This is a genomic window from Kocuria rhizophila DC2201, assembly GCF_000010285.1.
Classification (GTDB): domain Bacteria; phylum Actinomycetota; class Actinomycetes; order Actinomycetales; family Micrococcaceae; genus Kocuria; species Kocuria rhizophila_A.
This window is the reverse complement of sequence record NC_010617.1, coordinates 2648532-2697540: the sequence shown is the minus strand read 5'-3', so window position 1 is coordinate 2697540 and position 49009 is coordinate 2648532. Positions and strand designations below refer to the sequence as shown.

Genomic DNA, 49009 nt, shown 5'->3' with positions numbered 1-49009 from the left:
GAGCGACTCCTGACGTGATGGACTGGGACGGCCCAGTTTTCCACAGAGTTGTTCACAGCGGTGGATAAATCGTGAGGGGGCGGCCGTGGGGATCAGCCTAGAACATGGATCGGGGCAGTTCATAGCCCGGATTCGCGGGCCCGGAGAACTACAAAGATGTAGTTCCGGGCTGGGGATAACCGTCCTCCCGGTGGGGTGCAGAACCCGTTTTCCACACCGCTGTGGAGGTCCGTCTGCACAGATGTGGAGAGACCGCGAACCCCTGGTGGGCCGTTGCGGGGAGGGCTCGCGGACGGGCACGGGATTTGACCCCCGGGGGCGGATCGACTACTGTGAATTAGTCTTGTGCGTGTTGGGCCGTGATTTTTGCGTGCCTGCACGCCCCCTGAAACCTACCGCGTGCGCCCCCTGCGACATCCTGCAGTTGGCTCACCGTTGTCCAACCTCGTGGAGTGACTAATGCCCAAGCGGACTTTCCAGCCCAACAACCGCCGTCGCGCCCGCAAGCACGGCTTCCGTGCTCGCATGCGCACCCGTGCCGGCCGCGCCATCATCGGCGCCCGCCGCAGCAAGGGCCGCGCCAGCCTCTCGGCCTGAGCCCTCCCCACCCCGCGAGGTTCGCATCGTGCTGCCCACCAGGCACCGGATGCGGACCTCTGCGCACTTCTCGACCACTGTACGTTCCGGCGCCCGTGGGGGCCGCCGGAACGTCGTCGTATCCGTGCGCCTGAGCACGGGCGCACCCAGCCGCGTGGGGTTCGTGGTCTCCAAGGCCGTGGGCAACGCGGTGACCCGCAACAAGGTCAAGCGCAGGCTCCGAGAGCTGAGCGCCGAGACGGTTCGCGAACGGCCGGAGGGCATGGACCTGGTGGTCCGCGCGCTGCCTCCCGCCGCCACCGCGCCGTGGGACGAACTGGCGCGGGACTACCGGTCCGCCGTCGCCACCGCCGTGCGCCGCTGCGCGTGAGTTTCCCAGCAAGCCCCGGGCACCATGCCGTAACCTGCCGGGTAGTCGATCGAGAAGGAGGTGCGCGTGGCGTCACGGGTGACTCCTGAACAGCTCCTTGCGCGCGCACCGCACGAGTACGACACCTCCGGGGGGCTGCTGAGCGCCGTCAAGAAGGCGCCGCAGAACCTGTGCATCGCGCTCCTCAAGCTCTACCGCACCATCGTGTCCCCGCTGTACGGGGACGTGTGCCGCTACTTCCCCTCCTGCTCCGCCTACGCGCTGGAAGCCTTCACGGTCCACGGGGCGGTGCGCGGTCTGGGGCTGAGCGTCCGGCGGCTGCTGCGGTGCCATCCGTGGGCGGCCGGGGGGATCGACAGGGTCCCTGCGGGGGGCCGGGAGTTCTCCTCCGCGGTCGAGACCCCCAAGATCGTTCTGCTCAACCACCCGAACCTCGTGCGCGAGTACACGCACGACTGCCAGGACCGCCAGCACGCGGCTCAAGGAGCTGAGGCTCGATGAACTTCTTCGACATGATTCTGCTGCCCTTCAAATGGATCGTCTCCGCGGTCCTGTGGGCGTTCCACGAACTGTTCACCCTGATCGGGCTGGACCCCACCTCCGGTTTCACCTGGGTGCTGTGCATCGTGGGCCTGACCCTGGTGATGCGCACGCTGACCATCCCGCTGTTCCTCAAGCAGATCAAGTCCATGCGGGGGATGCAGGAGCTGCAGCCGGAGCTCGCCAAGCTGCAGGCCAAGTACAAGGGCAAGAAGGACCAGCTCTCCCGCCAGGCCATGGCCGAGGAGCAGATGGCGCTGTACAAGGAGCACGGGTCCAACCCGTTCGCGGCGTGCCTGCCCATCATCGTGCAGATGCCCATCTTCTTCGCGCTGTTCCAGGTGCTGCGCTCGGTGCCGCAGGCGGCGGCCAACAACGAGGCCATCCACCTGCTCACGCCGCAGATGGTTCACGAGTTCAACGAGTCCACCATCTTCGGTGCTCCCCTGTTCTCCACGCTGATGCAGCCGGGCACGGGCAACCATGCGGCCACCGTGGTCCTCGCGCTCGTGATGATCGTGGCCATGAGCGCCACGCAGTTCATCACCCAGAAGCAGCTGACCTCCCGCAACATGAGCGACTCCGCCAAGGAGTCGCCCATGTACCGCCAGCAGCAGATGATGCTCTACCTGTTCCCGCTGATCTTCGCGATCGGCGGCATCAACTTCCCGCTGGGCGTGCTCGTGTACTGGACCGTGTCCAACCTCTGGTCCATGGGCCAGCAGTGGTGGGTCATCCGCAACAACCCCACCAAGGGCTCGCAGGCCGAGCGGGAGCTCAACGAGCGTCGTGCGGCCAAGGGTCTGCCTCCCGTGGGCATGTCCAAGAAGGAGCACGAGGACAAGCTCGAGGAGCAGCGGGTGCGGGCGGCCGCGGGACAGCGCAACCAGCCCGTGTCCAAGAAGCGCCAGAAGCAGCAGACCAAGAAGAACAACGGCTGAGAGGTCGCCTGCCATGAACGAGACGGACCACACCCGGGAGACCACCCCGCAGGACGCCCAGGCGCAGGCGGGCGAGGTCGACGCCCAGGAGTCCTCGCTCTCCCCCCTCGAGGAGGAGGGTGAGATCGCCGCGGACTACATCGAGGAGCTCCTCGACACCGCGGACATCGACGGTGACATCGACATCGAGGTGCGGGACGGCCGCACCTACGTGTCCGTGGTCGCCGAGGACGACGACGCCGAGCTGCAGGCTCTCGTGGGCCGCGACGGCGAGACGGTCGACGCCCTGCAGGAGCTCGCCCGGCTGGCGGTGCTCAGCGCCACCCAGCGGCGCAGCCGGCTGATCCTGGACGTCGCCGGACACCGTGACGAGCGTGCCTCCCAGCTCCACACCATGGCCGACGACGCCGTGGCCCGGGTCCGCGCGGACGGCCAGCCCGTCCACCTGCCCCCGCTGTCCGCCTACGAGCGCAAGATCGTGCACGACGCCGTGGCCGAGGCCGGTCTGACCTCCGAGTCCGAGGGTGACGGAGCGGACCGCCACATCGTCATCTCGGCGGGCGCGTGAGCTCGGCGGATCGCGCCCACGGTCGTCGGGCGTCCAGCGGCAGCGGGCAGACTGATCGCTCGGTACCCTCCGCGGAGGAACGGACCGACGGGACCTCCGAGCACCGCGCGGCCCCGGAGCCCCAGCCCGCGCCCGCCCTGGGTGAGCTGGAGGGTGCCGCGCGCACCATCTTCGGCGAGCGGCTGGAGCTCGCGCAGCGCTACACGGAGCACCTGGCCTCCTCGGGCATCGTGCGCGGCCTGATCGGGCCCCGCGAGGCGCCCCGGCTGTGGGAACGCCACGTGCTCAACTGCGCCGTGGTGCAGGAGCTCATCGCTCCGGACGCCCGGGTGGTGGACGTGGGTTCGGGTGCGGGTCTGCCCGGGCTCTGCCTGGCGATCGCCCGGCCGGATCTGCACCTCACCCTCGTGGAACCTCTCGAGCGCCGTGTCGTGTGGCTCGACGAGGTGGTTGCGGACCTCGGACTGGACAACGTCACGGTTCTGCGGGCTCGCGCGGAACAGGCGAAGAAGGACGTCGGACCGGTGGACGTGGTGACCGCGCGTGCCGTCTCCGCACTTGTCGGTCTCGTGGACATCACCCTCCCCCTGCTCAAGGGCTCGGGGGAGCTCCTCGCGCTCAAGGGGAGGTCCGCCCAGGAGGAGCTGGACAGGGCGTCCAAGAAGTTCGGTCGCTTCGGGGTGCGTTCCTCCGAGGTGGTCACCGCTGGGGCGTCCTTGCTGGCCGAGCCCACCACGGTGGTCCGCCTGGTCCTCTGAGGCGCACCGGGCGATGGGTGTGGATGCCGATAAGCTACGGGGAGCACCGCCTCAGCCAGGGAAGGAACCGTCGATGACCACTCCGGAGCACGCCGACAAGGCCGTGACGCGCGGGCACGACTTCGGGCTCCCTCCCGACCCCGCGAATCAGCCGGAAAAAGTTGTCCCGGATCGCGGGAAGCATGTTTCACGTGAAACAGAGGGCCACGCTGGTCTCGCAGCACAAGACGCGGTGGCTGATACCGCCCTGGGGAGGAAACTCGTGGAAGAGAACAAGCGCCGGGCCAAGCTGAAGAACGTGCAGCTGGATCCGCCGACCGCCACCCGCTACATCACCATCAGCAACCAGAAGGGCGGGGTGGGCAAGACCAGCACTTCGGTGAACCTCGCGGTTGCCCTGGCCAAGCAGGGGCAGAACGTCCTGGTGGTGGACAATGATCCGCAGGGCAACGCCTCCACGGCCCTGGGCATCCCCCACGGATCGGACGCCGACTCCGTCTACGACGTGCTCATCGACGAGGTGCCCGTGGCCGATGTGGTCAAGGAGTCCCCGGAGATGCAGAACCTCTGGGTCCTGCCGGCCACCATCGACCTGGCCGGTGCCGAGATCGAGCTCGTTTCCGTGGTGGCCCGTGAGCAGAGGTTGCAGCGCGCGCTGGCCGACTACGCCACGGCGCGTGAAGATCAGGGGCTCCCCCGACTGGACTACGTGTTCATCGACTGCCCGCCTAGCCTGGGGCTGCTGACCATCAACGCATTCGTGGCCGCTACCGAGGTGCTGATCCCCATTCAGTGCGAGTACTACGCCCTGGAGGGTTTGAGCCAGCTGCTCAACAACATCTCCATGATCCAGAAGCACCTGAACCCCAAGCTCACGGTGTCCTCCATCCTGCTGACCATGTACGACGGGCGCACCAACCTGGCCTCCCAAGTGGCCGACGAGGTGCGTCAGCACTTCCCCGACGAGGTCATGGAAACCATGATTCCGCGCTCCGTGCGCATCTCCGAGGCGCCCAGCTACCAGCAGAGCGTGATCACGTACGATCCCAGCTCTACGGGCGCACTGTCCTACCTTGAGGCCGCGGCCGAACTCGCCACGCGGGAACCGCGCTCGTAGTGCTTTGAGGCGCGGCGTGGGACATCATCATCGCTGTAGGGCTGTAGGGCTGTAGGGCTGTAGGGCTGTAGGGCTGTAGGGCTGTAGGGCTGTAGGGCTGTAGGGCTGTAGGGCTGTAGGGCTGTAGGGCGCGAAATGACGTACAGACGGCGCGGCGCCTGGTCCACCAGTTGGCAAACAAGGCGGTTCGCTGCGGCTGACGGGCGGTCTGTCGTCTTGCGAGTGAGTTCCCGCCCCGAAGTAACCCTTACTCGGCAACGGCCGCTGTGTGGACCTACGGGCCTGACCCCGCTCTCTTTTCGGCCATGTTTCACGTGAAACATTCCTGGTCCTCACTGTAAGCAAAGCCTGCCCGGGAGCCCCCGCTCCCTAGCCCGTGCGTGGCATATGTTCGGAGACCATTCCTATGTCACCACAGGTTCCTCCGGAACTCCATCCTGCGGGGGATGACCAGCGACCCCATCGGCGAGCCCCGATGGAGCGGGCACCGCGTCTGTCTTCTCGCGGCCGACTACGATGGGGTGGAACATCCGTAGGGAAAGGACATGACAGTGGCTGAACGTCGACGGGGCCTGGGACGAGGACTTGGCGCCCTCATCCCCAGTGGGGACACTTCCGAGGAGCAGTCGGACAGGGCATCGTCGCCGCGCGCGGGCGATGCGGCCTCCGCGCCGTCGAACGCACCGCAAGATCGTGCTGAGGCGGCGACGTCAACGTCCAGCTCATCACGGAGCAACGGCATCAAGACGAAAACCCCGGCAAAGAAGTCCGCGACATCTGCTAAGACCGCGTCGTCCGCGTCTCGGACCGCACCCAATGCTGGCAGCAAGGCAGCGCAGCCGTCTTCAACCAGGTCGCAAAACGCCGATAACGCCGCAGCCACCTCTGCGGGACAGCGAACCAGCGCCTCCATGGGCTCCCGGGTTGACGATGTTTCACGTGAAACATCGCGAGCCGCATCGAACGCGGGTCGCCCAGCTGACGTGAAGACAAAGAAGCGCCGCGACATGGTGCAGGCTCTTCGGAGCACGACGTCGGTGAGCCGGCCCGTCGACATGTTCTTCCTGCCGTCCGAGCAGGAAGCGCAGCCACACGATCGCAATGATCGGTCCAATGGCCGTACTCAGAGGCCGGCGCCTGGGGTCGCGCAGAACGGAGACGCTCAGCCCCGGGAGCAGCTGGCAGACGAGTCTCAGGGTGTCGGGCGCAAGCAGGCTCGTGCAACGAGAACGTCGGATATGGCACATTCCGCTGAACATGGTGCACCATCCGGCGCCGAACGCGAAGCGTCACGTCCCAGCACTGAACCAGCTCCTACAAAGAGTCAGGCTCGTGACGATGTTCCACGTGAAACATCATCTCCCACGGTGTCCTCACACCAAACTCAGCCGGCCTCGTCCGAGCGCAAGGCACCGGCGGCGACCTCCGCTCAGTTAGATGCGGCCGGTACGGCGGTGGAGGATCATCGAACGAGTTCCTCCGACGTCGACGGTACGAGCGGGGAGGGGAAAGTTTCGGCTGAAAACCCGGATGCACAGAAGGCCGGGGTTCGATCGGCCTCGGGCAGCCAGAAGAAGACCGCCGCGAACCGCGGCGGGGATGACGACCATGCAGCTGAGGAGCTCCGCGAGGTTCCCGGCGCCGTGTTTGCGGAGCTGTCGGTCGCGAACATCCACCCCAACCGAAAGCAGCCACGTCAGGTGTTCGACGAGGACGAACTGGCGGAACTGGCCTTCTCCGTCAAGGAGCTCGGTGTTCTGCAGCCCGTCGTCGTGCGCCCCAGCCGTGACGAGGGCCCGGAGCGGTACGAACTCGTCATGGGTGAGCGGCGCTGGCGTGCCGTCCAGGCTGCCGGGCTGGACACTATCCCCGCCATCGTCCGGGAGACGGCGGACAACGACCTTCTGCGCGACGCCCTGCTGGAGAACCTGCACCGGGCACAGCTCAACCCTCTGGAAGAGGCGGCGGCCTACCAGCAGCTCATGCAGGAGTTCGGGGCCACCCAGGAGCAGCTGTCGGAGCGAATCGGACGCTCACGGCCGCAGATCTCGAACACCCTTCGTCTGCTGCGACTGCCGGCTCTCGTGCAGCGACGGGTGGCGGCCGGGGTGCTCAGTTCGGGCCACGCGCGGGCGCTGCTGGCTCTGACTGACCCCGCAGACATGGAGCGGCTCGCGCAGCGCATCGTGGCGGAGGGGCTGTCCGTGCGCGCCACGGAGGAGGCCGTGGCGCTCTCCGACGGCCTCAAGCGGTCGAAGGGGCGTCGCAAGGCGCCGTCCACCCGCCACGATGACCGGCTGGGCTACATCGCCGATGCTTTCTCGGACAAGCTGGACACCAGTGTGAAGATCCAGTTGGGCGCCCGCAAGGGCAAGATGACCATTGAGTTCGCCTCCGTGGAGGATCTGAACCGCATCATCGACGTCCTGGACCCCAAGATGGACACCGAGAGCTGATCGGGCCGATGACCTCGTCGATGGGTTTGGGGATTCCCTGCACCCCAGGGTAGCCCCTCGCCGGGGACGGGGTCGCAGGTCAGCGCTCCACCGCCCGATACAGAAGAACGCCCCGATGTTTCACGTGAAACATCGGGGCGTTCTCATATCATCACGGTGCCAGGGAGGGCTTCATGAGACCCGGTTCTCACCCAGGGGCCGTCAGGAGTGGTTCTCCCTGTAGTAGGCCTGGATGTCGGCGAGACTCATCGTGCCCGTGGCCGTTGACTCCGGAGTGCGGACGAGCATGCGCTGCAGTCCGCACAGCAGGGCCTCTGCGAGCCGAGCCCTGTAGGTCGAATCGTGCAGCTTGGCCGCCTCGGCCTCGTGCGAGAGGTAACCCAGGTCGACCCAGGCGGCCGCCGCGCCGGTGGTGCGCAGGCCGCTCCACTGACGGGCGTGGCTTCCGAGGTCCTGGGCCCCGGTACGGGCCACCAGCTCTCGCAGGACCATGTCGGAGGCCGCGTGCCCAATGGGGGCGTAGGACTGACCCGTGACAGGATCCCCCCAGTAGAACGTCGCCACGCCCTGGGCCTGGGGGGAGGTGTTCCAGTCACACTGCAGGCACAGCACCAAAGCCCCGGGGTGTGCCGTGATGGCGTCGGCGTAGCTGGACAGGCAGGGGCGGTCAGTGGCTTCCCCGTGCTGCCCTGCTGTCTCTGCCTCGGGGTCCGCGAGCACAGGGTCCACCAGGACGGGGACCGCCCCCACGGTGGAGAGCAGGTCGTGGGCCCGCAGGGCGACGTCCCGGGTGATCGCGTCCTGCTCGGGGCCGAAGCTGTCCGGCGCCCCGTGGGGCTCGGTGGGTGAGGTGCCCGAGGACGGCACGAGGATCACCTCGCGTCCGCGCAGCGCCTCGTGGAGGGACTGCAGCCGCCGGTGGTCGCGCAGGGAGAAGGCCTTGGACGTGGTGATCTTCTTGCTGACCCGCGCGAGTCCGGTGAGCGTGTCCAGACCCACCACGCCGTCCTCCGGAACACCCAGGCTGCTCTGCAGCTCCTTGACGGCGTACTCCGTCTGCCGGGCGAAGGTGCCGTCCAGGTGTCCGTAGTAGAAACCCAACAGGGACAGGTTGTTCTGCAGCTCCTCGACGTCGTCCCCGTGCATGGGGGTGTCCCGCTGGTGCGAGAGGGGCCGGTCGCCCAGGGCGTACTGAGCGTCGTTGAGGGCGGACTCGGTGTCCGGCCCCACCACGCCGTCCACGATGAGTCCCTTGCGCTGCTGGAACCCGCGCACCGCACCGTCCACGCGCTGGTCGAACACGGTCGGGTCCGTGGCCGCGTCGGGCGACAGGGCGGCGTCGTCCGCTCCCGCGCGGACGAGACGCTCCCTGAGCCCCGCGACACGTCGATCGGTCATACCGTGGCGGAGGGCGGCTCCGGGAGTGGGGTGCGGCACGTGGATCTCCCTGTGGTCGATGGGCCCGCACGGGCGGGTGTTCGGTCTGCAGTGCATCGTCTCAGAGAAAACCCGGGCCCGCGTACCGGAGGTACGGTGCGGGCCCGGGCAGGGGGTGTCACGCGGAGGGGGTGAGGTACTCCGCGAACTCCTTCTCCAGGGCGGACTTGGGCTTCGCGCCGATCGAGGTCTTGGCCACTTCGCCGTTGGCGAAGAGGTAGACCGCGGGGATGGACGTGATGCCGTACTGCGAGGCGATGGCGGGGTTGTCGTCCACGTTGACCTTGACCACGTCCACCTGCTCGGCGTGCTCGGCGGCCAGGGCGTCGAGCACGGGGCCCAGCTGCCGGCACGGGCCGCACCACTCGGCCCAGAAGTCCACGATGGTGGGCTTGGAGTTCTCCAGCACCTCGGCCTGGAAGGTGGCGTCGGTGACGTCCTTTGCTGCGCTCATGACTGTGTCCTTTCGTCGGTGCCGCACGGCACGGGCCCTCGGCCGGTGCCGCGCGTGCGGGGAGTGTTGGGGGCGGGGGTCAGCTGTCCAGGGCGGCGAGGTAGTGCTCCACGTCCACCGCGGCCACGCACCCGGAGCCTGCCGCCGTGATGGCCTGGCGGTAGGTGGGGTCCACGACATCCCCGGCGGCGAACACGCCGGGCAGGGACGTGGTCGAGGAGCGGCCGTCCACGGCGATGGTGTTGTCCACCGTGAGCTCCAGCTGGTCCTTGACGAGGCCCACGCGTGGGTCGGAGCCGATGGCCACGAACAGGCCGGTCACCGCCAGCTCGGAGCTCTCTCCGGTCACGGTGTCCTCCAGGGCCAGGGACTCCACCTTGTTCTCGCCGCGGATGCCCGTGACCCGGGTGTTCCACAGGATCTCAATCTTGGGATCGTCCAGGGCCCGCTGCTTCATGATGTCCGAGGCGCGGAACTGGTCCCGGCGGTGGATCAGAGTGACCTTGTCCGCGAATTTGGTCAGGAAGGTCGCCTCCTCGATCGCGGAGTCGCCGCCGCCCACCACCGCGATGTCCTGGCCCTTGAAGAAGAAGCCGTCGCACGTGGCGCACCACGAGACGCCGTGGCCTGAGAGCCGCTCCTCGTCCTCGAGGCCCAGCTTGCGGTACTCGGAACCGGTGGAGATGATCACCGCGCGCGCCCGCAGCACCGTGCCGTCCTCGAGGGTGACGGTCTTGACCTCGCCCTCGAGCTCCACGGAGACGACGTCCTCGTAGCGGATGTCCGCGCCGAACCGCTCGGCCTGCTGCTGCATGTTGTCCATGAGCTCCGGGCCCATGATGCCGTCGATGAAACCGGGGTAGTTCTCCACCTCGGTGGTGTTCATGAGCTCGCCGCCCGCGGTCACGGAGCCGGCCAGCACCACGGGCTTGAGGTTCGCGCGCGCCGTGTAGATCGCGGCGGTGTACCCCGCGGGGCCGGAACCCACGATGACGACGTCGTGCACGGCGTCGTCCCCCGTGCGCTCCGCCGGGGTGGTGGCGGACTGCGGGACGCCCGTGACGCCGAGGTTCACAGCATTCGAGAAGATGCCGGACTGATTGCTCACTGGTAGGAAGCCTTTCCACGAGTCTCCGCGTGTGCGGAGGTCAACTACACGTCAGAACGTGGGGAGCACGTTCAGATATTCCGGTGTCCGGGGGCACCCGGGCAGGGCCCACCGCACGGAGAACGACGGCGCCCACGCCCTCTGCGCGGTGGGCTCGCCACGTCCGGTGCTCGCCGTTCCACGAGGCCCGACGGACGGGCGCGGCGGTGGTAGTGCGGACACGCAGCCGTCCGGCGAGCCGGGGAGGCCGGTGCGACAGGCCTGTGCGACGTTCGGCCGGTGACCCGGCAGGCTGTGCGGAGGCCGCGGCCCGACGGGCGGGCGGGGCGGCGGGCGCTCAGCGGAGTCCGATCTCGCCGATCCGCAGCCCGAACGGGTACCCGCCGATGGAGCTGGTGAGCCGCGGCAGCTCGGTCCACTTGACGAGCACGTAGCGGTGCGGGGTGCTGCGTGCGGCGTCCGAGAGGGGCACGCGGGTCTCGGGACCGGTGAAGGAGCCCTTCCCCACTTCCTGCGCGCCCTCGAAGCTGGGCTCATCCGCCACGTAGACCGTGAACTGCCCGCCGCTGCCGTTGGCCTGCTGGATGGTGAGCTCCTGCGCGGTGGCGGGCTCCTTCAGCTGGGCCGCCAGGCCCACATACTCCGCGAGGCTGCCGAACCGGGCGTCCGAGAAGCCGTAGCTCAGCCAGAAGGTGGCGGGGTTGCCGTCCGTGGCCTGATTCAAGGTGGCGTCCGTGTCCGCCATGAAGTTGGGGTCCGCGGTCACACGCTTGACGGAGTCGATCGCGGGGGCGGCGGAGGCGCTCGGGGCCGCAGACGCGCCCGGTGTGCCCTGCGGGTCGCCCGGTGCCGCGTTCTGCTGGGCGGGGCCCTGCTGGGAAAACTGCCCCGTGAGGGCACCCAGGCCGCGGAAGCCCATCACGATGGCCGCGATCAGCACGATGGCCAGGAGCAGGAGGAGCAGCCACCGCAGGGGTCCCTTGCGGGACTCGTCGGCGGGGGCCGCGGGGTGGGCGCCCGCAGGACCGTCCGGGCCGTCCGCGGGGCTGGCGGGGTCCGCGTCCGTGGGGTTCGTCGCGGAGGTGTCGGCACCCGTCACGGAATCCGCGGGGGCCGCGGCATCGGTGCGATCCGCGGGATCCGCATCGCCGTGGTGCCGGGGCCCGTTCCCCGCGTCCGCTCCTACGGCACCGGCGGCGGCCGCCGCATCCGATCCGCCGGCCGCCACGTGCATCGCGGAGGTGGGTTCACCGGCCTCGCCCTGCTCGGCCGCCTCCGCTCCGCCCGCCGTGTTCGGGGAGCCGGAACCGGCGGGGGTCCGAGCACCCGGGCCCGCGGCGTCGTGCTCGGCACCAACGGTGCCCGACCCCGGGGAGTGGCGTGCGGCGTCGTCGTCAGGGGACGGGGACGTGCGCGAGGCGCCGTGACGCTCGTCCAGGCGGTCCGGCTTGCCCTCGGTGCGCTGGTAGCTGTCGTAGCGGTTGTCGCCGTCGTAGGTGGGGTCGATCGCGCCGGCGGCCACGGTGGCCCCGGCAGAACCGCCGCGGGAGGCCGCGCGGTCGAACAGTGTGGAGCGCACGGCACCGGGGCGCACCTTCCGGGCGAGGCCCAGCTTGTTGCGCACGGAGGGGGCGGCAGGGGCGGAGTCGTAGTCGTCGTAGTCCGAGGCCTCCCAGCGGGTCACGGCGGGCTCGGTCGGGGGCTGGCCCTCCTCACGCGGCGCCACGCTCTGCTGCGGCTGGGTGGGATCGGGCTCCTGGTAGATGTACGAGGCGGAGGACGCGGTGCGCGGGTTGCCGAAGATGTCGTCCGAGAGGGAGTAGTCGTCCGCGTTCTCGTCCGCGAAGAGCAGGGCGTCGAGCAGGTCCGGGGCCGGTGCGTAGGAGGTGATGAGGTAGGTGGCCTCATCGGTCTGGCCCATGTCCAGCACCTGGAAGCCGCTGTGGCCCGCACCGGCGGCCAGCGCGCGGGCGTTCTCCACCACCGTGGCCTCGTGGGCGTCGGCGGGCACCAGGATGGAGACACGACGCCGCAGGATCTGGTCCTCACCCTGCAGCACGTGGTCGTCGTCCGCGGTGCTCAGCAGGGAGGCGCTGACCTTGTAGCGGCCACCCAGGATGGCTCCGAGGGCGATGGGCTGGGACACGGTGGCTCCCTCTGCTTCGGGCGCCGCGGCGGTCGCACGGACGCGAGAACGAACTTTCCGGCAGTCTACCGGCCGAGCCTGGCCCTCAGCGGGGCCACCAGACCGGTGAACTCCTGCACCCGGAACACCTTCAGGGCCACCGCGTAGCTCAGCGCCATGGCGGTCCCGCCCACGGCGATGCTGATGAGCGCGGAGAGCTGACCGCCCCACGGGAACCCGTCCGTGGCGTACCCGCCCATGAGCCACAGCACTGCGGCGCCCACGGCACCGGAGACCAGCGACGCCGCCAGGATGCGGGCGTGCGAGCCCACGATGCGGGACAGCCCGTAGTCCCCGATCCGCCGTTTCAGGGCGTAGTGGTAGACCACGGTGGCCAGGATGTTCTGCACCGCGTAGCACGCGGCGATCGCGAAGACCATCTGCTCGGGCGGGAGGAGGTGGGCGATGAGCACCGCGCCGAGCACCGTGAACACGGACACCGCGAGCTGCACCATGAACGGGGTGCGGGCGTCCTCCTGCGCGTAGAACGCCCGGCCCAGCATGAACGCGGTGGACATGAACGGCGCGCCGATGGCGATCACGGTGATCACCTGGCCGATCACGGCGCCCGCCGCTGGCACGCCGCCCGAGAACAGCATCCCCAGCGGCCCCGCGTAAACGATGAGCGCGATCATGCAGAACACCGTGGCCACCCCCGTGACCCGCAGGCTCGAGGACAGGGAGGCCACGAGGGACTCACGGTCCTTCTCCGCCGCCGCGGCCGCCATGCGGTTGAACAGCACGGTGGCGATGGACAGCCCGATCACCCCGTGGGGCAGGGCGTAGAGCATCGTGGCCTGGTCCAGCACGGCCGTGCCCGCGATGGGCGTCGGACCGCCCGGGCCCGCGGGAGCGTCGGAGCGCGCACCCGTGGGGATGGCGGCGGTGCGGTACAGGGCCATGAACGCGAGGTTGGCGATCACACCCGTGGCCAGGGTCCACCCGCCCAGGCGCCCCGCCGTGGACAGTCCGATGCCGCGCCAGCCGAAGCGCGGGCGGATGCGCAGCCCCAGCCGGGCGAGGGGCCAGAACAGCACGAACGCCTGCGCGGCCACGCCCACCGTGGCCATGCCCACGAGCCAGAAGGTCTGCGCGGACGTCCAGTTCTCCAGCGAGTGCGGGTGGGTGCGGAACGGGCCGAACTGGTAGATGAACATCAGCAGTGCCGCGATCGCGATCACGTTGTTGAGCACCGGAGCCCACATGTACGCGCCGAACGCGCCCTTGGCGTTGAGCACCTGGCCCACCACGGTGTAGAGGCCGTAGAAGAAGATCTGCGGGAAGGTGATCACCGCGAACATCGTGCCCATGGCCAGCTGCGCGTCGGACCAGCCCGGACCCATGAGCCGCATGATGGGCCCCACGCACAGCAGCACCGCACCGGTGATCACCAGCAGCGCGATCACCGCGAGCGTGATGAGCCGGGAGATGTAGTCCGCGCCCTCGTCCTCGGCCTTCGAGGCCTTGATGATCTGCGGGACCAGCACCGCGTTGAACACGCCGCCGGCGATCAGCACGTAGATCAGGTTGGGCAGCGTGTTGGCCAGCTGGAACACGTCCGCCATGGTGGCCGCGGAGCCGATGGCCACCGTGATGAGGAAGGTCTTGACGAAACCCAGGATCCGTGACACCAGCGTCCCGGAGGCCATGACGGCGCTGGCGCGCGCCCCGGACTTCTGCATCGAACAAGGCCTCCTGCACGAGGGGTGGGACCGCCCGCGGCGCGGAACGGTTCGAACGGGACACCCTACAACTGGTGGATGATGTATTCCCGGGCGATGTCGGCGATGCGCCGTTCATTGGGGAAGGACAGCTTGCGGCCGAGGTCGTCGATCCCGGACCACGCGACGTCCACGGCCTCGTGGTCGGGATCGTTCTCCGTGGTCAGGTGCCCGCCGGTGGCCTCCAGCAGGAAGTGGTGGACGGTCTTGTGCACGCGGTGCCCGGAGACGGTGAACCAGTAGTCGATGCTGCCCAGCGGGGAGAGCACCCGGCCCATGATCCCGGTTTCCTCCTCGATCTCCCGCACGGCGGCTTCCTGATTGGTCTCCTCGCCCTCGGGATGACCCTTGGGCAGGCACCATTCGAGCCTCCCGCCGCGGTTGATGCGAGCGATGATGGCCACCGGATGCGTGGGGTCGGACAGGTTGACCACGATCCCACCGGCCGAGACCTCTTCCACCGTGGGCAGCGCGGAGACCGGTTGGTTCGGTCGCCTCTTGGGCGCGCTGGGTACGGGGAAAGCCATGTCGTCTACCTTAGCCACATTCCCCTGGCACTCCCTGACGGGGTGGGGCGTCCGGGCGGCGGTATCGCGCGGGCGCACCCCGGCGCGCCCGCCACGCCGGAGCCGGTGCGCCACAGCGACCCGGCCGACGCGCAGCCCCCGGTCCCCGAGCTCTCGCGGCGCTCGCGGGGAGGGCCGCAGGACACGACGACGACGCCGTACGCCGCCTTCCCCGGGACCGTCCCGTGTGTGCGGTGATGCGATAATGGCTCGCATCATGACGCAGCTGCTGGACACCTCCTCCCTCCATCCCGTCTCCCTCGAACTGGGCCGGCTCTTCGAGCGCGCCGGGCACGAGCTGTCCCTCGTGGGAGGGCCGGTCCGGGACCTGCTGCTCGGGCGCGAGGCCCTGGACCTGGACTTCACCACGGACGCGAGCCCGGACCAGACGCTCGCGGTCATCCGCGACTGGGCGGACGCGCACTGGGAGATCGGGCGGGACTTCGGGACCATCGGGATGCGCAAGGCGGGGATGCAGCTGGAGGTCACCACCTACCGCGCGGAGGCCTACGACCCCGGGTCCCGCAAGCCCACCGTGGCGTTCGGGGACGACCTCACGGAGGACCTGCGGCGCCGCGACTTCACCGTCAACGCCATGGCCCTGCGGCTGCCGGGCCTGGAGCTCGTGGATCCGTTCGGGGGCATCAGGGACCTGCACGCCGGTGTGCTGCGCACCCCGGGGACCCCGGAGGACTCCTTCACGGACGACCCCCTGCGCATGATGCGCGCCGCGCGGTTCACGTCCCAGCTGGGGCTGACCGTGGCGGAGCCCGTGCGGGAGGCCATGACGGCCATGGCCCAGCGGATCGAGATCGTCTCCGCCGAGCGCGTGCGGGAGGAGCTGGTCAAGCTGGTCTGCGGTGCCCACCCGCGGCGGGGCATCGAGCTCATGGTGGACACCGGGCTCGCGCAGATCGTGCTCCCTGAAGTCCCGGCGCTGCAGCTGGAGACGGACGAGGCGCACCACCACAAGGACGTCTACCAGCATTCCCTCACGGTCATGGAACAGGCCGCAGAGAAGGAGACGGGCCCGGACGGCCCGGTCCCCGCCCCGGACTTCGTGCTGCGCTTCGCCGCCCTGATGCACGACGTGGGCAAGCCCGCCACCCGGCGCTTCGAGCCGTCCGGGGCGGTGAGCTTCCGGCACCACGAGGTGGTGGGCGCCAAGCTCACCCGCAAGCGCATGAAGGCGCTGCGCTTCGACAACGACACCGTCAAAAAGGTCACGCGGCTCGTCGAGCTGCATATGCGCTTCTACGGATATGGCGAGGCGGACTGGACCGACTCCGCGGTGCGCCGCTACGTGCGGGACGCCGGGGACGAGCTCGAGCGCCTGCACCGGCTGACCCGTTCGGACGTGACCACGCGCAACCGCCGCAAGGCCTCCCGCCTGGCGGGGCACTACGACGAACTCGAACGGCGCATCGCCCAGCTCGCCGAGCAGGAGCAGCTCCAGGCCGTGCGGCCCGAGCTGGACGGTCAGCAGATCATGGAGATCCTGGGCATCCCGCCGGGACCCCAGGTGGGGCGGGCCTACGCCTTCCTGCTGGAGATGCGGCTGGACGAGGGCGCCGTGGGGGAGGACGTCGCCCGGGAGCGGCTGCTGCGGTGGGCGCGAGAGAAGGGGATCATCGACTCCTGACCCCGGGTTCCACCGGCCGACGACCGCCACCCCGGAGTGCCCGGCGGCGGGTGGTGCGCTGGCGACCGGGCGGGCGGACGCCTGAACCGTGGTGACGCGGCGGGCCCGGACCCGGTGCGCCCGCGAAGGGGCGGGCCCGGACCCGGTGCGCCCGCGAAGGGGCGGGCCCGGACCCGGTGTGCTCGCGGCGGGGCGGCCGGACGGCACGGGCCGTGGACGCGTCGCGCTCGTGACGCGCCATGACGCCCTCCGTGCGCGCACCCGTGGAACACTGGTGCTCGATTCCCGTCCACGTCCCAGGAGACCCGCATGAGCCTCGAAGGTGCGCGCAACAGAGCCGGAGGCAGCGCCGGTCTGATGCTGCTGGGCGTCGGGCTCTACACGGTGATGATGGCCTACCTGATCCGGATCCCGTGCCACGTGCCGGACTGGAACATGGCGCAGCAGGTGCCGCAGCTGTGCGCCACCGTGATCGACTCCGGGGACCTCGGGGTGCACTCCTCGGACGTCGCGGGAGGGTTCTTCACGGGCGGGCCCACCGGGGACCAGCCCGTGCTGGTGGGCATGATCACCACCATCATCGGGTGGTTCGCCTCCAACCTGTCCGCGCTCATGGGGCTGGACGTGGGCAAGGGCTTCTACCTGGACCTCTCCGTGGTGCTGCTGGCCCTGGTGTGGCTCGCCATCGTGGGCGTGGTGTCCTCGCTGAGCGGCAACCGGCGCGCGGACGCGCTGGTGATGGCGCTGTCACCAGTGATCGTGCTGGTGGGGTTTCAGAGCTGGGACTTGTGGGCCGTGCTGTTCATGATGCTGGCCCTGCTCGGCTACGTGCGGGGCAATCCCGCGGTCGCGGGCATCATGGTGGGCTTCGGGGCGTCCGTGGCGTTCTTCCCCGTGGTGGTGCTGGTGGCCATTCTGATCATGGCGGCGCGGCACCGCTTCCTCAAGGACATCGTCTCGGCGCTGCTGTGGGCGGTGTTCGCGTGGGCGGTGATCAACGGCACCTACATGATCACCGCGTGGGACCGGTGGCTCGCGCAGTTCAACGACATGCTCCGTTCGGGCACGTCCAAGCCCTCCCTGTGGAACGTGTGGAGCTCCACCGTGGAACCGCGCACCGGGGTGTCCCTGGGCGCGGGGGACGGTGGCCAGTTCGTGCTGCTGAGCATGGTCCTGGCCCTGGTGTTCGTGCTGCTGATCTCGCTGCTGAGCAAGCGGGAGCCCTCCGTGGTGCAGGTGACGTTCCTGCTGCTCGCGCTCTACATCCTGCTGGCCAAGGAGTACTCGCTGGGCTACGTGGTGTGGCTCGTGCCGCTCGTGATCCTGTGCCGCCGCAACTGGGTGGAGTTCGCCCTGTGGCAGGTGGTGGAGATGCTCTACTGGGCCACCGTGGTGCTGCCCGCCTCGGCGTGGCCCACGCTGCCGTGGGTCCAGGATTTTGGGTGGAACGCGCAGGACCTGCTGGCCGTGGTGCGCTACCTGTTCCTCGTCTACCTGGTGGTGGCCGTGGTCGTGGACATGTTCCGGGGTCGCAAGGCCGCCGCTCTGGGCGCCTCGGCCGTCCAGTGACGGGCTGAGTGACCCGTGGTGCCTCCCCCAGCGCGCGATCCGCGGATCGTCCACCATCTCGACCTGCCCCCGATGCGCGCCCTGCGGCTGCCCCTCGCCCTGGTGCTCGCGTTCGTGGTGGTGGCCGTGACGGCGTGGTCCACCGCAGCCAACTACGTGCTCGTGGCGCGGGATCCCGCGGCTCCCGTGGACACCTACCTGCGGTACCTGGAGGGGGGAAGCTCCCGTCAGGTGATGGCGCCCCTGCGCGTGGCGGGGGATCCCGAGCTGCACCAGATCCTGGGAAACTCGGCCTACCGGGCGGCTGCGGACCGGCCTGTCCACCACGAGGTCGTGGACACCCGCGTGTCCAGGGACCGCGCACGCGTGGACGTGGAGGTGGCCCTCGGGGACGGCTCCACGGTGCGGCGCGGGTACACCGTGCACCGTGTCACCGCCTGGGGGCCGTTCAACGACTCGTGGCAGCTGCGCGAGCGGGACAACGCCACCGTGGCGGTCCGGCTGCCCGCGGCCGTGGACGCACTGTCCGTCAACGGCCAGAAGGTGCGCCCGGAGGAGGCCAGCACCATCGGCACGGAGGGGGCCGCACCCGGTTCGCCCGAGCGCACGTGGCGCTTCGAGGGGCTCCCCGGCCGGTACGACGTCGCCCTGCCGGAGGACTCGTACCTCATGGCCAGTGAACATGCGTCCATGTTCATATCATTGGACGCGCCGGAATCTGCGAGCACACGGGTCACGTTCACGCCCTCCCCGCGGCTGTGGCGGGCCGTGGACCGCGCTGTGCAGGAGGCCGTGGGTCGGTGCCGCAACGTGCTGCGCTTCGACGCGGCCGAGTGCCCGCTGCCCCGGGAACTGGAGCGGGAGGCGTCGTCCTCCACCGGGAGTTCCGTAAGCGGCGGGTTAGCGGCGAGCGGGAAGTTGCCCCCGGGGGTGTCGAACGTGCAGTGGGAGCTGAAGGCGCGCCCGGCGCTGCTGCTCGACCAGGATGCGAACGATCCGCTGGCGTTCCACGCCGCGCAGTTCCGCAGGGCCGAGGCCACCGTCACGTGGCTGCAGAACGGGCAGAGGCTCAGCCGCCCCGTGTTCTTCGACATCGAGGCCACGGCGCGGACCACGGGCGAGCACGCGAACGTCGACGTGCGGCTGCGCCCAGCGCAGAGCCACCGGACGGCAGGTGCCCGGCCCTCCTAGAATCGAGATGGCTGCATCACGGCAGCCGGGGAGAGAACAGGAGGTCGACATGGCCGAGGAACCCGAGTACTACCGGGCGCAGCCCCTGCCGCCGCGGGACGGCGCAGTCGGGGGCCACCGGCAGGGAGCACCGTTCGGCCCGGCCGGCGGCGCCACCCAGTGGGGTCAGCAGGGCCCCTCCGGCGGTGTGGTCAACGTGAACGTGGTGGGCGGCAAGTCCACGCTGCTGGCCTATGTGCTGTGGTTCTTCCTGGGGCAGCTGGGGATCCACAAGTTCTACCTCGCGCAACCCTTCCAGGGTCTGATCTACCTGACCCTGGGTGTCATCGGGTGGCTGACCACCGGGATCCTCATCGGCTGGTTCCTGCTGTTCCCGCTGTGGCTGCTGCTGCTGATCGACATCTTCGTGATCCCGCTGCGCGTGGCCACGCTCAACGCCCGGTTGGCCCGCCGCGTGAGTGGCTACTGAGCCCCCGCTGTAGTAAAGTGGGCAAGTCTGTGTGCCGTGCGTCGAACGTGTGCCGGCACCGACAAACGCACAGAACCTCCTGCTGCGGAAGGACCGCAGCCGCTTAGCCCGAAGGAGGTGGGTTCTTTACATGCGTGAATACGAATTGATGGTCATCCTCAACCCCGAGGTGGAGGAGCGCGCCGTCGAGCCGACCCTCAAGAAGTTCCTCGAGGTCGTCACCAAGGAGAACGGCACCGTCGACAAGCTCGACATCTGGGGCCGTCGTCGCCTGGCCTACGAGATCCAGAAGAAGTCCGAGGGCATCTACGCCGTGGTGAACTTCACCGCCGAGCCGCAGACCGCCAAGGAACTGGACCGCGTGCTGAGCCTCAACGAGGCCGTGATGCGTACCAAGATCATCCGCCCGGAAGAGCAGAAGATCCACGGCAAGTGAGGTGACGTGCCGTCCATCCGGACTGCACACCACATGCTCCCGCGAGGGTCCCACGGGCCCCGTGAGATGCTTGTCAACCCACTGAGTCTCGCATCCAGCGTCCACACATCCGGAGGTTCACATGGCTGGCGACACCGTCATCACCGTGATCGGAAATCTGACCGCAGACCCCGAGTTGCGCTTCACGCCGTCCGGAGCCGCGGTGGCCAACTTCACCGTTGCGTCCACCCCGCGCGCCTTCGACCGGCAGAGCAACGAGTGGAAGGACCAGGAAACCCTTTTCATGCGTTGCTCGGTGTGGCGTGAGGCCGCCGAGAACGTCGCCGAGTCCCTCACCAAGGGCACTCGGGTGATCGTGCAGGGCCGCCTCAAGGCACGCTCGTACGAGACCAAAGAAGGGGAGCGCCGCACCAGCACCGAGCTGGAAGTGGATGAGATCGGCCCCTCCATGAAGTACGCGACCGCCAAGATCAACCGGAACTCGCGCGGCGGAGGCAACTCCTACGGCGGGAACCAGGGCTTCGGCGGCGGTCAGGGCGGCTTCGGTGGAGGCCAGGGCGGCGGCCAGGGAGGATTCAACGACTCCCAGGGCGGCGGCTTCAATCAGGGTGGCAACCAGGGCGGCGGGTTCAACGGGAACCAGGGCAGCCGTGGTGGCCAGCAGCGACCGCAGCAGGCAGGAGACCCCTGGGGTCAGTCCTCCGGCGGGAACTACGACTGGGGTGCCGACTCCGAGGACGAGCCCCCCTTCTAAACACAACCAATCAACCCCATCCCGCAGGTCCGCCTGCGGGCTCCGCACCAGAAAAGGAGCACCACGATGGCCAAGGCTGAGATCCGCAAGCCGAAACCGAAGCAGAACCCGCTCAAGGCGGCTGACGTCACCGAGATCGACTACAAGGACGTCGCTCTGCTGCGCAAGTTCATCTCCGATCGCGGAAAGATCCGCGCTCGCCGCGTGACCGGCGTGTCCGTCCAGGAGCAGCGCAAGATTGCCCAGGCGATCAAGAACGCTCGCGAAGTGGCACTGCTGCCCTACTCCGGCGCCGGCCGCTGATCAGAGAGGACTGAGAATTCATGGCAAAGATCATCTTGACCCAGGAAGTCTCCGGGCTCGGTTCCGCAGGCGACGTGGTGGACGTGAAGAACGGCTACGCCCGTAACTTCCTGTTCCCCCGCGGCTTCGCCACCCCGTGGAGCCGTGGCGCCGAGAAGCAGATCGAATCCATCAAGCAGGCTCGTGCGGCCCGTGAGCTGTCTTCCCTCGAGGACGCCCAGGCTCTCGCCGCCAAGCTGACCTCCACCACGCTGACCGTTCCGGTCACGGCCGGTGCTGAGGGTCGTCTGTTCGGTACGGTGCGTGCCGGCGACATCGCTTCCGCGGTGGAGAACGCCGGTCTGGGTTCCATCGACAAGCGTCGCGTGGACCTGACCCAGCGCATCAAGACCACTGGCGTGTACCAGGCCGTGGTCCACCTGCACGAGGACGTCAACGCGAACGTCGAGTTCGAGGTCGTCCCCGCCTGATCACCGTGCCCCACCACCGCAGCGCGGTGCGTGGAGCGTCCACCGGGTGCGCGTGTCCGCGGGTGAGCCGGTGGCGTGCACGGCGGATGGTCGGACGATTCGTGGGAACCCCGTGGAACCGATGTTCCGCGGGGTTCTTGCACACCCACGCCACGTTCATCCTGTCGAGCCCCGGAGCTGGCCTCCGGGGCTCGTCCACACCTCGGGCCGTCCAGTGCCTGCGCAGGGCGGCGTGGCAGGATCGGACCATGATCTCCGTGAGCACGAGCCGGCCGGGCACCGGTCGAGGGACCTCAGCACGATCCACCACCGGCCGACGGCTCTTCTGGGCGGGGCTGGGGTGCGTGGTGCTCACCGTGGGGTGCTTCCTCGGGGCGTTCCTGGCGGGCAACTCGTTCAGCGCCCAGGCCGCGATGGGGGTGCTGCTGGCGGGACTCGTGCTGAGCGTGATCGCCTCCCTGGTGGCCGCCGTGATCGGGGTGGCCGGGGTCGTGGCGTTCCCGGCACTGCGAGGGCGCTACATCCTGGTGCTGGTCCTGGCGATCCTGTGCTCGCCGCTCCTCTGGCTCGTGGCCCTGACCCTGCTGAGCTGAGCAGCCCACAGGATCCGTTGGTTGTCCACAGCTCTATCCACACACTGTGCACAGTGCCGCGTGGCGTGTTCCACACGTTGCCCACAGGGTTTTCCACAGGCGTGGACGAGTGTCGTGGGCCGTTGCCGGGACCTGCGGTGAGGGTCGGAGGGTGGTGCCAGAATGGGACCGGTGCCCCGGGGATCGGGGTGCCTCCCCTGACAGAAAGTGAGTGAGGGTGTCGGACTACACTTCCGGGTCCCGCGAGGACTACGGCCGCACCATGCCGCACGACAACCAGGCCGAGCAGTCGGTGCTGGGCGGGATGATGCTCTCCAAGGACGCCATCGCGGACGTGGTGGAAGTGCTGCGGGGCGTGGACTTCTACAAGCCCGCGCACGAGAACATCTACGACGCCGTCGTCTCTCTCTACGGGCGCGGGGAGCCCGCGGACGCCATCACCGTGGGGGACGAGCTCACCAAGAATGGGGAGATCGAGCGGATCGGCGGGATCGCCTACCTCCACTCGCTGATCGCCTCGGTGCCCACGGCGGCCAACGCCGGCTTCTACGCGGAGATCGTGCGTGAGCGCGCTGTGCTGCGGCGGCTCGTGGAGGCCGGCACCAAGATCGTGCAGCTGGGCTACGCGCAGGACGGTGAAGTGGATGACATCGTCAACGAGGCCCAGGGCGAGATCTACCAGGTGGCCGAACGCCGCACCGCGGAGGACTACGTCCCGCTCAAGGACGTCATGGAAGCCACCGTGGACGAGATCGAGGCCGCGGGCAGCCGCTCGGGCATGCAGGGTGTTCCCACGGGGTTCCTGGAACTGGACGAGCTGACTCACGGGTTCCAGGGCGGGCAGATGATCGTGATCGCCGCGCGCCCCGCCATGGGCAAGTCCACGCTCGCCCTCGACATCGCCCGTTCGGCCTCCATCAAGCACGGGATGACCTCGGTGATCTTCTCCCTGGAGATGAGCCGCAACGAGATCGCCATGCGCCTGCTCTCCGCGGAGGGCACCCTCAACATGCAGGACCTCCGGGCGGGCACCCTGCAGGACGACCAGTGGGCGAAGATCGCGCAGATCATGGGCAAGATGAACGAGGCGCCCCTGTTCATCGACGACTCCCCGAACATGTCTCTCATGGAGATCCGCGCCAAGTGCCGCCGGCTCAAGCAGAAGCACGACCTCAAGCTCGTGGTCCTGGACTACCTGCAGCTCATGAGCTCCGGCAAGAAAGTGGAGTCCCGCCAGCAGGAGGTCTCCGAGTTCTCCCGTGCCCTCAAGCTGCTCGCCAAGGAGCTGGACGTGCCCGTGGTGGCGCTGTCCCAGCTGAACCGAGGCGCGGAGCAGCGCCAGGACAAGAAGCCGCAGGTGAGTGATCTGCGTGAATCGGGGTCAATTGAGCAGGATGCGGACATGGTCATCCTGCTGCACCGCGAGGACGTCTACGACAAGGAGTCGCCGCGCGCGGGTGAGGCGGACGTGATCGTGGCCAAGCACCGCAACGGTCCCACGAAGACCATCGTGGTGGCGTTCCAGGGCCACTACTCACGGTTCGCGAACATGGCGCTGGAGGGGTTCTAAAGTCTTCAGCTCCCCGTCTTGTGCTGCGCTGTGGGCGAGCCGAGCTGCGCCTTGCGTCCAACCTCCCACCCCCTGGGATCGCACCCACCTCGCCCGTAACCGGCCCGTCCCACTACGCTTTGTTGGTGCTCACCACTGAACAGGCTGCTTACAAACTCGCCTTCCAGATTGCGGACGCCCTGATCCGCAGCGGGGCCGGGTCCGCCAACACCACCAAGTCCCTGCTGTCGATCTTTCGCAAGACGGACCTGCGAGACGTCACGGTGAGCGTAGGCCTGGGGCAGGTGACCATCAGCCACCAGGATGCGCCGGACGAGGCGCCGAGCACTCGCGTGTTCGAGTCCCAGCCCGGGACCCTGGACATCGAGCTGCGCACGGACACCGGCCAGGTGCTGGAGGACTTCGTGCTCGGACGCATTTCCGCGGAGGAGGGCATCCAGCGCATGGACGAGATCCTCGCGGAGTCACGGCACATCGGCCACCGTCTGACGATGACCGGTTTCGCGATGTTCGGTGTCGGGTTCGCCCTCATCCTGGGCGGAAGCTGGCCCACCGCCATCACGGCCGCGATCGTCTCCGCGATCGTGTACGGGGTCTACGCCCTCGTGCAGCGGATCAAGGCCCCGGAGGTCTTCAGCCTCGCGGCCGGGGGGTTAATGGCGGTGCTGGGGGCGACCGTGGCGGGGGTCCTCTTCGACATCACCCAGACGGCGGTGTGCGTCGTGGCCGCGCTGGCCGCGTGGCTCGCGGGGATCGCCGCGTACGGTGCGGTGCACGACGTCATCACCGGGTGGTACGTCTCCGCCTCCGGGCGCATCTTCGAGGCCATCACGAGCACTGCCGGTCTGGTGGCCGGTGTGACCATCGGGATCCACGCCATGCGGCCGCTCGTGGGGGACTCCGTGGACTACATCGAGACGCTGCAGATGGACGACTCCCGCTGGGCCCTCACCGTCCTCGGTGCCGCCGTGGTCTCCGCCGGTTTCGCGCTCGCCTCGGGCGGGCGCGGCTGGAAGCTGGCGTCCCTCGGTCTATTCGGCGGCCTGGTGCAGCTGGGGGTCCTCGCCATCACCGCCACGGGCATCAGTTCGTTCGGTGCCATTCTGATCGCCTCGATCGTCGCGGGCATCCTGAGCGTCACCCTCACCCGCGCCCTGAACCTGGCCTCGAACGCCACGCTCATGGTCGTCCTGCTCCCGCTGTTCCCGGGAATGCTCGTCTACCAGGGTGTCCTGGGCGTGATCTTCGGCCTCGAAGACGCCGGGGAGAACGTCCTCGAGGCTGCCATCACCGCGTTCTGCCTGTGCATGGGCGGCATGCTCGGGCAGTACGTGGCGTCCGAGATCCTCTGGGCCGGGCGGCGTCGCCAGTTCGTGCGTCACCACCCGGGCCAGAAGTTCCGCCGCGAGATGGCGAACGAGGAGAACTTCAGCGACATCATGGTTCCGATCTTCTCCAAGCCCTTCACCAGCTGACGCGGGCACAGATCAAGCTGGGGCGGTCCGCACTGCGCGCCCGGCGGCGGGGGGTCCTCCCCGCGTCCGCCCCGCCGTCGTGGCCGCTACTTCCCCATGGCCTCGGCCACGCGCTCCACGAGCCCGCGCATGTTGGTGAGCGCGCGATCGGCGCGCTCCTCTGGGCTCATGGTCTCCTCCATCTGCCGGATGCCCTCGGGCTTCCGCCGCCCCAGTGTGTAGTCGCTGCACGCCAGGTTCGAGCACACATAGGTGCCCACGGAGTTGTAGCGGTCCTTCGCGGTCTTGGAACGCTGGATCGACACCAGTGAGACGCCGCTGGCCGGGTGCAACGTCAGGCAGATCTGACACATACGTGCGCCACCGCTCGCCTTCTGAACGCTCTTCTCGAGCACCAGCCCGCGCAGCCCGTGCTCGGTCTCGACGACGACGTAGCCCGCCCGCGGCGACTTCGGGTCGTACCAGCCCAGGAAGATCTGGGACTCCCAGTCCCCGTGGAGCACGTCCTGCGGGATGTTGATGCGCTGCGCAGCGCCCTTGGAGCAGTTGACGAAGCTCTTGCGGATCTCGGTTTCTGTATGCGTATTCATGTTCTTTGGTCCTTCGAGGATGGTCTCCCCCTGCCTGCCACGTGTGGGTCAGGACGGCGCGCGGGCACCCGGGTGCCAAGGAGTGCGGTGGGTGCGTGGCGGCGTCGTCGTGCCGCGTGCTGCGGGAGGGCGACGGCGTTCGGCGCGCTCGTGGAGCGCGGTCGCCTCGGGGAGGTGGAAAGGGGTGGGTGAAAGCGCACGACGGGGTGGTCTTCACCCGCCGCGTCTGGTCAGCGCTGTCTAGTGCCGGCGTTGAAGAAGCCGGCAACCCCCTGACGCACGAAAGCCTCGTCCCTCCACGGCTGTGGATCTCGAAAACGTACGGGGACAGTTTAGATCCACCGACGGGTTCCCCACCACCGCTGGCCGACATCCCGCGAGCCACCATCACCCATTGCGGTTCCATGGGCCGGGCCTGCCCCCGACGATCATTCACCGCTGAGACGTCCTGCACACCTGGACTCCTCGCGCCCTGAGCTCCAGTGCTCAGCACCTACCCTGGAGGCATGACTTCCACCGCCACTGCCACCACCCCCCTGGGCGTTCTGCAGGAGGTCTTCGGGTACGACGCCTTCCGCGGTGAGCAGGCGGAGATCATCGACCAGGTGGTGGGTGGCGGGGACGCCGTGGTGCTGATGCCCACCGGCGGCGGCAAGTCCCTGTGCTACCAGATCCCCGCGCTGCTGCGGGAGGGCACGGGTGTGGTGGTCTCTCCGCTGATCGCGCTCATGGCGGACCAGGTGGCCGCGCTCGAAGCCGTGGGCATCCGCGCGGCCTTCCTCAACTCCACCCTGGAGCCCTACGAGGCCCAGGAGGTCGAACGGCAGCTCGGCGCCGGCGAGATCGACCTGCTCTACATGGCCCCCGAGCGGCTCATCCTGTCGCGCACCATCGCCCTGCTGAAGCGCTCGCCGATCGCCCTGTTCGCGATCGACGAGGCGCACTGCGTCTCCCAGTGGGGGCATGACTTCCGCCCCGACTACATGGGGCTGTCCGTGCTTGCGGACGCCTTCCCGGATGTCCCCCGCATCGCACTCACCGCGACCGCTACGCGGGCCACCCACCAGGAGATCACCGAGCGGCTGCGCATGGAGAACGCGCGGCACTTCGTCTCCAACTTCGACCGCCCCAACATCCAGTACCGGATAGAGCCGAAGGACCGTGCCAAGGACCAGCTGCTGCGGCTCATCCAGTCGGAGCACCCGGGGGAGGCGGGCATCGTCTACTGCATGTCCCGCAAGAGCGTGGAGTCCACTGCCGCGTGGCTCAGCGCCCGCGGGGTCGACGCCATGCCCTACCACGCGGGTCTCGACGCCGCGGTGCGCCACGAGACCCAGGTGCGGTTCCTGCGGGAGGAGGGGATCGTCGTCGTCGCCACGATCGCGTTCGGCATGGGGATCGACAAGCCCGACGTGCGCTTCGTGGCCCACCTGGACCTGCCCAAGAGCATCGAGGGGTACTACCAGGAGACCGGCCGTGCCGGGCGCGACGGCATGCCCGCCACGGCATGGATGGCGTACGGCCTGGGGGACGTGGTCAACCAGCGGCGCATGATCGACCAGGGCGACGGATCTGACCTGCACAAACGCAATGCGCGCTCGCACCTGGACGCCATGCTCGCCCTGTGCGAGACCACGGACTGCCGCCGCGTACAGCTGCTGCGGTACTTCGGCCAGGACTCCGAGCCGTGCGGCAACTGCGACACGTGCCTGAACCCGCCCAAGGTCTGGGACGCCACCGTGCCCGCCCAGAAACTTCTGTCCACCCTCATCAGGCTGCAGCGCGAACGCGGTGAGCAGTTCGGCTCCGGCAAGGTCTTCGACATCCTGCTGGGTCGCAACAACGAGCGCACGGAGGCGTCGCGCCACCAGGAGCTGAGCGTGTGGGGGATCGGGCAGGACCTCTCCGAGCGGGAGTGGCGGTCCGTGCTGCGGCAGCTGCTGGCCCGCCGCGTGGTGGAAGCCGTGGGTGACTTCGGTGTGCTGGTTCCCGGGCCGGAGGCGGGTCCCGTGCTGCGCGGGGAGATCGCCCTGGAGCTCGCGGTGGACCGCGCACCCACGGCACGTGGTGGCGGTCGCGCCCGGTCCACCGGGAGCGGTGGGCGCTCTCGGGCCGCGGACGCACTGGACGAGGCCGCCAAGGAGATGTTCGAGGCCCTGCGCGAGTGGCGGACCTCCGTGGCCAAGGAGAAGCAGATCCCGCCCTACATGGTGTTCTCGGACGCCACGCTCGTTGGCATCGTGGAGGCCGCTCCGGCCTCGACCGCGCAGCTCAGCGGCATCAGCGGCGTGGGCGCCAAGAAGCTCGAGGAGTACGGGGATGCGGTCCTGGAGGTGCTGAGCTCCGCGGGGTGAGAGGGGCGGTTATGCGGCGGCGGAACCCGTCGACGTCACGCGCTTCGTGATCGCCTCCACCACGGCCGCGGCCTCGAGGTCAGGGAGCCAGTGGCCGGCGTCGAGCTCCACGAACTCGTAGGGCGCGTGCACGTAGACCGCCGTCTCCTCGGCGGCGGTGCGACCCAGGGCCGGATCGCGGTTGCCCCACACGAATGTGGTCGGCACGGTGATGATGCCCTGCATGGCATGTACGCCCGAGACACCGTCCTTGCGGAACATCGCCCGGTACCAGTCGATGGGGCCCCGCAGGTCCTCTGCGGTGGCGAAGTGCCGGCCGTAGCGCTCGGCGGTCTCCTCGGGGATCCCGGCCTTGCGGGTCAGGCCGCCGATCCTCCCCGTGAGGAGCCGTTCCGGGAGCGCGGGGATCTGGAACATGCCGATGTACCAGGACTTCTTGAGCTGGTCCGGTGTCTTCAGGGCGTGGCCCAGTGCGGTGGGGTGCGGCGTGGAGAGCACCGTGAGGGATGTGACGCGCTCCGGGGACCGCTGGGCGATGTCCCATGCGAGCACGCCGCCCCAGTCGTGGCCCACGAGGTGGAACTGCTCGGCTCCCGCCGCGTCCGCGAGTGCGAGGGCATCGGCGGAGAGTTCCGCCCGGCGGTAGTCCTCGACCCTGCGGGGGCGCGCGCCGCGGGAGTAGCCGCGCTGCTCCAGGGCCAGGGTGCGCAGCCCCCGGGCGTTGAGCATGGCCGCCACCTGGTCCCAGCAGTGGGCGTCCTGCGGGAATCCGTGCAGCAGGATCACGACCGGTCCGTCCTCCGGGCCCTGGTCGAGAACGTCGAACCGCAGTCCTTGGCGGGTGAAGTTCTGGATGCGTGTCATGGGCCCACAGTAGTGCGGGGTGGGTGGGCCTCGGCGAGACGACGTCGCGGGACCGCACCGGGCGGCCCCGCGATGTCGTCGTGCGTGGAGTCCGTGGAAGGACGCTGGTCAGTCCGTGACGTGCCGGTCCGTGAGCTCCAGTGCCTGGTCGAGGATGTCCAGGCCGCGGTGCAGGACGTCGTCCGGGGTGTTCAGTGGCGGGACCACGTGCACGCGGTTGTAGTTGTTGAAGGGCAGCATGCCGAGGCGCTTGCACTCGGCGACGAGCTCGTTCATCTCGGGGCTGGTCCCACCATAGGCGGCCATCGGCTCCTTGGTCCCGCGGTTCTTCACGAGTTCCACGGCCCAGAAGGCGCCGAGCCCGCGCACGTCCCCCACGCAGGGGTGGCGCTGTTTGATCTGCTCGAGCCGGGGCCCGATGACCTCCCGGCCGATCCGCTCCGCGTTCTCGACCATCTGCTCGTCCCGCATGGCGGTGATGGTGGCCACGGCGGCCGCGCACGCGAGGGGGTGCCCGGAGTAGGTGAGCCCGCCCTGGTACGGGTACTCGGCGAACGTCCCGTAGACCTCGTCCGAGATCACCACGCCGCCCAGCGGCACGTACCCGGAGTTCACCCCCTTGGCGAAGGTGATGAGGTCCGGGGTGACGTCCCAGTGCTCGAACGCAAACCATTTCCCGGTGCGGCCGAAGCCGGCCATGACCTCGTCGGCGATCATGAGCAGCCCGTACTTGCGGGTCAGCTCCCGCACCCCGGCCAGGTAGCCGGGCGGCGGGGCGTAGATCCCCGCGGTGCCGGGCACGGTCTCCAGGATGATCGCGGCGATGTTCTTGGCGCCCTCCAGCTGGATCACCTGCTCCAGGTGCTCCAGGGCGCGCTCGGACTCCTGCTGCTCGTCCTGCGCGTGGAAGTAGCTGCGGTAGAGGTAGGGCGGCAGGAAGCGGGCCACGCCGGCGCTGGAGCGGTCCGCGTCGAAGCGCCGGGTGTCGCCCGTGACGTTCACGGCGAGGTCCGTTCCACCGTGGTAGGAGCGGTATGCGGAGAGCACCTTGTGCTTGCCCGTGTGGATGCGGGCCATGCGGATGGCGTGCTCCACGGCGTCCGCGCCGCCGTTGGTGAAGAACACGTGGTCCAGGCCCGCGGGGGCGAGCTCGCAGATGAGCCGGGCGGCCTCGGAGCGGGCGTCGTTCGCGTGGGAGGGCGCGATGGTGGCGATCTTCGCGGCCTGCTCCTGGATGGCTGCGACCACGGCCGGGTGGGAGTGGCCGATGTTCGTGTTGACCATCTGCGAGGAGAAGTCGATGAGCTTGCGCCCCTCGCCGTCCCACAGGTGGGAGCCCTCGGCCCTGACGACCGTCATGGGCGTGATCTTCTGCTGCGCGCTCCATGAGTGGAACACGTGCTCGCGGTCCACGCGGTAGGCCTCGCGGCCCTGGTCGAGCAGCTCGTCGCTGATCTTCGGGTCCCGGGTGGCGGGCTCGAGCGCCGGGCGGGCGGGGGTGGCAACGGTGTCGGTCATGATCATCTCTTTCCGGTGCGCGCCGTGGCGGCGCGGAGGGATGGGACGGTGCGGGTGGCGCCGGGCTCAGCCGTTCTGCGGGAACCCCAGGTTGATGCCGCCGTGGGAGGGGTCCAGCCAGCGGGTGGTGACCACCTTGCCGCGCGTGAAGAAGTTGACCCCTTCGGTGCCGTGGGCGTGGGAGTCCCCGAACAGCGAGTTCTTCCACCCGCCGAAGGAGTAGTAGGCCATGGGCACGGGGATCGGCACGTTCACGCCGATCATCCCCACGCTCACCTCGTTCTGGTAGCGCCGGGCCGCGCCGCCGTCGTTGGTGAAGATGGCGGTGCCGTTGCCGTAGGGGTTGCTGTTGACCAGCTCGATGGCCTCGTCGTAGGTGTCCACGCGGACCACGCACAGCACGGGCCCGAAGATCTCCTCCGTGTACACGGACATCTGCGGGGTGACGTGGTCGAAGAGGGTGGGGCCCAGGAAGAAGCCGGAGCCCTCGGCGTCGTAGCTGCCCTGGCGACCGTCCACCACCACGGTGGCCCCGGCCTGCTCGCCGGCGTCCACGAACCCGGCCACGCGGTCCCGGTGGGCCACGGTGACCAGGGGGCCCATGTCCGCGCCGCGGCGGCCGTCCCCAGTGCGCAGGGTGCGGGCGCGCTCGGCGATCTTCGCCACGAGCTCGTCCGCGATGTCTCCCACGGCCACGAGCACCGAGATGGCCATGCAGCGCTCGCCGGCGGAGCCGAAGCCCGCGTTGATGGCGTTGTCCGCGGCCACGTCCAGGTCCGCGTCCGGCAGCACCACCATGTGGTTCTTCGCGCCGCCCAGCGCCTGGACGCGCTTGCCGGTGGCCGTGGCGGTCTCGTACACGTACTGGGCAATGGGGGTGGATCCCACGAAGGACACGGAGGCGATGTCCGGGTGCTCCAGCAGCCGGTCCACCGCGGGCTTGCCGCCGTGGAGCACGTTGAACACGCCGTCCGGCAGCCCGGCCTCCTTCCACAGCTCGGCCTCCCAGTTCGCGGCGGAGGGGTCCTTCTCCGAGGGCTTGAGCACCACGGTGTTGCCGGTGGCGATCGCGATGGGGAAGAACCACATGGGCACCATGGCCGGGAAGTTGAACGGGGAGATGATCGCCACCGGGCCCAGCGGCTGGCGCACGGAGTGGACGTCCACCTCGGTGGAGGCGTTCTCGGTGTAGCCGCCCTTGAGCAGGTGGGGCATGGCGCACGCGAACTCCACGACCTCCAACCCGCGCGTGACCTCGCCCAGCGCGTCGTCCAGCACCTTGCCGTGCTCGGCGGTGATCAGCGCGGCGAGCTCCTCCTTGCGCGCGTTGAGCAGCTCGCGGTAGCGGAAGAGGACCTGCATGCGCTTGGTCAGCGAGGTGTCCCGCCACGCGGGGAACGCCGCCTTCGCCGCGGCCACGGCCTCGTCCGCGGTGGCCGCCGTGCCCATGTGCACGCGGCCGGTGACCTCGCCCGTGGCCGGGTTGGTCACGTCCGCGGTGTCGCGGTCCTCCGGGGCTCCGGCGGTGTACTCGTTGTTGATCCAGTGGCGGATGGTCTCCACGGGCTGTCCTTCCCTCGCGGTCTGCTGTCCGGCCCCGCGGCGCCCGGCAGGGCACCGGCGTGGGGCGTCTGTCTCCATCCTTGGAGCGCAGAGGGGTGGGCCACCAGAGACGATCTGTCACCCTGTGGCCTGGACTTCTTGACAGGGTGTTGCCCTCCGCGGCCTAGGCTGTGGCCATGGCACGCACCTCCCGCCCGGGCGTCCCGGGCCCGCCCCCGGACGACGACGCCGACCGCGCCCCGGGCGCGCAGCTCGCCTCCTCGACCGCGGGCCTGGGCTTCACCGGCCGTTCTGCGGTCGATGACGCCGCGACCCCTGCTGACCAGGCCGCCCTCCGTCCCGGAGCGCCTCGCCACGCCCCCGCCCGCGACTTGCACCGCGCCGCCCCCGCCCCGGGTGTGCACCCCGCCTCCACCGGCTCCGATCCGGCCGCCCTCACGGTCGGGGGCGTCGCCGCCCTGGAGCCGTTCCGCCGTGGCGATCCCCAGCTGCTCTCCGAACGCGCCTCGGCTGCCACGGGCCTGCCGGTGCGGTGGGTGCACGTGATCGAGACGAGCGACGCCACCGGGCTCCTGGAGGGCGGGGAGTTCGTGCTCTCCACGGTGCGGATCCTGGACGCCGCGCTCGCCGAGGGTCGCGGGGACGAGGCCGCCGCCGCGTTCCTCGACGGGATCGAGAAGGCCGGGGCGGTGGCGCTCGCGATCGAGGTGCTCTCCGGGCGGGAGCCCGTGGTGCGGGTGCTGCGCGCGGCGGCCGCCCACCGGGAGCTGCCCGTGTACCTGTTGAGCCGTCAGGTACGGTTCGTGGCCGTCACGCAGGAGGCACATCGCCGGATCGCCGCACGTCAGCTCGAGCAGCTGGAGACGGACCGCCGCATCCACGAGGTCTTCACCCAGCTGACCCTGGAGGCCGCTCCGGTCCAGCGGATCGTGGCGGAAGCCGGGCGGCTGCTGGGCGCCGAGGTCGTGTGGTGGCGGCGTGCGGCGTCGTCGTCACCGGGGGACAACGGGGGGACCGTTCCCGTGGTGGTCGCGGGGGAGATGGTCGGGTGGCTGTCCGCCGAGCCGCGGGGCGCCGGGCCCGCGCTGCGCGCCACCGTGCTGGAGCGGGCGGCGCAGGCGGTGGCGCTCACGCTGCTGTCCGAGCGCAGCCGCCGGGACGAGAAGCGGCAGGCGGAGACCGCCCTGCTGCACGAGCTGCGACGCCCGTGGAACGTGGACGAGGACTCCGCGCGGCGGCGCGCGCACGAGCTCGGGATCGGCGTGCTGCGCCACGGGGTGCTGAGCGAGGCGGCCCCGGCCGCGTGGCTGCCGGTGGTCGTGCGCTGGGAGCGCCCGGGGGCGGACCCGCTGGGCGAGCACCAGGGCGGTGGCGCCGTGCTCGACGCGCTCGCGTGGGCGCTGGGCCGGGAGGGCACGGCGGCGCTCGCTGGCCGTCTCGGCGCTGCCTCCGTGGCCGTGCTGGTGCCGCTGGCCGCGCGCATCCCGCAGGACGCCGTGGTGGAACGTGTGCTTGCGGTGGCGGAGCAGCGCCTGGGGGGAGCGTGGCGGGTGCTCGCGGGGGTTTCCGATTTCGAGTCGGGGATGATCGGCGCGGCCGCCCGACTGGACGAGGCAGGCATGATCGCGGAGGCCGCGGTGTCCCTGCTCGCACGGGACGGTTCTGTCGATGTCGGCTCCTCGCCGGACGGGACCGCGGTGGACCGTCCGGCACAGGACGACGCCGCCCGGTCCGGCACCCCACGACGGCGGTGCTTCCGAGCGCGGGACGTGCGGCTGCGCGGGCTGCTCGCGATGCTGCGGGGTGACGAGCGCGTGCAGATGTTCGCGCGGGCGGAGCTCGGGAGCATCCTGGACGCCGAGCGCCGCGAGGACCGTGAGCTGCTGACACAGTTCCTGGCGTGCGGGGGGAACAAGAGCCTGCTGGCCCAGCGGATCCACCTCTCCCGCCCGGCGCTCTACGGGCGGCTGGCCCGGCTGGAACGCAGGCTGGGGGTGTCGCTGGACGATCCGGAGTCGCGCACGTCCCTGCACGTGGCGCTGCTGATCGCGGAGGTGGAGGGGTGCTGAGGACGGCCCGGGCGGCGTCGTGCGCTAGGACTCGGTGGGGTAGTCGCGCGGCCAGCTGTGGCCGAGGCTCGCCTCCACGCTCTCGTTGAAGCGGCGGGTGAGGTGGGCCAGGGTGGCGACGTCCTCCGCGGACCAGTCCCGCGTGAAGCGCTCGAAGGACTCCCGGCGGGCGTGGAACTCCTCCTCGAGGCGGCGCAGGCCCTCCTCGGTGGGGCGGTGCTTGCGGGCCACGCCGCCCTCGGGGTCCTTGATGCGCTCAATCAGCCCGCTCTTCATGGCGGCGGCCACCTGGCGGTGGACGGTGGAGATGTCCAGGCCGAAGGACTGCGCGAGCTCGGCCACGCTCATGGGGCCGCCGGCCTGCAGGCGGGCGAGGAGCACGGTGGAGCTGCGGTCCAGCGCCTCGGTGCGTGACTGCGGGGGCGCGCCCTGGAGGGCGTATCGGGAGAGCAGCATGTGCTCGTAGACCAGCTCGCTCACGGAATCCTCGCTCTGCACGGGTCCATCCTTTCATCTCTCGTTCGTGGGCGGTCCGCGTGCGGGGTGCGCGGGCCGCAGGGTGGGGGTGGCGTCGTCGTCATGGCGGGGGTGGACACGGAGACGGGGGTCACGGACGGACGGGACGCAGATCCCCGGAATTGCACTGTACAAATCCCTGAGTAGTATTTTGCACTATACAAATCCGAGACCCCCAGGAGGCGCCCGTGTCCGTCGACACCCAGCAGCACGTACCCACCGGCCAGCTGCCCGTGGTCGTGGAGCACAGCAGGTCCGGCCCGGCGCACTCCGCGGGGCCCGAGCGGCTGGTCACGCCCACGTTCGTGGTGGCGTGGGTGGTCAACTTCCTGCAGTACCTGACCTTCTACATGCTGGTCACCACCATGGCACTGTACGCAGTGAAGAGCTTCGCGGCGTCGGACGCGGTGGGCGGCTTCGCGTCCAGCGCGTTCGTGGTGGGTGCCACCCTGGCGCGGCTGGTCTCCGGCTACCTGGTGGACGCGCTGGGGCGGCGCCGGATGCTGCTGATCGCCCTGGTGGTCGTGGCGGTGGCGTGCGCGCTGTACCTGCCCGCGGGATCGCTGCCGGTGCTGATCGCGGTGCGCATGGTCCACGGCTTCGGCTACGCGTTCGCGAGCACCGCCGTGATGACGATCGCGCAGTCCGTGATCCCGGACTCCCGCCGTGGCGAGGGCACCGGGTACTTCGCACTGGGCACCACGCTGGCGACGGCGATCGGGCCCGCCCTGGGGCTGTTCCTGGTGGGCTCGCTGGACTACACGTGGCTGTTCTGGACCACGCTGGTCACTGCGGTGCTCGGCCTGGTGCTGGGCATCTTCCTGCGGGAGCCGCTGGCGCACCAGGAGGCGAAGGCGGAACGCTCGAAGTTCTCGCTGAGCGACATCGCGCACCCGTCCGTGCTGCCCATCGGCTCCTTCATGCTGGTGGTGGGCGTCTGCTACGCGGGCGTGATCACCTACCTCAACGCCTATGCCGAGGACCGCGGAGTCACCACCGGCGCGGCCCTGTTCTTCGTGGCGTACGCCGTGGCCATGCTGATCATGCGCCTAGTGCTGGGCAAGGTGCAGGACCAGCGCGGCGACAACGTAGTGGTCTACCTGGGCCTCATCTGCTTCGCGGTGGCCCTGGGCATCCTGGCCGTGGCGAACCAGGACTGGCAGGTGGTCGTGGCCGGCGCCATGACTGGTCTGGGCTACGGCACGCTCATGCCAGCCGCGCAGGCCATCGCCGTGAACGCGGTGCCCGCCCACAAGCTGGGCACCGGCATCTCCACCCTGCTGCTGCTCATGGACGTGGGCGTGGGCATCGGCCCCGTGATCCTGGGCCTGCTGCTCTCCGCCACCGGGTTCGGCACCATGTACACGTTGCTGGCGGTGCTGGTGGTCGTGGCGGCGCTGCTCTACCACGCGGTGCACGGCCGGCACCCGCACGCGAAGCGGGGGCGGCTCGCGGTGGACTGACGGTCGCTCTTTTGGGGGGCTCGTGGCGTGTGCCGCGGGCCCCCTTTCTGTTGCGCGGCTGCTTCGGGGGCGACGACGCCGTGGGGCCGGTTGGGCGTGCGTCGTTGCCTCTGCGCCGGGCGGTGCCCTCTCTTAGAGTCGATCCATGGAATCCTCGCCGTTACATTTCAAAGAGTGGGACGCCCCCACCGGAGTTAAGGCCTCTGCGTTGTTCGACGCGGGGCTCACCTCTGGAATCTATGTCCTCGTGTTTGCCAATGGCGAGGAGTACGTGGGCAAGACGGTGAATTTCCCTCGCCGCTTCATGGACCATCGCCGACGGTGGTCGGACATCGTGTCCGTGAGGTTCGCGCCGGTTATTGCAGAGGATCTCGACCGGATGGAACGCGCCGTCGTGTCCGCGCGAGAAGCTGACGGGGTCCTCCTACGCAACCTCTTGCTCCTCTCACAGCCGCTCGGGAGTTCACGTCTGGACGTGCTGATCGACAAGCAGGCCCAGGCGGAGTGGCTGACAGCGGATGAGGACTACACGGGACTGCGCGTCGACCCGCAAAGAATCGCCCTTGCGCGCCGCAGGTTGCGTTCGCGGAACAAGCTGGACCAGCTCATGTGTCACCCTCAGGGTGATGCCGTGGTGGCTACCGTGGCGGCTTATATCAGCGCGGTCATCCCGTCGCCGGATGTGGGGGAGGGAACGTCCTGGACCTTGACGGCCATGCCACACACCTCGAAGGGCCCACGGAATCGACGGTTGGCCACCCTCAGCATCCACAGCGTGGAAGTGCTGTTCCTGGGGGAGTGGAGGGGCGATGCCGGTGAGTGGGTGCCCTACACGGTTCTCAACATAGGGCCCCACGGGGATCTGCCGGCCGAGATCACCGCACTCGTCACCACCCACGGGCGTTACCGCTCAGCGGGCACGGTGAGGTCGGTTGAACTGGAGGGTTTCCATGCCGTCCCCGAGTTGCTGCGGATCCCCGGTGTCCTGCGCGCTGCACGATCACTGGCGCTGGGCCAACTGCGGAAAGGGCGGGGTGCATTTTCACGGTTCCATAATGATGCTTTCGCCGATACAGTGTTCGCATCTATGAGCGGGGGTAAAGACGGCTAATCGCCGAGCCTGTTGTGGTAATTGAAGGTTCGGAAGGCTGGACGTGTGCTGCCTTTGGGTTGCGGCAGATGTGCGGAGATCGCTATGCGAAGAAATCCTCGTCAACGGCTAAGACGTCGAAGGTCTGCCTCACCTGTACACCCACCCGGTACTTCAGCATCAAGGCCACCAGGCGCACGCCGTCAATAAGAATAGGCCGAGAAGGGACTGCTGCGGCGTACTCCTTTGCGCCCGCGGTGAATGTGCTCGTGGTGATAAAGATACCTTTGGTCGCGCCCTTACCATGAAGTGCCCCTACGAAGGCTTGAATTGCCTCCCGGCCTACGGTGTTCCTCTCTGCGTAGCGCTTGGCTTGGATGTAGATCTGATCGAGACCCAAAGGGTCCTGGTCAATGACCCCGTCTACACCTCCGTCTCCAGACCCGCCAATGCGACGCCCCCGCTTGCCCACCCCGCCGTACCCCATTTTCAAAAGCACCTGCACGACCGCCTCCTCAAAGAAATCGGGGTGGGTGCCGCGCAGGCGTTCCAAGAGATCTTCTGCTGTCTTGGCTGTGATCTGGTCAATCCCTTCATCGATTTTTTCAAGGGGGTCCAGCTCTGCCGCCTCGGGCACTGTCGTGGTGTCCGGCTGCTTCGAAACCTCAGGGCTCCAGAACGGCTTGAAGTATTGGTTGGCCTCTCTGAATGTCATGCCCCTCGGATGTTCTTCGGACCATGCCCGTCCCGCATCATTAAGCCGGTAGTACCCCCGCGCGGGGCGGTCTACCAGGTTGGCGCGAGATAAATGACTCAATACCCACTGCATGCGCTGTTCGTAACGAAGACCACCCGTGTTCAACTGTTCGTTCTTGGCAACGTCACTCAATCCGGCAGCCTCGGCGGCGCGATCAAATATGTCTTTGCGGTGCAGGTTCTCCCCGGATGCCATGACCGATAAAACGGGCCTCAGGAGCTCCGGCCACGTGGGAACTTCAGTGGGTCGAGCATTAGGGGATGTCATGTGAAACCGCCTTGAGGTACGAGTGGGTTCATGCAGCCAATTGCGATATGCACAGTGTAGAGATGATTGCGCCAGTACCCGATCCCCACACGTGAAGAGGACCGCGGCGCAATACCCCCATAGGGTATATAGTCGATGGTATGAACACGTCCGCCACCACCCACTCCACCGACCATCCCGACCCCCACGCGGGTCGCGACATGCACGACCACACCACCTCCGACCACTCGGGCCACGACATGTCCCCCATGGCCGCCAGCGCCACCCTCCACTGCCTCACCGGCTGCTCCATCGGTGAGATCGCCGGGCTGATCCTCTCCACCGTGTTCGGCTGGGACAACGTGGCGGGCACCGCCGTGGCCATCGCCCTGTCCTTCGTGTTCGGCTACGCCCTGTCCTCCCTGCCCCTGCTGCGCTCGGGCATCAGTGTGGGCCAGGCCCTGCGCCTCGTGCTCGCCGCGGACACCGTCTCCATCCTCACCATGGAGGTCGTGGACAACCTCGTCATGTGGCTGGTCCCCGGCGCCATGGACGCCGGCCTGCTGGACGCCCTCTTCTGGGGCTCCATGGCCCTGTCCCTCGTGATCGCGTACTTCGCGGCATACCCCGTGAACAAGGCCCTGCTGCGCCGCGGCAAGGGCCACGCCATCACCCACCACGCCTCCGGCGGCGGCCCCATGGACAACCGCCCCCTGGCGTACGGCATCAGCGCGTTCATGCTGGGCGGCTTCGTCGCCTCCCTCGGCACCCTGCTGTAGGGAACCGCCGCAGCGGGGCCCGCTGCCACCGCGCATTCCCACCAGAAACCCGCCCGTACCGGGGCCCAGCAACCCGGGCGGGCCCGCAGAAAGGATCCTCCCCATGCGTCGACTTTCCCTCACCCTCGCCGGTCTCGCCATCCTGGTGACCGCCACCGCCTGCTCCGCCGGTTCCGATTCCGCGGACCACTCCGCCCACGAGGGCCACGAGACCAGCGCGACCTCCAGCGCGACGAGCCAGGCGACGTCGTCCTCCGCGAGTGGCACGCCCAGTGCGAGCCAGGGCGGGCACGAGCACGGGCAGGAGCACATGCACGCCATGGACGGCGGCCCCGCCCCGGAGGGCATCGCCGCCGCGGAGAAGCCCACCTACCCCGTGGGCACACAGGTCACACTGACCACCGACCACATGGAGGGCATGGAGGGCGCCCCGGCGACCGTGGTGGGCGCCTACAAGACCGTGGCCTACGCCGTGAACTACACCCCCACGGACGGCGGGCCCGAGGTCACCAACCACAGGTGGGTGGTCCAGGAGGAGCTCCAGGACGCAGGTTCCGAGCGCCTCGCGGACGGCACCGAGGTCACCATCGAGGCAGACCACATGCCCGGCATGAAGGGCGCCACGGGCACCGTTGCCTCCTCCACCACCCAGACCGTCTACATGGTGGACTACAAGGCGGACGGCATGACCATGACCAACCACAAGTGGGTCGTGGAGAAGGAGATGAAGCCCCGCGGCTGATTCCACCGCGCGAAGTGTCACCTCCCACCAACCTGCATGTATTCGAATACTCTTGGCCTCATCTCCTCCGCTGCCGCGGACCCGGAGCGTGTCCATCCCCCCAGACACACGGAGCGCCCTCGTGAGCCCTGAACACCCGTCCGTCCTCGTTGCGGACGACGACCCCGACATCCGCGACCTCGTGGTCTTCAAACTGCAGCAGGCGGGATACGAGGTCCGGGCGGTGGAGGACGGCACCGCTGCGCTGGGCGCGCTGGAGGACGCCATCCCGGACCTCGTGGTGCTGGACGTCATGATGCCCGGTCTCAGCGGACTGGACGTGCTGCGCCAGATCCGCGCCACGGAGCGGCTGAGCAGCGTCAAGGTGCTCCTGCTGACCGCCCGCGCCCGTGACACGGACGTGGACGACGGGTACAGCACCGGCGCGGACGAGTACGTCACCAAACCCTTCAGTCCCCGTGAGCTGCTGCACCGTGTGAACAGCCTCCTCGGCCGGGGCCGGTGACCCCGCGGTGGTGACCCCCACGGTGGTCTCCGCGCAGCTGCTGTCCTGGGCGCTGTGGGTCCTGGTGTGGGCCGCGGTCCTGCTCCTCGCGACTGTCCTGGGATCGCGTGCCGGCCGGCAGTGGCGTGAGCGCCGGGACGCGAAGCTGCTCGGTGAGCTGCGCCCCGCAATGCTCGAGGTCGCATCTGGTGAGGACGACGACGCCTCCGCCCTGCGCCGCCTGACCGCGGTGCCCCGGCGCCGCGTGCCGGTGGTGGACCGCGCCGTCTCCGCGATGCTCTCCAAGGTCAGGGGGGAACCCGCCCGTGCCCTGGCCCGGGTGCTCGAAGCCCACGGGCGCGCCCAGTGGGCCCTCGCGGGGCTCTCCTCCCACAGTGCAGTGCGCCGCGCCCACGCCGCCTGGACCCTCGGCCTGATGCGCGCCCGCGAGTCCGCGCCCCGGCTCCTGCCCCTGCTCCAGGACCGTTCCGCGGACGTGGTGGTTGCCGCCGCCCGTGCCCTGGCGCTGCTCGGCGACGGTTCCGCGGCGCGCGCCGTGCTGCGCGCGGTGGCCCCGCGGCGTCGTCCCCGCGGACTGCCCAGCTGGGTGGCCGTGGAGTCCCTGTGCGCCTTCGACGACGACGCGGCACCCGTGATCGCGGACGCCACCCTGCACCCGGACCCCGCCGTGCGCCACGTGGCGGCAACCGTGATCGGAGTGCGCCCCGTGCCGGGTGCCGCTCCCGTCGTGCGTGATCGCCTGGCGCAGGAGACCGATCCCCGTGCCCTCGCCGCCTTCGTCGACGCCCTGGGATGGGTGGGGGGAGCGCAGGACCTCGCCGTCCTGTCCGAGTTCGCCCGCCACCGGGACGAGAGCGTGGCGCTCGCCGCCGTGGAGTCCCTCGAACGGCTGGGCCTGCCCGCCTCCGCGGCGGCCCTGGCCCCCCTGGTCGAGGACACCCGGCCCCGGCTGGCGGAGCGGGCCGCGGTGGCACTCACCGAACTGGGCCCTGCCGGGCGGGAGAGGCTGCTGGGCGCCCTGGACGGGGAGACCCCCGCCGTGCACCCCGCCCACTACGCGCTGCAGCTGAGCGCCATGAGAGGGGCCGGCCGTGGAGTGGCTTGAGCTGCTGCGCGGCGCTGTGGCCGCGATCCTGGCGTTCATCGCGGTGCCGGTGCTGATCTACTTCCTGCTGATCAACACGTCCTACCTGGTGATGATCGTCCTGGCGGCGGTGGACTTCGTGGCCCACCGCCGCCGAATCCCCTTTGCGGGGCGGGAGGAGCTGATCCGCTCCCGCACCATGCCCGGCATCAGCGTGGTGGCACCCATGCACAACGAGGAGGTCGGCATCCGCGTGGCCGTGGAGTCCTTCCTGTCGCTGCAGCACCCGCGCCACGAAGTGATCGTGGTGGACGACGGCAGCACCGACAACGGCTTCGAGGTGCTGCGCCGGGCCTTCGACCTGGTGCCGGTGTCCCGGCAGATGCCCGAGGACGTTCCGGTGCGGGAGGCACCCACCAGCATCCACGTCCCACGGGACGGGCGGACCCGGCTGACCGTGGTGCGCAAGCGCAACTCGGGCCGCTCCGACTCCATCAACGTGGGCGTCAACCTGGCTCGCGAGGACCTGGTGCTGTTCGTGGACTCGGACTCCATCCTGGACCCCGGGGCGCTGCTGGCGGTGTCCCGGCCCTTCATCGAGGACCCGATCTCCACGGTGGCGGCCGGGGGAGTGATCCGCGCCGTCAACGGGTGCCGCGTGAAGGGCGGGCGCGTGCTGGAGGTCCGGATGCCCGGCAACCCCCTGGCGGACATCCAGGTGATGGAGTACCTGCGGGCCTTCCACCTGGGGCGCGCAGGCTGGTCCCGGATCAACGCCCTGCTGCTCATCAGCGGCGCGTTCGGTGTCTTCCGCCGGGATGCTCTCGTGACGGTGGGAGGCCTGGACGCCAGCAGCATCGGTGAGGACTTCGAACTGGTCATGCGCCTGCACCGCACGTTCCGCAAACAGCGTCGGCCCTACCGCGTCACCTTCCTCACGGAGCCCATCTGCTGGACAGAGGTCCCCAGCACCCTGCCCGTGCTGCGCAGGCAGCGCGCCCGCTGGCACCGGGGTCTGTGGGAGACCCTGTGGGCCTACCGGGACATGCTCGGCAACCCCCGCTACGGCCGGCTGGGGCTCGTGGCCGTGCCCTACTACTGGCTCTTCGAGCTCATCGCCCCCCTGCTGGAGCTGGCCGGACTGGTGCTCATCGCGCTCGGTTTCGCCCTGGGCCTGGTGACGGTGCAGTACTTCGTGCTGTTCATGCTCGTGGCCTACGCCTACGCCATGATCGTGACCCTTGCCGCCGTGACCATCGAGGAGTTGAGCTACCACAAGTACCCCCGCTGGCGGGACCTCGGGATCACGCTGTGGGCCGTCGTGCTGGAGAACCTGGGCTACCGCCAGCTCACGGCGTGGTGGCGCATGGAGGGCTGGGTGGCCTCCCTGCTGGGGCGCCGCCAGCAGTGGGGCACCATGACCCGTTCGGGTTTCACGGAGGTGGACGGATGAGCGCCCGCTTCCCGGCAGTGACCCGCGTGCGGGACGGTGTCCGCCACCGCGGGGTGCGCGCCATCCTCCTGCAGGTGCTCGCCCTGTTGTGCCTCGCACTGCTCTTCACCGGCGCCACCGCGCTGTGGGGCCTGCACACGGTGCAGCTGAACGTGGCCACCACGCGCACCACCATCACACCCCTGATGGATGCCACGCACCAGGTGGAGGCCACGCTGCTGCGTGCCCAGACGGCCGCGCGCGGCTACGCGGTCAGCGGAGACCGGACCTTTGCGCGGGAGTACGCGGAGGCCACGGCGGACCTCGCTGCGGCCCAGGACGTCCTGGGTGAGGTGGCGGCCGGGCGGCTGCCGCAGCTGCGGTCCTTGAACGAGTCCGTGGACACGTGGCTCGGCCTCACCCGGGAACCAGGGAGGGACACCCCGCGGAGATCTCTGGACCTCCCCCTCACGACATCCGCCATGGACCGGGCCCTCGGCACACTGGAGGACGTCCGGGCGGACGCCTCCCGCCTGCGGGAGCAGCGCAGAGCGGATCTGAACCGGTCCATGACCCTGGCCGCGGCCGCCGTGGTGACTGCCGCGATGCTGTCGATCGCGGTGGCGTTCCTCGCCCTGGGCCGCGCGGACCGCGCCCTCGGGGCGCCGCTGCTCGCGCTGCAGCGCACGGTGGCGAGGCAGCGTGCGGGCGATCATGACGCCGTCGCGGAAACCTCCCACGGCGCTCTTGAAGTGGTGGGCCTCGCCGCGTCCTTCAACGCCTTCACCCGCGAGGCCCGGGACGTGGTGGAGCAGCGGGAGCGCACCCTGGAGCAGCTCACGGAGCTCAACCGCCAGAAATCCGTGTTCGTCTCCACCACCAACCACGAGCTGCGAACCCCGCTCACGTCCATCAGCGGCTATGTGGAGATGCTCCAGGACGGGGACTTCGGCAGTGTCGGCCCGGAACAGGCCCGCGTGCTGGAAGTGGTGCGGCGCAACACGGAACGGCTGCGGCTGCTGATCGAGGACCTGCTGCTGATCAACAAGCTGGACCAGGACCAGGAGAACCGCTCGGCGCGCCACCGTGTGCTGGACCTCGCAGAGTGCGTGTCCGGGGTGGTCACCAATCTCGTTCCCCAGGCCGCGGCGGGCGAGGTGACCGTCCACGCGGACACGGACGGTTCATGGCCCGTGTCCGGGGACCGGGACCGTCTGGAGCGGGCCGTCACCAACGTGGTGGGCAACGCCATCAAGTTCACCCCGCCCCACGGCGCGGTCACGCTGACGCTGGAACGCACCTCCGGTGGCACGGGAGTCCGCCTGACGTGCACGGACACCGGGATGGGCATTCCCGAGAAAGAGGTGGGGTCCCTCTTCACGAGCTTCACCCGGGCCTCCAACGCCACGGCCCAGCAGGTGCCCGGAACGGGACTGGGGCTCGTAATCATGCGCACCATCGTGGAGCAGCACGGGGGGTCCGTGGCCCTGGAGTCGGTGGAGGGGGAAGGCACCACCGTCACGCTGGATCTCCCCCTGACGACCCAGCAGGGCGAACCGGTGCAGCGGGCCGTGGATGCCGGCCCGCCGTGCTATTCTCCTGAATGAGAATTATTCGCAAAAAGGAAGCTCCGTGAAGGTCCGCACCTCGCTCCGCTCCCTCAAGCAGATCCCCGGCTCGCAGGTGGTCCGCCGCCGGGGCAAGACCTACGTGATCAACAAGAAGAACCCGCGCATGAAGGCTCGTCAGGGCTGAGCCGCGCGCGGGGTGCCCCCGGGAGCCGGTCCGTGCGGGGCCGGCAATCACCGTGGGGCGCGTAAATTACTCCTGGGCTGCCCCATGTGACGAGCAACCGGGGGCAACGTCCGCTGGGCGCGAATCCTTGCTGCGGCAAGCGTCCGGGCGTGCCACGATGCATACATGGCTACCAACGATTCCATCAGCACACAGATCCAGCTCGTCTCCCGCCCGGAGGGGTGGCCCGAGCCCGAGAACTTCCGCACCGAGACCGTGGAGCTGCCCGAGCTGCAGGACGGCCAGGTGCGCGTGCGCAACGAGTTCATCTCCGTGGACCCCTACATGCGCGGCCGCATGCGGGACGAGAAGAGCTACGTGCCGCCGTTCGCGCTGAACGAGACCATGACCGGCGGCGCCGTGGGCCGCGTGGTCGAGTCCCGCTCCGAGAAGCTGCCCGAGGGCACCCCCGTGCTGCACCAGTACGGTTGGCGGGACCTCGCACAGGGCTCCGCGGACGAGTTCACCGCCATCCAGGAGCTCCCGGACACCCCGCTGTCCGTGTACCTGGGCATCCTGGGGATGACGGGCATGACCGCCTACACCGGGCTCACCCGCATTGCCGGGCTGAAGGAGGGCGACCGCGTGTTCGTCTCCGGTGCTGCCGGTGCCGTGGGCTCCGCGGCCGGTCAGATCGCCAAGCAGCTGGGCGCCTCGTACGTGATCGGCTCCGCCGGTTCGGACGAGAAGGCCAAGCTGCTGACCGAGAAGTACGGCTTCGACGCGGTGCTCAACTACAAGGACGCCCCCATCCGTGAGCAGCTCGCGAAGGCCGTGGGCGAGGACGGCGTGGACGTCTACTACGACAACGTGGGCGGCGACCACCTCGAGGCGGCCCTCGACGTGCTGAACCGGCACGGCCGGGTGGCGGTGTGCGGCGCGATCAGCCAGTACAACTCCACCGAGCGCCCCTGCGGCCCGGACAACATGGGCAACATCATCAAGAACTCGCTCATGCTCGAAGGCTTCACCATGGGTGACCACTGGGACGTCACCGAGGAGTACACCTCCCGGATGACCGAGTGGTTCACCTCCGGGAAGATCGCCTACGACGAGACCGTGGTGGAGGGCCTGGACCACGCCGTGGACGCCTTCATCGACATGATGAAGGGCGCGAACACCGGCAAGATGGTCGTGAAGATCTGATCACCGCGCACCACTGAGGAGAGGCACACCATGGCGTTCAGCACGGGCGACCGCGTCCAGTGGAACACCCCGCAGGGGCCCACCCAGGGGACGGTCCGGTCCACGCACACGGACGAGTTCGAGTTCAAGGGTCAGACGTTCAAGGCCACGGACGACGATCCGGTGCACGAGGTCGAGTCGGAGAAGACCGGCTCGCAGGCCGCGCACCACGCCTCTGCCCTGGAGGCCGCGCCCGAGGACTGAGCGCGCGGCGTCGTCGTGCCCCGCGGGTGCCCCCCCCGGGACGGCGACGCCGCTGCCACCCGCCCCTGCCTCGTCGAACCCGCCGCTCCGCGCACCCGCGCGGGGCGGTGGGTTCGTATCATGGGCTCGACCAGCCCCGCCCTCGAGAGGAACCCGTGCCCCGCACCGCCCTGCCGCACCGCGTGAGTCCCGTGCAGATGCTGCGCGCGCTGCGCGACGAGCCCGGACTCGCGGCGCTGCTCGGCGACTGGGCGCACGGGGACGCGGTAATCGGCGTCCGGCCCACGCGCGTGGTGGGTGCGGACGAGGACCCGTTCGCCGCACTGGGTTCCGGGGACGACGACGCCGTGCGCACCGCGGAGGGCGCCGCACCGCCCAGCGCGGGCAGGAACCGGCACGATCTCGACGCTCCCGCCCACGCCCTCTGTGCCCCCGCCACACCAGGTGCAAGCGGCCTCGGCCCCCCAGCCCTCGGCCGCGCCGCCGAAGATCCCGCCCGGTTCGGCGGCGGGTGGATCGGCTACCTCGGCTACCAGCTCTCGCGTCGCCTCGAGTCGCTCCCGCCCGCCCCTCCGCGCTCGGGCGGCCTGCCGGAGCACCACCTCGCGCACTATGACCACGTCCTGGTGCACGACGACGCCGCGGACCGCTGGTTCTGCGAGTCCCTTCCCGGAGCGGACCCTGCCCGGGTGGCCGAGACGATGGCCGCGGTGCAACGGACGCTCGCCGGCGAGGGTCCCTCGACGGCGGCCGCGGGGCACGACCTTCCGGCGCCGCCCCTGGATGCCGCCCCACCCCCGAGGGACGCCACCCTGGGCGGCACGAAGGGCTCCCCTCCGGAACCGGACGGGCCTGCGGTGCCCGGCCCCGCGGCGTCGTCATCCGGGGTGTGCGCCCCGCGCCCGTACCGGTGCGGGCCGTTCGAAGCCGCCGTGACCGGCGAGGCCCACGCCGAGGCCGTGCGGCGCGCGCTGGAGCACATCCGGGACGGGGACATCTTCCAGGCGAACATCTGCCGCGAGCTCACGGCGGGCTTCGACGGAGACCCGCTGGACCTGTTCTGCGCGGGCCACGAGCGGCTGCGCCCGCGCTTCGCCGCGTTCCTGCGCGTGCCGGGCGGCGCGGTGGCCAGCTTCTCGCCCGAGCTCTACCTGCGCCGCACCGGCCGCGACGTGCTGACCTCCCCGATCAAGGGCACCGCGCCCGCGGACTCGGACCCCCGCGAGCTGCACGCCTCCGTCAAGAACCGCGCGGAGAACGTGATGATCGTGGACCTCATGCGCAACGACCTCTCCCGCGTGTGCGTCCCCGGCTCCGTCCTGAGCCCCGCCGTGCCGCGCGTGGAGCCGCACACGGGCGTCCACCACCTGGTCGCGGATGTCCACGGCACGCTGCGCCCCGGGCTCGACGACGCCGCCCTCCTGCGCTCCACGTTCCCGCCCGGTTCGTGCACGGGGGCGCCGAAGGTCAGGGCCACCGAGATCATCAACGCCCTGGAGACCACCGCGCGGGGCGTCTACACCGGTGGGATCGGGTACGCGAGTCCCGTGGCGGGGCTGGCCATGAACGTGGCCATCCGTACGTTCGAGTTCTCGGGCGCCACGGTGCGCCTGGGTGTGGGTGGCGGGATCGTCGCCGACTCGGACCCGGACGGGGAGGCGTTCGAGACCCTCGTGAAGGCCGCCCCGCTGCTGGATGCGGTCGGCGCCCGCTTCGGGCCCGAGCTGTCCCGGGAGTGGCGTGAGCACGCGGAGTCCTCGGAGGTGGCGACCCCGGCGTGCGTGGGAGGCGGTGGGGCGCCGTCGCGCGCGGCAGCCTCGCTGAGGGACGCGCCCGTGATCCGCTCGACCCCCGACCCCTCCCTGGGGGTCTTCACCACGATGCTCGTCCGCGAGGGGCGTCCCGAGCAGCTGGTGGAGCACCTGGCAAGGCTCGGGAGCAGCGTGCGGGCGTGCTTCTCCCATGAGCTGCCGGGCGCGCTCGCAGAGCAGGTCCTCCAGCGTGCCGCCGGATTGGATGGCCCGCACCGGCTGCGGGTCACGGCAGTTCCGGACGCTGGGAGTCTGTGTCTCGAGATGACCCACGCCCCGCTGAACCCTCCCGGCGCGGCCCCTCCCGTGGATCCGTGGGTGCTGCACCCGGTGGTGGTGCCCGGCGGGTGGGGCCGCCACAAGTGGGCGGACCGCCGCGCCCTGGACACGACACCCGGTCCGTGGTCCCCGGTGTGCGATCCGCTGCTGGTGGACCAGGACGGCACGGTGCTGGAGACCGGGCGTGCAAATGTGTTCGTGGTGCGCGCTGGCGTGGTCACCACCCCGCCCGTTGACGGCCGGATCCTGCCCGGGGCGATGCGCGCCCGGGTGCTCCCGACCCTGCGGGCCGCCGGGTACGAGGTCCGTGAACAAGACATCACTCTCACGGACATCGCTGGGGCGTCGGAGGTGTTTGTGACCAACGCCCTGCGGGGTGCCCGGCCCGTGGGGGAGATCCACGGTGTGGGTGCGTGGGCCCCTGGGCCCGTGACGGTGTGGGTGCAGCGCGCGCTCGCGGACGCCCCGTGGCGAACGGGCGGCATCGCCCCCATTGACACGACCCGGTGAGGTGAGGATGCTCGGGGCACGGCGCCGTCGTCCGGGCCGCGGAGCTCGGGGCGGCGCACCACGCAACCGCGAAGGAGCGCAGCCATGGGCAAGAACCCGCAGGACGAGAACACCGAGTCGGTCAGCCAGGTGAACACTGACGAGCAGCGCCAGAAGGCCGCCGAGCAGGCGAACACCCAGGAGCAGCAGGAGTTCTTCGAGGAGCAGGCCGGCACGGAGGAGCAGTCCCAGGGCTACGGGCACTGAGCACCGCACCGGGCAGCCGCTGACAGGCGAACCGCCCCGCACCACGAAGGTGCGGGGCGGTTCTTCTGCGCCGAGTGGCTGCGGGGTCGGTGGCTACTTCTTCTTGTTCTCGAGGGTC

Annotated in this window: 47 protein-coding genes (1 of these 47 running past the window's edge); 34 read left to right on the top strand and 13 right to left on the bottom strand. The window is 69.5% G+C overall.

From position 1 onward, the window contains the following. Nucleotides 1–459 precede the first annotated feature (459 nt). The 8 genes from rpmH (at nucleotide 460) to KRH_RS11600 (ending at nucleotide 7347) form a co-directional block, all read left to right on the top strand. Nucleotides 460–597 carry a 50S ribosomal protein L34 gene (gene rpmH / locus KRH_RS11635; protein ID WP_012399425.1) on the top strand — a complete coding sequence of 46 codons (138 nt, stop codon included), beginning with the start codon at nucleotides 460–462 and terminating at the stop codon, nucleotides 595–597. A 28-nt stretch (nucleotides 598–625) separates the two neighbouring features. Next, nucleotides 626–967, top strand: a complete 342-nt coding sequence (gene rnpA / locus KRH_RS11630) for a ribonuclease P protein component (RefSeq protein WP_012399424.1) — start codon at nucleotides 626–628, stop codon at nucleotides 965–967. A 78-nt stretch (nucleotides 968–1045) separates the two neighbouring features. Continuing rightward, nucleotides 1046–1468 (top strand): membrane protein insertion efficiency factor YidD, encoded by a 423-nt coding sequence (gene yidD, locus KRH_RS11625; protein ID WP_012399423.1) that lies wholly within the window; start codon nucleotides 1046–1048, stop codon nucleotides 1466–1468. Then, nucleotides 1465–2448: a membrane protein insertase YidC gene (yidC, locus tag KRH_RS11620; protein WP_012399422.1), complete on the top strand. Its 984-nt coding sequence runs from the start codon at nucleotides 1465–1467 to the stop codon at nucleotides 2446–2448. The genes yidD and yidC overlap by 4 nt, the downstream gene beginning before the upstream one ends. A gap of 13 nt (nucleotides 2449–2461) precedes the next feature. Then, nucleotides 2462–3016: a protein jag gene (locus KRH_RS11615; protein ID WP_012399421.1), complete on the top strand. Its 555-nt coding sequence runs from the start codon at nucleotides 2462–2464 to the stop codon at nucleotides 3014–3016. 137 nt (nucleotides 3017–3153) lie between these two features. Continuing rightward, nucleotides 3154–3774, top strand: coding sequence for a 16S rRNA (guanine(527)-N(7))-methyltransferase RsmG (gene rsmG / locus KRH_RS11610; protein ID WP_041297783.1), 621 nt, complete (start codon nucleotides 3154–3156; stop codon nucleotides 3772–3774). Nucleotides 3775–4036: 262 nt separating this feature from the next. Beyond that, a complete protein-coding gene (locus tag KRH_RS11605; RefSeq protein ID WP_012399419.1) occupies nucleotides 4037–4891 on the top strand; it encodes a ParA family protein in 855 nt (284 codons plus the stop codon). 1238 nt (nucleotides 4892–6129) lie between these two features. Then, complete coding sequence (locus KRH_RS11600) at nucleotides 6130–7347, top strand: ParB/RepB/Spo0J family partition protein (protein WP_387696434.1); 1218 nt, start codon at nucleotides 6130–6132, stop codon at nucleotides 7345–7347. A 201-nt stretch (nucleotides 7348–7548) separates the two neighbouring features. On the opposite strand, the gene KRH_RS11595 is transcribed toward KRH_RS11600, so the two are convergent. From KRH_RS11595 to KRH_RS11570, 6 genes are all read right to left on the bottom strand, one after another. Continuing rightward, nucleotides 7549–8745 carry a peptidoglycan-binding protein gene (locus tag KRH_RS11595; protein ID WP_050738079.1) on the bottom strand — a complete coding sequence of 399 codons (1197 nt, stop codon included), beginning with the start codon at nucleotides 8743–8745 and terminating at the stop codon, nucleotides 7549–7551. Nucleotides 8746–8902: 157 nt separating this feature from the next. Continuing rightward, entirely contained in the window at nucleotides 8903–9238 is a 336-nt protein-coding gene (trxA, locus tag KRH_RS11590) for a thioredoxin (RefSeq protein ID WP_012399416.1), read from the bottom strand. 79 nt (nucleotides 9239–9317) lie between these two features. Then, nucleotides 9318–10346 (bottom strand): thioredoxin-disulfide reductase, encoded by a 1029-nt coding sequence (trxB, locus tag KRH_RS11585; RefSeq protein WP_041297453.1) that lies wholly within the window; start codon nucleotides 10344–10346, stop codon nucleotides 9318–9320. Nucleotides 10347–10683: 337 nt separating this feature from the next. Next, nucleotides 10684–12492: a hypothetical protein gene (locus tag KRH_RS11580; protein ID WP_012399414.1), complete on the bottom strand. Its 1809-nt coding sequence runs from the start codon at nucleotides 12490–12492 to the stop codon at nucleotides 10684–10686. A gap of 65 nt (nucleotides 12493–12557) precedes the next feature. Beyond that, nucleotides 12558–14213, bottom strand: a complete 1656-nt coding sequence (murJ, locus tag KRH_RS11575; protein ID WP_012399413.1) for a murein biosynthesis integral membrane protein MurJ — start codon at nucleotides 14211–14213, stop codon at nucleotides 12558–12560. A gap of 65 nt (nucleotides 14214–14278) precedes the next feature. Beyond that, nucleotides 14279–14779, bottom strand: a complete 501-nt coding sequence (locus KRH_RS11570; RefSeq protein WP_041297452.1) for an NUDIX hydrolase — start codon at nucleotides 14777–14779, stop codon at nucleotides 14279–14281. Between the two features lie 256 nt (nucleotides 14780–15035). Between KRH_RS11570 and KRH_RS11565 the strand changes: the two genes are divergently transcribed. From KRH_RS11565 to KRH_RS11515, 11 genes are all read left to right on the top strand, one after another. Further along, nucleotides 15036–16460 (top strand): CCA tRNA nucleotidyltransferase, encoded by a 1425-nt coding sequence (locus KRH_RS11565; protein WP_172599349.1) that lies wholly within the window; start codon nucleotides 15036–15038, stop codon nucleotides 16458–16460. A 309-nt stretch (nucleotides 16461–16769) separates the two neighbouring features. Further along, nucleotides 16770–18029 carry a glycosyltransferase 87 family protein gene (locus KRH_RS11560; protein WP_012399410.1) on the top strand — a complete coding sequence of 420 codons (1260 nt, stop codon included), beginning with the start codon at nucleotides 16770–16772 and terminating at the stop codon, nucleotides 18027–18029. Between the two features lie 15 nt (nucleotides 18030–18044). After that, on the top strand, nucleotides 18045–19220 hold the full coding sequence (locus KRH_RS11555; protein ID WP_012399409.1) for a hypothetical protein: 1176 nt from the start codon (nucleotides 18045–18047) through the stop codon (nucleotides 19218–19220). A 49-nt stretch (nucleotides 19221–19269) separates the two neighbouring features. Further along, nucleotides 19270–19689, top strand: a complete 420-nt coding sequence (locus KRH_RS12150; protein WP_050738078.1) for a TM2 domain-containing protein — start codon at nucleotides 19270–19272, stop codon at nucleotides 19687–19689. A gap of 130 nt (nucleotides 19690–19819) precedes the next feature. Continuing rightward, complete coding sequence (gene rpsF / locus KRH_RS11545) at nucleotides 19820–20125, top strand: 30S ribosomal protein S6 (protein ID WP_012399407.1); 306 nt, start codon at nucleotides 19820–19822, stop codon at nucleotides 20123–20125. Between the two features lie 121 nt (nucleotides 20126–20246). Continuing rightward, nucleotides 20247–20879, top strand: coding sequence for a single-stranded DNA-binding protein (locus KRH_RS11540; RefSeq protein WP_012399406.1), 633 nt, complete (start codon nucleotides 20247–20249; stop codon nucleotides 20877–20879). 66 nt (nucleotides 20880–20945) lie between these two features. Next, entirely contained in the window at nucleotides 20946–21182 is a 237-nt protein-coding gene (gene rpsR, locus KRH_RS11535; protein ID WP_012399405.1) for a 30S ribosomal protein S18, read from the top strand. 20 nt (nucleotides 21183–21202) lie between these two features. After that, nucleotides 21203–21652, top strand: coding sequence for a 50S ribosomal protein L9 (gene rplI, locus KRH_RS11530; protein ID WP_012399404.1), 450 nt, complete (start codon nucleotides 21203–21205; stop codon nucleotides 21650–21652). Between the two features lie 248 nt (nucleotides 21653–21900). Further along, nucleotides 21901–22245 (top strand): hypothetical protein, encoded by a 345-nt coding sequence (locus tag KRH_RS11525; RefSeq protein ID WP_050738077.1) that lies wholly within the window; start codon nucleotides 21901–21903, stop codon nucleotides 22243–22245. A gap of 262 nt (nucleotides 22246–22507) precedes the next feature. Next, on the top strand, nucleotides 22508–23815 hold the full coding sequence (gene dnaB, locus KRH_RS11520) for a replicative DNA helicase (protein WP_050738142.1): 1308 nt from the start codon (nucleotides 22508–22510) through the stop codon (nucleotides 23813–23815). Nucleotides 23816–23940: 125 nt separating this feature from the next. After that, nucleotides 23941–25290: a threonine/serine ThrE exporter family protein gene (locus KRH_RS11515; protein ID WP_041297780.1), complete on the top strand. Its 1350-nt coding sequence runs from the start codon at nucleotides 23941–23943 to the stop codon at nucleotides 25288–25290. Between the two features lie 86 nt (nucleotides 25291–25376). Here the strand turns inward: KRH_RS11515 and KRH_RS11510 are convergent, their stop codons facing one another. Continuing rightward, on the bottom strand, nucleotides 25377–25880 hold the full coding sequence (locus KRH_RS11510; RefSeq protein ID WP_012399400.1) for an FBP domain-containing protein: 504 nt from the start codon (nucleotides 25878–25880) through the stop codon (nucleotides 25377–25379). Between the two features lie 506 nt (nucleotides 25881–26386). Here KRH_RS11510 and recQ point away from each other — a divergent pair. Further along, nucleotides 26387–28234 (top strand): DNA helicase RecQ, encoded by a 1848-nt coding sequence (gene recQ, locus KRH_RS11505; protein ID WP_012399399.1) that lies wholly within the window; start codon nucleotides 26387–26389, stop codon nucleotides 28232–28234. Between the two features lie 9 nt (nucleotides 28235–28243). On the opposite strand, the gene KRH_RS11500 is transcribed toward recQ, so the two are convergent. From KRH_RS11500 to KRH_RS11490, 3 genes are all read right to left on the bottom strand, one after another. Then, nucleotides 28244–29098, bottom strand: coding sequence for an alpha/beta fold hydrolase (locus KRH_RS11500; RefSeq protein WP_012399398.1), 855 nt, complete (start codon nucleotides 29096–29098; stop codon nucleotides 28244–28246). A gap of 108 nt (nucleotides 29099–29206) precedes the next feature. Beyond that, nucleotides 29207–30622 (bottom strand): aspartate aminotransferase family protein, encoded by a 1416-nt coding sequence (locus tag KRH_RS11495; protein WP_012399397.1) that lies wholly within the window; start codon nucleotides 30620–30622, stop codon nucleotides 29207–29209. Between the two features lie 60 nt (nucleotides 30623–30682). Then, entirely contained in the window at nucleotides 30683–32179 is a 1497-nt protein-coding gene (locus KRH_RS11490; RefSeq protein ID WP_012399396.1) for a CoA-acylating methylmalonate-semialdehyde dehydrogenase, read from the bottom strand. A gap of 176 nt (nucleotides 32180–32355) precedes the next feature. On the opposite strand from KRH_RS11490, the gene KRH_RS11485 reads away from it, so the two are divergent. After that, nucleotides 32356–34248, top strand: a complete 1893-nt coding sequence (locus KRH_RS11485; protein ID WP_070105257.1) for a PucR family transcriptional regulator — start codon at nucleotides 32356–32358, stop codon at nucleotides 34246–34248. A gap of 24 nt (nucleotides 34249–34272) precedes the next feature. On the opposite strand, the gene KRH_RS11480 is transcribed toward KRH_RS11485, so the two are convergent. Then, the gene (locus KRH_RS11480; RefSeq protein WP_012399394.1) at nucleotides 34273–34746 is read right to left on the bottom strand and encodes a MarR family winged helix-turn-helix transcriptional regulator; all 474 of its coding nucleotides are present in this window, start codon (nucleotides 34744–34746) and stop codon (nucleotides 34273–34275) included. 206 nt (nucleotides 34747–34952) lie between these two features. Between KRH_RS11480 and KRH_RS11475 the strand changes: the two genes are divergently transcribed. Together KRH_RS11475 and KRH_RS11470 are read left to right on the top strand one after the other, a co-directional pair. Next, the gene (locus KRH_RS11475) at nucleotides 34953–36227 is read left to right on the top strand and encodes an MFS transporter (RefSeq protein ID WP_012399393.1); all 1275 of its coding nucleotides are present in this window, start codon (nucleotides 34953–34955) and stop codon (nucleotides 36225–36227) included. A gap of 145 nt (nucleotides 36228–36372) precedes the next feature. Further along, nucleotides 36373–37338 (top strand): GIY-YIG nuclease family protein, encoded by a 966-nt coding sequence (locus KRH_RS11470; RefSeq protein WP_012399392.1) that lies wholly within the window; start codon nucleotides 36373–36375, stop codon nucleotides 37336–37338. Nucleotides 37339–37420: 82 nt separating this feature from the next. On the opposite strand, the gene KRH_RS11465 is transcribed toward KRH_RS11470, so the two are convergent. Beyond that, the gene (locus KRH_RS11465; protein ID WP_231844721.1) at nucleotides 37421–38269 is read right to left on the bottom strand and encodes a restriction endonuclease; all 849 of its coding nucleotides are present in this window, start codon (nucleotides 38267–38269) and stop codon (nucleotides 37421–37423) included. 212 nt (nucleotides 38270–38481) lie between these two features. Between KRH_RS11465 and KRH_RS11460 the strand changes: the two genes are divergently transcribed. From KRH_RS11460 to KRH_RS12425, 11 genes are all read left to right on the top strand, one after another. Then, nucleotides 38482–39099, top strand: a complete 618-nt coding sequence (locus tag KRH_RS11460; RefSeq protein WP_012399390.1) for a DUF4396 domain-containing protein — start codon at nucleotides 38482–38484, stop codon at nucleotides 39097–39099. Between the two features lie 103 nt (nucleotides 39100–39202). Continuing rightward, on the top strand, nucleotides 39203–39841 hold the full coding sequence (locus tag KRH_RS11455) for a YdhK family protein (RefSeq protein WP_012399389.1): 639 nt from the start codon (nucleotides 39203–39205) through the stop codon (nucleotides 39839–39841). Between the two features lie 121 nt (nucleotides 39842–39962). Beyond that, the gene (locus KRH_RS11450; protein ID WP_012399388.1) at nucleotides 39963–40346 is read left to right on the top strand and encodes a response regulator transcription factor; all 384 of its coding nucleotides are present in this window, start codon (nucleotides 39963–39965) and stop codon (nucleotides 40344–40346) included. Nucleotides 40347–40356: 10 nt separating this feature from the next. Then, nucleotides 40357–41451, top strand: a complete 1095-nt coding sequence (locus tag KRH_RS11445; protein WP_226905798.1) for a HEAT repeat domain-containing protein — start codon at nucleotides 40357–40359, stop codon at nucleotides 41449–41451. Further along, entirely contained in the window at nucleotides 41438–42883 is a 1446-nt protein-coding gene (locus KRH_RS11440; protein WP_012399386.1) for a glycosyltransferase family 2 protein, read from the top strand. The genes KRH_RS11445 and KRH_RS11440 overlap by 14 nt, the downstream gene beginning before the upstream one ends. After that, nucleotides 42880–44469, top strand: a complete 1590-nt coding sequence (locus KRH_RS11435; protein WP_012399385.1) for an ATP-binding protein — start codon at nucleotides 42880–42882, stop codon at nucleotides 44467–44469. Before KRH_RS11440 ends, KRH_RS11435 begins: the two co-directional genes overlap by 4 nt. A gap of 25 nt (nucleotides 44470–44494) precedes the next feature. Further along, entirely contained in the window at nucleotides 44495–44617 is a 123-nt protein-coding gene (ykgO, locus tag KRH_RS11430; protein WP_012399384.1) for a type B 50S ribosomal protein L36, read from the top strand. A gap of 165 nt (nucleotides 44618–44782) precedes the next feature. Beyond that, a complete protein-coding gene (locus KRH_RS11425; protein ID WP_012399383.1) occupies nucleotides 44783–45802 on the top strand; it encodes an NADP-dependent oxidoreductase in 1020 nt (339 codons plus the stop codon). A gap of 30 nt (nucleotides 45803–45832) precedes the next feature. After that, on the top strand, nucleotides 45833–46045 hold the full coding sequence (locus KRH_RS11420) for a DUF2945 domain-containing protein (RefSeq protein ID WP_012399382.1): 213 nt from the start codon (nucleotides 45833–45835) through the stop codon (nucleotides 46043–46045). Between the two features lie 155 nt (nucleotides 46046–46200). After that, nucleotides 46201–48645: a bifunctional anthranilate synthase component I family protein/class IV aminotransferase gene (locus KRH_RS11415; RefSeq protein ID WP_226905802.1), complete on the top strand. Its 2445-nt coding sequence runs from the start codon at nucleotides 46201–46203 to the stop codon at nucleotides 48643–48645. 84 nt (nucleotides 48646–48729) lie between these two features. Next, nucleotides 48730–48891 (top strand): hypothetical protein, encoded by a 162-nt coding sequence (locus KRH_RS12425; protein ID WP_012399380.1) that lies wholly within the window; start codon nucleotides 48730–48732, stop codon nucleotides 48889–48891. Nucleotides 48892–48984: 93 nt separating this feature from the next. Here the strand turns inward: KRH_RS12425 and KRH_RS11410 are convergent, their stop codons facing one another. Further along, nucleotides 48985–49009, bottom strand: partial view of a hypothetical protein gene (locus KRH_RS11410; RefSeq protein ID WP_012399379.1) — the 3' portion only. The gene runs 212 nt beyond the window's last position; the window shows 25 of its 237 coding nt (coding positions 213–237); the start codon falls outside the window, past its right edge; the stop codon is at nucleotides 48985–48987.

Coding starts and splice junctions, on each gene's coding strand:
- rpmH (WP_012399425.1), top strand. CDS start 460: ATGCCCAAGCGGACTTTCCAGCCCAACAACCGCCGTCGCGCCCGCAAG.
- yidC (WP_012399422.1), top strand. CDS start 1,465: ATGAACTTCTTCGACATGATTCTGCTGCCCTTCAAATGGATCGTCTCC.
- KRH_RS11615 (WP_012399421.1), top strand. CDS start 2,462: ATGAACGAGACGGACCACACCCGGGAGACCACCCCGCAGGACGCCCAG.
- KRH_RS11600 (WP_387696434.1), top strand. CDS start 6,130: ATGGCACATTCCGCTGAACATGGTGCACCATCCGGCGCCGAACGCGAA.
- KRH_RS11595 (WP_050738079.1), bottom strand. CDS start 8,745: ATGACCGATCGACGTGTCGCGGGGCTCAGGGAGCGTCTCGTCCGCGCG.
- trxA (WP_012399416.1), bottom strand. CDS start 9,238: ATGAGCGCAGCAAAGGACGTCACCGACGCCACCTTCCAGGCCGAGGTG.
- murJ (WP_012399413.1), bottom strand. CDS start 14,213: ATGCAGAAGTCCGGGGCGCGCGCCAGCGCCGTCATGGCCTCCGGGACG.
- KRH_RS11570 (WP_041297452.1), bottom strand. CDS start 14,779: ATGGCTTTCCCCGTACCCAGCGCGCCCAAGAGGCGACCGAACCAACCG.
- KRH_RS11565 (WP_172599349.1), top strand. CDS start 15,036: ATGACGCAGCTGCTGGACACCTCCTCCCTCCATCCCGTCTCCCTCGAA.
- KRH_RS11560 (WP_012399410.1), top strand. CDS start 16,770: ATGAGCCTCGAAGGTGCGCGCAACAGAGCCGGAGGCAGCGCCGGTCTG.
- KRH_RS12150 (WP_050738078.1), top strand. CDS start 19,270: ATGGCCGAGGAACCCGAGTACTACCGGGCGCAGCCCCTGCCGCCGCGG.
- rpsF (WP_012399407.1), top strand. CDS start 19,820: ATGCGTGAATACGAATTGATGGTCATCCTCAACCCCGAGGTGGAGGAG.
- KRH_RS11540 (WP_012399406.1), top strand. CDS start 20,247: ATGGCTGGCGACACCGTCATCACCGTGATCGGAAATCTGACCGCAGAC.
- rpsR (WP_012399405.1), top strand. CDS start 20,946: ATGGCCAAGGCTGAGATCCGCAAGCCGAAACCGAAGCAGAACCCGCTC.
- rplI (WP_012399404.1), top strand. CDS start 21,203: ATGGCAAAGATCATCTTGACCCAGGAAGTCTCCGGGCTCGGTTCCGCA.
- KRH_RS11525 (WP_050738077.1), top strand. CDS start 21,901: ATGATCTCCGTGAGCACGAGCCGGCCGGGCACCGGTCGAGGGACCTCA.
- dnaB (WP_050738142.1), top strand. CDS start 22,508: ATGCCGCACGACAACCAGGCCGAGCAGTCGGTGCTGGGCGGGATGATG.
- KRH_RS11510 (WP_012399400.1), bottom strand. CDS start 25,880: ATGAATACGCATACAGAAACCGAGATCCGCAAGAGCTTCGTCAACTGC.
- recQ (WP_012399399.1), top strand. CDS start 26,387: ATGACTTCCACCGCCACTGCCACCACCCCCCTGGGCGTTCTGCAGGAG.
- KRH_RS11500 (WP_012399398.1), bottom strand. CDS start 29,098: ATGACACGCATCCAGAACTTCACCCGCCAAGGACTGCGGTTCGACGTT.
- KRH_RS11495 (WP_012399397.1), bottom strand. CDS start 30,622: ATGATCATGACCGACACCGTTGCCACCCCCGCCCGCCCGGCGCTCGAG.
- KRH_RS11485 (WP_070105257.1), top strand. CDS start 32,356: ATGGCACGCACCTCCCGCCCGGGCGTCCCGGGCCCGCCCCCGGACGAC.
- KRH_RS11470 (WP_012399392.1), top strand. CDS start 36,373: ATGGAATCCTCGCCGTTACATTTCAAAGAGTGGGACGCCCCCACCGGA.
- KRH_RS11465 (WP_231844721.1), bottom strand. CDS start 38,269: ATGGCATCCGGGGAGAACCTGCACCGCAAAGACATATTTGATCGCGCC.
- KRH_RS11460 (WP_012399390.1), top strand. CDS start 38,482: ATGAACACGTCCGCCACCACCCACTCCACCGACCATCCCGACCCCCAC.
- KRH_RS11455 (WP_012399389.1), top strand. CDS start 39,203: ATGCGTCGACTTTCCCTCACCCTCGCCGGTCTCGCCATCCTGGTGACC.
- KRH_RS11435 (WP_012399385.1), top strand. CDS start 42,880: ATGAGCGCCCGCTTCCCGGCAGTGACCCGCGTGCGGGACGGTGTCCGC.
- KRH_RS11425 (WP_012399383.1), top strand. CDS start 44,783: ATGGCTACCAACGATTCCATCAGCACACAGATCCAGCTCGTCTCCCGC.
- KRH_RS11420 (WP_012399382.1), top strand. CDS start 45,833: ATGGCGTTCAGCACGGGCGACCGCGTCCAGTGGAACACCCCGCAGGGG.
- KRH_RS12425 (WP_012399380.1), top strand. CDS start 48,730: ATGGGCAAGAACCCGCAGGACGAGAACACCGAGTCGGTCAGCCAGGTG.